The 55,393-nt window shown below is 61.8% G+C and carries 59 protein-coding genes and 1 tRNA gene (2 of these 60 running past the window's edge); 27 read left to right on the top strand and 33 right to left on the bottom strand.

Translation table 11 applies throughout. The annotated features are described in order from the left end of the window. The 3 genes from thrC to PQQ86_RS08220 form a co-directional block, all read right to left on the bottom strand. Positions 1–78: the start of a threonine synthase gene (thrC, locus tag PQQ86_RS08230; protein WP_408265709.1), read on the bottom strand. It extends 1,374 nt beyond the left edge of the window; 78 of the gene's 1,452 nt are visible here — the first part of the coding sequence; it begins with the start codon at positions 76–78; the stop codon falls past the left edge of the window. A 7-nt stretch (positions 79–85) separates the two neighbouring features. Next, on the bottom strand, positions 86–1,417 hold the full coding sequence (locus PQQ86_RS08225) for a homoserine dehydrogenase (protein WP_408265708.1): 1,332 nt from the start codon (positions 1,415–1,417) through the stop codon (positions 86–88). 76 nt (positions 1,418–1,493) lie between these two features. Next, positions 1,494–2,741, bottom strand: coding sequence for a pyridoxal phosphate-dependent aminotransferase (locus PQQ86_RS08220; protein ID WP_408265707.1), 1,248 nt, complete (start codon positions 2,739–2,741; stop codon positions 1,494–1,496). 422 nt (positions 2,742–3,163) lie between these two features. Between PQQ86_RS08220 and PQQ86_RS08215 the strand changes: the two genes are divergently transcribed. The 12 genes from PQQ86_RS08215 to PQQ86_RS08160 all read left to right on the top strand — a co-directional run bounded on the left by PQQ86_RS08215 (position 3,164) and on the right by PQQ86_RS08160 (position 16,566). Further along, positions 3,164–3,538, top strand: a complete 375-nt coding sequence (locus PQQ86_RS08215) for an Mth938-like domain-containing protein (RefSeq protein ID WP_408265706.1) — start codon at positions 3,164–3,166, stop codon at positions 3,536–3,538. A gap of 211 nt (positions 3,539–3,749) precedes the next feature. Next, entirely contained in the window at positions 3,750–5,513 is a 1,764-nt protein-coding gene (locus PQQ86_RS08210; RefSeq protein WP_408265705.1) for a glycosyltransferase family 39 protein, read from the top strand. A gap of 25 nt (positions 5,514–5,538) precedes the next feature. Further along, complete coding sequence (locus PQQ86_RS08205; protein WP_408265704.1) at positions 5,539–5,910, top strand: SMR family transporter; 372 nt, start codon at positions 5,539–5,541, stop codon at positions 5,908–5,910. A gap of 257 nt (positions 5,911–6,167) precedes the next feature. Further along, positions 6,168–7,319, top strand: coding sequence for a DegT/DnrJ/EryC1/StrS family aminotransferase (locus PQQ86_RS08200; RefSeq protein WP_408265703.1), 1,152 nt, complete (start codon positions 6,168–6,170; stop codon positions 7,317–7,319). A 6-nt stretch (positions 7,320–7,325) separates the two neighbouring features. Next, entirely contained in the window at positions 7,326–8,369 is a 1,044-nt protein-coding gene (locus PQQ86_RS08195; protein WP_408265702.1) for a glycosyltransferase, read from the top strand. Further along, entirely contained in the window at positions 8,366–9,313 is a 948-nt protein-coding gene (locus tag PQQ86_RS08190; protein ID WP_408265701.1) for a formyltransferase, read from the top strand. The genes PQQ86_RS08195 and PQQ86_RS08190 overlap by 4 nt, the downstream gene beginning before the upstream one ends. Next, complete coding sequence (locus PQQ86_RS08185) at positions 9,310–10,356, top strand: bifunctional UDP-4-keto-pentose/UDP-xylose synthase (RefSeq protein ID WP_408265700.1); 1,047 nt, start codon at positions 9,310–9,312, stop codon at positions 10,354–10,356. The genes PQQ86_RS08190 and PQQ86_RS08185 overlap by 4 nt, the downstream gene beginning before the upstream one ends. Positions 10,357–10,366: 10 nt before the next feature. After that, complete coding sequence (locus tag PQQ86_RS08180) at positions 10,367–11,260, top strand: polysaccharide deacetylase family protein (RefSeq protein ID WP_408265699.1); 894 nt, start codon at positions 10,367–10,369, stop codon at positions 11,258–11,260. Positions 11,261–11,416: 156 nt separating this feature from the next. Beyond that, the gene (locus tag PQQ86_RS08175; protein WP_168435879.1) at positions 11,417–11,878 is read left to right on the top strand and encodes a peroxiredoxin; all 462 of its coding nucleotides are present in this window, start codon (positions 11,417–11,419) and stop codon (positions 11,876–11,878) included. A gap of 347 nt (positions 11,879–12,225) precedes the next feature. Next, on the top strand, positions 12,226–14,115 hold the full coding sequence (locus PQQ86_RS08170; RefSeq protein WP_408265698.1) for a PhoH family protein: 1,890 nt from the start codon (positions 12,226–12,228) through the stop codon (positions 14,113–14,115). Positions 14,116–14,320: 205 nt separating this feature from the next. Next, positions 14,321–15,595 (top strand): NlpC/P60 family protein, encoded by a 1,275-nt coding sequence (locus PQQ86_RS08165; RefSeq protein ID WP_408265697.1) that lies wholly within the window; start codon positions 14,321–14,323, stop codon positions 15,593–15,595. 164 nt (positions 15,596–15,759) lie between these two features. Further along, entirely contained in the window at positions 15,760–16,566 is an 807-nt protein-coding gene (locus PQQ86_RS08160; protein ID WP_408265696.1) for an SDR family oxidoreductase, read from the top strand. A 113-nt stretch (positions 16,567–16,679) separates the two neighbouring features. Here the strand turns inward: PQQ86_RS08160 and PQQ86_RS08155 are convergent, their stop codons facing one another. From PQQ86_RS08155 to PQQ86_RS08110, 10 genes are all read right to left on the bottom strand, one after another. Then, positions 16,680–17,690, bottom strand: a complete 1,011-nt coding sequence (locus PQQ86_RS08155; protein ID WP_200619907.1) for an inorganic phosphate transporter — start codon at positions 17,688–17,690, stop codon at positions 16,680–16,682. Beyond that, the gene (locus PQQ86_RS08150) at positions 17,690–18,316 is read right to left on the bottom strand and encodes a DUF47 domain-containing protein (RefSeq protein WP_012432805.1); all 627 of its coding nucleotides are present in this window, start codon (positions 18,314–18,316) and stop codon (positions 17,690–17,692) included. Before PQQ86_RS08150 ends, PQQ86_RS08155 begins: the two co-directional genes overlap by 1 nt. Positions 18,317–18,432: 116 nt before the next feature. Next, positions 18,433–19,818, bottom strand: a complete 1,386-nt coding sequence (locus PQQ86_RS08145) for a replicative DNA helicase (RefSeq protein WP_408265695.1) — start codon at positions 19,816–19,818, stop codon at positions 18,433–18,435. Positions 19,819–19,964: 146 nt separating this feature from the next. Further along, a complete protein-coding gene (gene rplI / locus PQQ86_RS08140) occupies positions 19,965–20,417 on the bottom strand; it encodes a 50S ribosomal protein L9 (RefSeq protein ID WP_054034563.1) in 453 nt (150 codons plus the stop codon). Between the two features lie 27 nt (positions 20,418–20,444). Further along, positions 20,445–20,720, bottom strand: a complete 276-nt coding sequence (gene rpsR, locus PQQ86_RS08135; RefSeq protein WP_012432802.1) for a 30S ribosomal protein S18 — start codon at positions 20,718–20,720, stop codon at positions 20,445–20,447. Between the two features lie 2 nt (positions 20,721–20,722). Then, complete coding sequence (priB, locus tag PQQ86_RS08130; protein ID WP_408265694.1) at positions 20,723–21,022, bottom strand: primosomal replication protein N; 300 nt, start codon at positions 21,020–21,022, stop codon at positions 20,723–20,725. Between the two features lie 51 nt (positions 21,023–21,073). Beyond that, positions 21,074–21,448: a 30S ribosomal protein S6 gene (gene rpsF / locus PQQ86_RS08125; protein ID WP_097392318.1), complete on the bottom strand. Its 375-nt coding sequence runs from the start codon at positions 21,446–21,448 to the stop codon at positions 21,074–21,076. 245 nt (positions 21,449–21,693) lie between these two features. Next, a complete protein-coding gene (locus PQQ86_RS08120; protein ID WP_408265693.1) occupies positions 21,694–22,629 on the bottom strand; it encodes an anti-sigma factor family protein in 936 nt (311 codons plus the stop codon). Next, positions 22,619–23,365: an RNA polymerase sigma factor gene (locus tag PQQ86_RS08115; protein ID WP_408265692.1), complete on the bottom strand. Its 747-nt coding sequence runs from the start codon at positions 23,363–23,365 to the stop codon at positions 22,619–22,621. The genes PQQ86_RS08120 and PQQ86_RS08115 overlap by 11 nt, the downstream gene beginning before the upstream one ends. Positions 23,366–23,485: 120 nt before the next feature. Next, the gene (locus tag PQQ86_RS08110) at positions 23,486–24,400 is read right to left on the bottom strand and encodes a LysR family transcriptional regulator (protein ID WP_408265691.1); all 915 of its coding nucleotides are present in this window, start codon (positions 24,398–24,400) and stop codon (positions 23,486–23,488) included. Between the two features lie 222 nt (positions 24,401–24,622). Between PQQ86_RS08110 and gcl the strand changes: the two genes are divergently transcribed. The 4 genes from gcl to PQQ86_RS08090 all read left to right on the top strand — a co-directional run bounded on the left by gcl (position 24,623) and on the right by PQQ86_RS08090 (position 29,239). Continuing rightward, the gene (gcl, locus tag PQQ86_RS08105) at positions 24,623–26,398 is read left to right on the top strand and encodes a glyoxylate carboligase (protein ID WP_408265690.1); all 1,776 of its coding nucleotides are present in this window, start codon (positions 24,623–24,625) and stop codon (positions 26,396–26,398) included. Between the two features lie 110 nt (positions 26,399–26,508). After that, entirely contained in the window at positions 26,509–27,318 is an 810-nt protein-coding gene (hyi, locus tag PQQ86_RS08100) for a hydroxypyruvate isomerase (protein WP_074284326.1), read from the top strand. Positions 27,319–27,375: 57 nt separating this feature from the next. Beyond that, complete coding sequence (locus PQQ86_RS08095) at positions 27,376–28,284, top strand: 2-hydroxy-3-oxopropionate reductase (RefSeq protein ID WP_054034569.1); 909 nt, start codon at positions 27,376–27,378, stop codon at positions 28,282–28,284. Between the two features lie 553 nt (positions 28,285–28,837). Beyond that, positions 28,838–29,239, top strand: a complete 402-nt coding sequence (locus PQQ86_RS08090) for a DUF3597 domain-containing protein (protein WP_054034570.1) — start codon at positions 28,838–28,840, stop codon at positions 29,237–29,239. Between the two features lie 158 nt (positions 29,240–29,397). Here the strand turns inward: PQQ86_RS08090 and PQQ86_RS08085 are convergent, their stop codons facing one another. The 6 genes from PQQ86_RS08085 to PQQ86_RS08060 all read right to left on the bottom strand — a co-directional run bounded on the left by PQQ86_RS08085 (position 29,398) and on the right by PQQ86_RS08060 (position 35,709). Continuing rightward, positions 29,398–30,441 carry an asparaginase gene (locus tag PQQ86_RS08085; protein ID WP_408265689.1) on the bottom strand — a complete coding sequence of 348 codons (1,044 nt, stop codon included), beginning with the start codon at positions 30,439–30,441 and terminating at the stop codon, positions 29,398–29,400. Between the two features lie 49 nt (positions 30,442–30,490). Continuing rightward, positions 30,491–31,417, bottom strand: coding sequence for a CysB family HTH-type transcriptional regulator (locus PQQ86_RS08080; protein ID WP_408265688.1), 927 nt, complete (start codon positions 31,415–31,417; stop codon positions 30,491–30,493). Between the two features lie 119 nt (positions 31,418–31,536). Next, positions 31,537–32,595 (bottom strand): sulfate/molybdate ABC transporter ATP-binding protein, encoded by a 1,059-nt coding sequence (locus tag PQQ86_RS08075; protein WP_054034571.1) that lies wholly within the window; start codon positions 32,593–32,595, stop codon positions 31,537–31,539. Next, complete coding sequence (gene cysW, locus PQQ86_RS08070; RefSeq protein WP_408265687.1) at positions 32,595–33,608, bottom strand: sulfate ABC transporter permease subunit CysW; 1,014 nt, start codon at positions 33,606–33,608, stop codon at positions 32,595–32,597. The genes PQQ86_RS08075 and cysW overlap by 1 nt, the downstream gene beginning before the upstream one ends. Continuing rightward, positions 33,605–34,507, bottom strand: a complete 903-nt coding sequence (gene cysT / locus PQQ86_RS08065) for a sulfate ABC transporter permease subunit CysT (RefSeq protein ID WP_093632607.1) — start codon at positions 34,505–34,507, stop codon at positions 33,605–33,607. The genes cysW and cysT overlap by 4 nt, the downstream gene beginning before the upstream one ends. Positions 34,508–34,659: 152 nt before the next feature. Then, positions 34,660–35,709: a sulfate ABC transporter substrate-binding protein gene (locus tag PQQ86_RS08060; protein ID WP_408265686.1), complete on the bottom strand. Its 1,050-nt coding sequence runs from the start codon at positions 35,707–35,709 to the stop codon at positions 34,660–34,662. A 315-nt stretch (positions 35,710–36,024) separates the two neighbouring features. Here PQQ86_RS08060 and lexA point away from each other — a divergent pair, with 315 nt between their 5' ends. The 3 genes from lexA (at position 36,025) to PQQ86_RS08045 (ending at position 37,904) form a co-directional block, all read left to right on the top strand. Then, positions 36,025–36,675: a transcriptional repressor LexA gene (gene lexA / locus PQQ86_RS08055; protein WP_054034573.1), complete on the top strand. Its 651-nt coding sequence runs from the start codon at positions 36,025–36,027 to the stop codon at positions 36,673–36,675. A 58-nt stretch (positions 36,676–36,733) separates the two neighbouring features. Next, a complete protein-coding gene (locus PQQ86_RS08050; RefSeq protein ID WP_408265685.1) occupies positions 36,734–37,078 on the top strand; it encodes a hypothetical protein in 345 nt (114 codons plus the stop codon). Positions 37,079–37,241: 163 nt separating this feature from the next. Further along, positions 37,242–37,904 carry a DUF2939 domain-containing protein gene (locus PQQ86_RS08045; protein ID WP_408265684.1) on the top strand — a complete coding sequence of 221 codons (663 nt, stop codon included), beginning with the start codon at positions 37,242–37,244 and terminating at the stop codon, positions 37,902–37,904. 161 nt (positions 37,905–38,065) lie between these two features. Here the strand turns inward: PQQ86_RS08045 and PQQ86_RS08040 are convergent, their stop codons facing one another. Continuing rightward, positions 38,066–38,533, bottom strand: a complete 468-nt coding sequence (locus PQQ86_RS08040) for a universal stress protein (protein WP_408193767.1) — start codon at positions 38,531–38,533, stop codon at positions 38,066–38,068. Between the two features lie 275 nt (positions 38,534–38,808). Between PQQ86_RS08040 and nodI the strand changes: the two genes are divergently transcribed. Both nodI and PQQ86_RS08030 read left to right on the top strand, forming a co-directional pair. Further along, positions 38,809–39,723, top strand: coding sequence for a nodulation factor ABC transporter ATP-binding protein NodI (nodI, locus tag PQQ86_RS08035; protein WP_408265683.1), 915 nt, complete (start codon positions 38,809–38,811; stop codon positions 39,721–39,723). Positions 39,724–39,788: 65 nt separating this feature from the next. Next, positions 39,789–40,616 carry an ABC transporter permease gene (locus PQQ86_RS08030; protein WP_408265682.1) on the top strand — a complete coding sequence of 276 codons (828 nt, stop codon included), beginning with the start codon at positions 39,789–39,791 and terminating at the stop codon, positions 40,614–40,616. 867 nt (positions 40,617–41,483) lie between these two features. Here PQQ86_RS08030 and PQQ86_RS08025 read toward each other — a convergent pair. Both PQQ86_RS08025 and PQQ86_RS08020 read right to left on the bottom strand, forming a co-directional pair. Next, positions 41,484–41,906 carry a hypothetical protein gene (locus PQQ86_RS08025; protein ID WP_054034577.1) on the bottom strand — a complete coding sequence of 141 codons (423 nt, stop codon included), beginning with the start codon at positions 41,904–41,906 and terminating at the stop codon, positions 41,484–41,486. Between the two features lie 192 nt (positions 41,907–42,098). Beyond that, positions 42,099–43,058, bottom strand: a complete 960-nt coding sequence (locus PQQ86_RS08020) for a LysR family transcriptional regulator (RefSeq protein ID WP_408265681.1) — start codon at positions 43,056–43,058, stop codon at positions 42,099–42,101. A gap of 203 nt (positions 43,059–43,261) precedes the next feature. Between PQQ86_RS08020 and PQQ86_RS08015 the strand changes: the two genes are divergently transcribed. Next, positions 43,262–44,674: a M20 family metallopeptidase gene (locus tag PQQ86_RS08015; RefSeq protein ID WP_408265680.1), complete on the top strand. Its 1,413-nt coding sequence runs from the start codon at positions 43,262–43,264 to the stop codon at positions 44,672–44,674. Between the two features lie 72 nt (positions 44,675–44,746). Then, complete coding sequence (locus PQQ86_RS08010) at positions 44,747–46,030, top strand: MFS transporter (RefSeq protein ID WP_408265679.1); 1,284 nt, start codon at positions 44,747–44,749, stop codon at positions 46,028–46,030. 75 nt (positions 46,031–46,105) lie between these two features. Here PQQ86_RS08010 and PQQ86_RS08005 read toward each other — a convergent pair whose 3' ends face one another. Further along, the gene (locus PQQ86_RS08005) at positions 46,106–47,158 is read right to left on the bottom strand and encodes an NADP(H)-dependent aldo-keto reductase (protein ID WP_093632597.1); all 1,053 of its coding nucleotides are present in this window, start codon (positions 47,156–47,158) and stop codon (positions 46,106–46,108) included. Positions 47,159–47,295: 137 nt separating this feature from the next. Between PQQ86_RS08005 and PQQ86_RS08000 the strand changes: the two genes are divergently transcribed. After that, on the top strand, positions 47,296–47,508 hold the full coding sequence (locus PQQ86_RS08000; protein ID WP_006048800.1) for a DUF3820 family protein: 213 nt from the start codon (positions 47,296–47,298) through the stop codon (positions 47,506–47,508). Here the strand turns inward: PQQ86_RS08000 and PQQ86_RS07995 are convergent. From PQQ86_RS07995 to PQQ86_RS07985, 3 genes are all read right to left on the bottom strand, one after another. Next, a complete protein-coding gene (locus PQQ86_RS07995) occupies positions 47,494–48,153 on the bottom strand; it encodes a trimeric intracellular cation channel family protein (RefSeq protein ID WP_408265678.1) in 660 nt (219 codons plus the stop codon). The genes PQQ86_RS08000 and PQQ86_RS07995 overlap by 15 nt on opposite strands. A gap of 107 nt (positions 48,154–48,260) precedes the next feature. After that, complete coding sequence (gene cysC, locus PQQ86_RS07990) at positions 48,261–48,836, bottom strand: adenylyl-sulfate kinase (protein ID WP_408265677.1); 576 nt, start codon at positions 48,834–48,836, stop codon at positions 48,261–48,263. Further along, positions 48,833–50,425 carry a tetratricopeptide repeat-containing sulfotransferase family protein gene (locus tag PQQ86_RS07985; RefSeq protein ID WP_408265676.1) on the bottom strand — a complete coding sequence of 531 codons (1,593 nt, stop codon included), beginning with the start codon at positions 50,423–50,425 and terminating at the stop codon, positions 48,833–48,835. Before PQQ86_RS07985 ends, cysC begins: the two co-directional genes overlap by 4 nt. A gap of 350 nt (positions 50,426–50,775) precedes the next feature. Between PQQ86_RS07985 and PQQ86_RS07980 the strand changes: the two genes are divergently transcribed. Beyond that, entirely contained in the window at positions 50,776–51,105 is a 330-nt protein-coding gene (locus PQQ86_RS07980; protein WP_408265675.1) for a hypothetical protein, read from the top strand. Between the two features lie 132 nt (positions 51,106–51,237). Here the strand turns inward: PQQ86_RS07980 and PQQ86_RS07975 are convergent. Together PQQ86_RS07975 and dusA are read right to left on the bottom strand one after the other, a co-directional pair. Further along, positions 51,238–51,313 (bottom strand) — tRNA-His (locus tag PQQ86_RS07975). A 103-nt stretch (positions 51,314–51,416) separates the two neighbouring features. Continuing rightward, positions 51,417–52,418 (bottom strand): tRNA dihydrouridine(20/20a) synthase DusA, encoded by a 1,002-nt coding sequence (gene dusA / locus PQQ86_RS07970; protein WP_408265674.1) that lies wholly within the window; start codon positions 52,416–52,418, stop codon positions 51,417–51,419. A 349-nt stretch (positions 52,419–52,767) separates the two neighbouring features. On the opposite strand from dusA, the gene PQQ86_RS07965 reads away from it, so the two are divergent. Then, positions 52,768–53,037 (top strand): hypothetical protein, encoded by a 270-nt coding sequence (locus tag PQQ86_RS07965; RefSeq protein WP_097392293.1) that lies wholly within the window; start codon positions 52,768–52,770, stop codon positions 53,035–53,037. A gap of 134 nt (positions 53,038–53,171) precedes the next feature. Here PQQ86_RS07965 and PQQ86_RS07960 read toward each other — a convergent pair whose 3' ends face one another. The 3 genes from PQQ86_RS07960 to PQQ86_RS07950 form a co-directional block, all read right to left on the bottom strand. Continuing rightward, positions 53,172–53,552 (bottom strand): glyoxalase superfamily protein, encoded by a 381-nt coding sequence (locus tag PQQ86_RS07960; RefSeq protein ID WP_408265673.1) that lies wholly within the window; start codon positions 53,550–53,552, stop codon positions 53,172–53,174. A 68-nt stretch (positions 53,553–53,620) separates the two neighbouring features. Further along, positions 53,621–53,863, bottom strand: a complete 243-nt coding sequence (locus PQQ86_RS07955; RefSeq protein ID WP_408265672.1) for a DUF6566 family protein — start codon at positions 53,861–53,863, stop codon at positions 53,621–53,623. 107 nt (positions 53,864–53,970) lie between these two features. After that, positions 53,971–54,168 (bottom strand): hypothetical protein, encoded by a 198-nt coding sequence (locus tag PQQ86_RS07950; protein ID WP_054034588.1) that lies wholly within the window; start codon positions 54,166–54,168, stop codon positions 53,971–53,973. A gap of 140 nt (positions 54,169–54,308) precedes the next feature. Between PQQ86_RS07950 and PQQ86_RS07945 the strand changes: the two genes are divergently transcribed. Continuing rightward, positions 54,309–54,584 (top strand): hypothetical protein, encoded by a 276-nt coding sequence (locus PQQ86_RS07945; protein ID WP_408265671.1) that lies wholly within the window; start codon positions 54,309–54,311, stop codon positions 54,582–54,584. Between the two features lie 48 nt (positions 54,585–54,632). Here the strand turns inward: PQQ86_RS07945 and PQQ86_RS07940 are convergent, their stop codons facing one another. Both PQQ86_RS07940 and PQQ86_RS07935 read right to left on the bottom strand, forming a co-directional pair. Next, positions 54,633–54,848 carry a TOBE domain-containing protein gene (locus tag PQQ86_RS07940; RefSeq protein WP_011488137.1) on the bottom strand — a complete coding sequence of 72 codons (216 nt, stop codon included), beginning with the start codon at positions 54,846–54,848 and terminating at the stop codon, positions 54,633–54,635. Positions 54,849–54,895: 47 nt separating this feature from the next. Next, positions 54,896–55,393, bottom strand: partial view of an ATP-binding cassette domain-containing protein gene (locus PQQ86_RS07935; RefSeq protein ID WP_408265670.1) — the 3' end only. It continues 504 nt past the right edge of the window; only the last 498 of its 1,002 coding nucleotides appear in the window; the start codon falls outside the window, past its right edge — the gene reads right to left on this strand; its stop codon occupies positions 54,896–54,898.

Here is a 55,393-nt window from a genome sequence, read left to right as displayed (position 1 = left end):
CGCAAGACCGCCCAGCAGAATGTCGGAAAACGTATGGCGCTCGCCGGCTCCGGCGCCGCGCGTAGAGAGGTAGTTCATATTCGGCCTAGTTCAGCGCTTCCATGCGCAGCTTCGTGACTTGCGAGACAACGGTCTTCAGCGCTTCGATCGTCTTGATCGCGGCGTTGACGTTCTTTTCAACCGTTTCGTGCGTAATCAGGATGATGTCGGTTTCGCCCTTACCGTTCGCGTCGACCTGCTCCGATTCCTTCTGCAGCAGCGCGTCGATCGAAATGCCCCGATCCGCCAGGATGCGCGTGATGTCGGCCAGCACGCCCGTCACGTCAGCCACGCGCAGACGCAGGTAGTAGCCGCTCGTCACTTCGTCGATCGGCAGGATCGGGGTGCTCGACAGGCTGTCCGGCTGGAACGCCAGATGCGGCACGCGATGCTCCGGGTCCGCCGTATGCAGACGCGTCACGTCGACCAGATCGGCCACCACGGCGGAGGCCGTTGGCTCCGCACCCGCGCCCTTGCCGTAGTACAGCGTAGAGCCAACCGCGTCGCCGTGCACGACGACCGCGTTCATCGCGCCTTCCACATTCGCCAGCAGGCGTTTTTCCGGAATCAGCGTGGGATGCACGCGCAATTCGATGCCCTTGTCCGTGCGGCGCGAGATGCCAAGCAGCTTGATGCGGTAGCCAAGTTCTTCAGCGTATTTGATGTCGATCGCAGCCAGTTTGCTGATGCCTTCGACGTACGCCTTATCGAATTGCACCGGCACGCCGAACGCGATCGCGCTCATGATCGTCACCTTGTGGGCGGCGTCGACGCCTTCGATGTCGAAAGTCGGATCGGCTTCGGCGTAACCCAGCTCCTGCGCGGCCTTCAACGCGGTCGCGAAATCGAGCCCACGATCGCGCATCTCCGAGAGGATGTAGTTCGTCGTGCCGTTTATGATGCCGGCGATGTACTGGATGCGATTGGCCGTGAGCCCTTCGCGCAGCGCCTTGATGATCGGAATGCCCCCGGCCACTGCCGCTTCGAACGCCACCATCACGCCGTTGGCGCGCGCCGCTTCGAAAATCTCTGTACCGTGCACGGCGAGCAGCGCCTTGTTGGCCGTGACCACATGCTTGCGGTTCTTGATCGCGCGCAGGACGAGGTCGCGCGCCACGCCCGTGCCGCCGATCATTTCCGCGATGATATCGATCGACGGATCGTCGACCACCGCATTGAAGTCATCGGTCAGCGCCACGGTGCCGGCTTCACTGCCGAGCGCCGCCGTCGCCTTGGCGGGATTGCGCACGGCAATGCGCGCAATCTCAATCCCGCGGCCCGCGCGGCGTTTGATTTCTTCCTGATTGCGGCGCAGTACCGTGAAGGTGCCGCTGCCTACCGTGCCGAAGCCCAGCAGTCCAACTTTGATCGGTTCCATGCAGCGTGTGTTTTCGAGTAAGGGATTAAAAGGAAACTGGGGCTGGCAGCGGCGCACGCCGGGCGCGCCGCCCATCTCAAACCGTGTGGCGTTTGCGGTAGCCGTCGAGGAAGCGCGCGATCCGGTTGATCGAATCCGCGAGGTCGTCCACGTTCGGCAGGAACACGACGCGGAAGTGATCCGGCGTCTTCCAGTTGAAACCGGTGCCTTGAACCAGCAGCACGCGCTCTTCCAGCAGGAGATCGAGGATGAACTGCTGATCGTCCTGGATCGGATAAATCTTCGGATCGAGGCGCGGGAACATATACAGCGCCGCCTCGGGCTTCACGCAACTCACGCCGGGGATGGCCGTCAGCATGTCATACGCGAGTTCGCGCTGTTTGTACAGGCGCCCGCTCGGCACGATCAGGTCGTTGATGCTCTGATAGCCGCCGAGCGCGGTCTGGATCGCGTACTGGCCGGGCACGTTCGGGCACAGGCGCATCGAAGCCAGAATGCCGAGCCCTTCGAAGTAGTCTTTGCCATTGCGACGGTTCTCGCCGGTCAGGCCCGAAATGAACATCCAGCCGGCACGGTAGCCGCACGAGCGGTAGCTCTTCGAGAGGCTGTTGAACGTGACGGTGAGCACGTCTTCGGAGAGCGCGGCCATCGACGTGTGCTTCTTGCCGTCATAGACGATCTTGTCGTAGACCTCGTCGGCGAAGATCACGAGGCCGTGCTGGCGGGCGATTTCGATCAGGCCGAGCAGCAGTTCGTCCGAGTACAGCGCGCCGGTGGGGTTGTTTGGATTGATGACAACGAGCGCCCGCGTATTCGGCGTGATTTTCGCGCGAATGTCGTCCAGATCGGGCATCCAGCTGTTCGATTCGTCGCAGATGTAATGCACCGGCGTGCCGCCCGACAGGCTGACGCCGGCGGTCCACAGCGGATAGTCCGGCGCGGGCAGCAACACTTCGTCGCCGTCGTTCAGCAGGCCCTGCAGCGCCATCACGATCAGCTCGGAGGCGCCATTGCCGATGTAGATGTCGTCCAGTTCGACGCCATGCACGCCCTTTTGCTGCGTGTAATGCATGATCGCCTTGCGCGCGGCGAACACACCCTTGGAATCCGAGTAGCCGGACGAACCCGGCAGATTCAGGATCATGTCCTGGATGATTTCATCCGGCGCGTCGAAGCCGAACGGCGCGAGATTGCCGATGTTCAGCTTGATAATGCGGTGGCCCTCTTCTTCGAGCCGCTTCGCATGTTCGAGGACAGGCCCGCGAATGTCGTAACAGACATTCAACAACTTGTTGGATTTGAGAATCGGTTTCACGGCGGGCACTTCATCCTGTTGATGGGCTTGGGCGAACAAGCGGGAGCGGAAAAACCGGGACCCGGGCAAGTCCGCCGATACGGGGAATTATGACGCGGCACGCCCGTCAGAGACGAGAAAAGCAGACGAAATGCGAGCAGAACCAGGGCAGGTAGCCGATGGGCCGCGCCCGTGCCCTCAGGGCGGCTTATGACAGCACATGAGGTGGCACTCGAGCGAGGGGCGCCGCAAGGCGGCTAAAAAGTTATAATTTAGCGGATTTTGGCCGACTTCCGCAATGCACCAACCGCAACGGCAAGCCTTTTCGGCCGCATCTGTGTCACTCGCTGTGCCACTCGCGTGTCCCACTCGCGTCAAACCGCCCTGCTTCCGTTCTGCCAGGTCAGGCCGCCAACACGCATGATGTCTCACGACGACTTCGGAAAACGAATTTGAAATTACATCAGGACTCCAGCGGCGCCCTCAACACCGTCACCGGTTACGGCGCCGGCTATGTCGAAATCAATCTGGTGCGCCAGGTCGGCAGCATTCTCCTGCTGCCGGAAGCCCCCGTCACTCCTTGGCCCGTGTCCTCGTTCGAAGCTCTGAGCGCCGAGCACTTCGCCATGCTGGTGGACGCCGCGCCGGAAGTGGTCATATTCGGCAGCGGTGAGCGGCTGCGCTTTCCCCATCCGCGCCTGACGGCCGCGCTCACCGCCAAACGCATCGGCGTCGAAACGATGGACTTCAAGGCCGCCTGCCGCACCTACAACATTCTGATGTCCGAGGGCCGCAAGGTCGCGGCCGCGTTGCTGATCGAAGCCTGATGGCGCCGGGCAGCGGGCGTCTGCTTGAAGTACGGGCACCGGCCACCAGGCATGGCGGCCGCCGCGTGCGCGTCTCCGGACCGGCCGCGCGCCCTGGCCGCGCCACGGCCGATAACGTACACTGCGCGCCATTGGCGCCATGCTGGCGATCGCCATTTTCAAATAACACTGCGTCGCCGCCTACGCGGCGTCGCCAAAAAGGTTGAAATTCATGAACGATACGCCGACGAGGCTACCGCTCAATCGCACCACGATCCTGCTGCTGGTGCTGGCCCTCGCCGTGATCTGGTTCATCCCGCTCGGCTGGCGGCATCTGCTGCCGAGCGACGAAGGCCGCTACGCCGAAATGGCGCGCGAAATGTTCGTCACCGGCGACTGGATCACGCCGCGCTACAACGGCTACAAGTATTTTGAGAAGCCACCCCTGCAAACCTGGCTCAACGCGCTCACGTTCGCGTGGTTCGGCATCGGCGAATGGCAGGCGCGGCTCTACACCGCGCTGACGGGCTTTGCCGGCGTGCTGCTGATCGGCTTCACCGGTGCGCGCGTGTTCAACGCGGCGACCGGCGTGTTCGCGGCGATCGTGCTGGCCACGTCGCCGTACTGGAACCTGATGGGCCACTTCAACACGCTCGACATGGGCCTGTCGTTCTGGATGGAGCTGACGCTCTGCGCGCTGCTGCTGGCGCAGCGCCCCAGCCTGCCGACGGCCAACGTGCGGGCATGGATGTGGGTGTGCTGGGGGGCGATGGCGCTGGCGGTGCTGTCCAAGGGACTCGTCGGCGTGATCCTGCCGGGTGCGGTGCTGGTGCTGTACACCCTCGTCGCCCGCGACTGGGCCCTATGGAAGCGTCTGCATCTGATCGGCGGCCTGATCGTGTTCTTCGCGATCGTCACGCCGTGGTTCGTGCTGGTGCAGCAGCGCAACCCGGAATTCCTGAACTTCTTCTTCATCGTTCAACAGTTCAAGCGCTATCTGACGCCCGAACAGAACCGCCCGGGGCCCTTCTACTATTTCGTGCCGGTGCTGCTGGTCGGCTTCCTGCCGTGGTTGTCGGTGACCTTCCAGAGCGTGCGCCATGCGTGGCGCCTGCCGCGCCAGCCGAACGGCTTCGCGCCGGTCACGCTGATGCTGGTGTGGACCGCGTTCATCTTTCTGTTCTTCAGCGCATCTCACTCCAAGCTGCTCTCGTACACGCTGCCGATCGCGCCGTCGATCGCCCTGGTTATCGGCATGTACCTGCCGCTCGTCACCCGTGACCAGTTGCGCCGCCATCTGGCCGGCTATGCGCTGTTTCTCGTCGTGGCCGCGTTTGCCGCGCTGTTCATGGCGCGCTTCGGCAGCGCGCGCAACCCGACCGAGCTGTACGTCGAATACCGTACCTGGGTACTGGCGGCGCTCGGCGCCGCCTTCGTGGCCACGCTGTTCGCGCTGTGGCTGAACCGCCGCAGCCGCGCCGGCACCCTTGGCGCCGTCGCGAGCTTCGGCGCGGCGTGGCTGCTGCTCGGCACGATCGCAGGCACGGGTCACGACGTATTCGGTCGCCTGAGTTCCGGCGCGCCACTCGCGCCCGCCATCAAGGCCGAGATTGCGAAGGTGCCGGCCGATACGCCGTTCTACTCGGTCGGCGTGCTCGACCATACGATGCCGTTCTACGTCGACCACACGATGATCATGGTCGAACATCCGGACGAACTGGCGTTTGGCATATCCGTCGAACCGCAGAAATGGGTGCCGACGGTCGACGCGTGGATCGAGCGCTGGAAGGCCGGTCGCTACGCGCTCGCGCTGATCCCGCCGTCGACTTACGACAGGCTGCTCAAAGAGGGGCTGCCCATGCAGGTGATCGCGCGCGACTCGCGCCGGGTGGTGGTGGCGAAGCCCGCGGCGGCGCCCGAGCCCGCATCCGGCGCGGCGACGCAGAACGCACCGGCGCCCGACGCACCCGCGCCAGTGGAAAAACCACAACAATGACCCCATCTCAGGAACTGACCGTTCGATGAACCCGATTTCGCTGTTTTGTATCCTCGCAGGCGTCACGTTGAACGCCGGTGCGCAGTTGCTGCTCAAAGCCGGAACGAATGCCGTTGGACACTTCGAATTCACCCGTGCGAACATCCTGCCCATCGCCTTTCGCCTCGCGACCCAACCACCGATCATCGGCGGACTGGCCTGTTATGTGATCAGCGTGGGCGTATGGGTGATCGGACTTTCGCGGGTGGACGTGTCGATCGCCTATCCGATGTTGTCGCTCGGATACGTCGTCAACGCGTTCGCGGCGTGGTATCTATTCGGCGAAGTGATGTCGGTACAGAAGCTAGTAGGGATCGGCGTCATCCTGATCGGTGTGGTCATCCTGGCGCGCAGCTAGGCGGCTCGCCCCCGGCAGCAGCGCTGTGCCGGGCACGATTTATTACCGTTTATTGCCGGTGCTGATGCGCGCCGAGAAAATGCCGGCGGAAAAAGATACGGAAAGCCGGACACCGCCGCCGGCTAAGTAAAACGTAAGCTTGGCCGCGGTAAGCTTGGCGGTTGCGCCCTTTTTAGTCGTGGCCTTGGGTTTGCGCGTAGTTTGTGATCTACTTCGCGCCCTCCAGGTTGCGCCCCTTTCAATCGAGCGAAGCATTCATGAGCCAGTCAACAGTCCCGTTTTTGCCGTTTGTCAAACCTGAGATCGATGAAGAGACGATTCAGGGCGTTGTCGACGTGCTCCGCTCCGGTTGGATCACGACCGGCCCGCAGAACCAGAAGTTTGAAGCGGCGTTGTCCGAGTTCTGTGGCGGCCGTCCGGTGCGCACGTTCAATTCCGGCACCGCGACGCTCGAAATCGGCCTGCGCATCGCCGGCGTGGGCGAAGGCGACGAAGTCATCACCACCCCGGCGTCGTGGGTCTCGACCAGCAATGTGGTCTACGAAGTCGGCGCGACGCCGGTGTTCGTCGACATCGATCCGGTGACCCGCAACATCGACCTGGATCTGCTGGAAAAGGCCATCACGCCGCGCACCAAGGCGATCATTCCGGTCTACCTGTCGGGCCTGCCGGTCGACATGGACCGGCTGTACGAAATTGCCCGCGCCCACAAGCTGCGCGTGATCGAAGACGCCGCGCAGGCGTTCGGCTCGACGTGGAAAGGCGAGCGCATCGGCAAACTCGGCGATATCGTCTCGTTCAGCTTCCACGCGAACAAGAATCTGACTTCGATCGAAGGCGGCGCACTGGTGCTGAACAACGAGGAAGAAGCGATCCTCGCGCAGAAGTACCGCCTGCAAGGCATCACCCGCACCGGCTTTGACGGCATGGACTGCGACTTGCTGGGCGGCAAGTACAACCTGACGGACGTTGCCGCGCGCGTCGGCCTTGGCCAGATGCCGCATCTCGAACGCTTTATTGCGCAGCGCAAGAATCTGGCGCGCGCGTACTTCGCGGGCTTCGAAGGCGGCGCGGCGGCCAAACTGGGCGTCGGCCTGCCGCTGGCAGATTTTGAAAACAGCAACTGGCACATGTTCCTGATCACGCTGCCGCTCGACAAGCTTTCGATCGACCGCGCCGGCTTCATGGGTCAGTTGAAAGAACGCGGCATCGGTTCGGGCGTGCACTACCCGGCGATTCACCTGTTCTCGCTGTACCGCGCGAAGGGCTTCAGGGAAGGCATGTTCCCGCACGCGGAGCGCTATGGCGCCAGCACGGTCACGCTGCCGCTGTTCACGCTGATGAACGAGGGCGACGTGGAACGGGTCTGCCGCGCGGTCAATGAAATTTGCGAACAATACGGAAAATAAGCGGAAATGATTTATTCGGAACATCGCGCCGTCGCACCGGAAGTGTCGATCATCATCCCGGTGTACAACGAGGAAGCCGGGCTGGCCGCGCTGTTCGCGCGCCTCTACCCGGCGCTCGACGCGCTCGGCACCGGTTATGAAGTGATCTTCATCAACGACGGCAGCCGCGACAAATCCCCCGCGCTGCTCGCCGATCAGTTCCGCGCGCGGCCCGACACGACCCGCGTGATTCTGCTGAACGGCAACTACGGCCAGCACATGGCGATTCTGGCGGGCTTCGAGCAGTCGCGCGGCGAGATCGTCATCACGCTCGACGCCGACCTGCAGAATCCGCCGGAAGAAATCAGCAAGCTGGTCAACAAGATGCGCGAAGGCTACGACTACGTCGGCACGATCCGTCTGCAACGCCAGGACAGCTTGTGGCGCCGCAAGGCCTCGCGCGCGATGAACCGTCTGCGCGAGCGCATCACCCGCATCAAAATGACCGACCAGGGCTGCATGCTGCGCGCGTACAGCCGGCACATCATCGACACGATCAATCGCTGCGGTGAAATCAACACCTTCATTCCGGCGCTCGCCTACACCTTCGCGCAGAATCCGGTCGAGATCGAAGTCGCGCACGAAGAGCGTTTTGCCGGTGAGTCGAAATACTCGCTGTATTCGCTGATCCGTTTGAATTTCGACCTCGTCACCGGCTTCTCGGTCGTGCCGCTGCAATGGCTGTCGTTCATCGGCGTGATCCTGTCGCTCGGATCCGCGGCACTATTCGTGCTGCTGCTGATTCGCCGCTTCATCATCGGCGCGGAAGTGCAAGGTGTGTTCACGCTGTTCGCTGTCATCTTCTTCCTGCTTGGCGTAATCATCTTCGCGCTGGGCCTGCTTGGGGAATACATCGGCCGGATTTATCAACAGGTGCGTGCGCGTCCGCGTTATCTGGTGCAGACAATTCTCGAGCAGCGCGATGGCACCACCGTGACCGAAGCGCCGCGTCAGGGAGTCGTGCAAGCCGTGCAGGCCGCGCCGCTGATCGATCAGGGCCCGAATCCATGAAGCCGCGCGCCGTCGTTTTCGCGTATCACAACGTCGGCGTGCGCTGCCTGCAGGTGCTGCTCGCGCGTGGCGTCGACGTGGCGCTGGTCGTCACGCATGAGGACAGCCCGACCGAAAACATCTGGTTCGGCAGCGTCGCCTCGGTTGCGGCCGAGCACGGCATTCCCGTCGTTACGCCGGCCGATCCGAAGAGCCCGGAACTGCGCGCCGCAGTGAGCGCCGCGCGCCCGGACTTCATCTTCTCGTTCTACTACCGCCACATGTTGCCGGTCGACCTGCTGGCGCTAGCCGCACGGGGCGCTTACAACATGCACGGCTCGCTTCTGCCGAAGTACCGTGGCCGCGTGCCGACCAACTGGGCGGTGATCCACGGCGAAACCGAAACCGGCGCGACGCTGCACGAAATGGCCGCCAAACCCGACGCGGGCGCGATCATCGCGCAAACGCCGGTGCCGATCCTGCCCGACGACACTGCCGCGCAAGTGTTCGACAAGGTCACGGTGGCCGCGGAACAAACGCTGTGGCGCGTGCTCCCGGCGCTGCTCGCGGGTGAAGCGCCGCATCTGCCGAACGATCTGTCGCACGGCAGCTACTACGGCGGGCGCAAGCCGGAAGACGGCCGGATCGACTGGACGCAACCCGCGCAGCAGGTCTACAACCTGATCCGCGCGGTCGCGCCGCCCTATCCCGGCGCGTTTACGGATCTCGAAGGTCACCGTTTCATCATCGCCCGTGCGCGCCTGGCCACGCCCGGCGCGCTTCGCTCGGATTTGCCCCCGGGCCTGCACGTAAGCGATAATGCCATTTTCGCGACATGCGGCGACGGTCGCTCGATCGCCATCCACGAATTGCGGCACCAGCGCGACGGCAGCGAAACTGTCGTTACCCCGTCCGAATTCGCCCGGCTCATCCAAACTCCCCTCGAAACTCCCCGTTACTCATGAAAAAAGTCCTGATTCTGGGTGTGAACGGCTTCATTGGCCATCACCTGTCCAAACGCATTCTCGAAACGACCGATTGGGAAGTCTTCGGGATGGACATGCAGACCGAACGTCTGGGTGACCTGATCAACCATGAGCGGATGCACTTCTTCGAAGGCGACATCACGATCAACAAGGAGTGGGTCGAGTATCACGTCAAGAAGTGCGATGTAATCCTGCCGCTGGTCGCGATCGCCACACCCGCCACGTACGTGAAGCAACCGCTGCGCGTGTTCGAACTCGACTTCGAAGCGAACCTGCCGATCGTGCGTTCGGCGGTCAAGTACGGCAAGCACCTCGTGTTCCCGTCGACCTCCGAGGTCTACGGCATGTGCACGGACGAGCAGTTCGACCCGGAAGAGTCGCAACTGTCGTACGGCCCGATCAACAAGCCGCGCTGGATCTACGCGTGCTCCAAGCAGCTGATGGACCGCGTGATCTGGGGTTACGGCATGGAAGGCCTGAACTTCACGCTGTTCCGTCCGTTCAACTGGATCGGCCCGGGCCTCGATTCGATCTACACGCCGAAGGAAGGCAGCTCGCGCGTAGTTACGCAGTTCCTCGGCCATATCGTGCGCGGCGAGAACATTAGCCTCGTGGACGGCGGCGCACAAAAGCGCGCGTTCACGGACATCGACGACGGCATCGGCGCGCTGATGAAGATCATCGAAAACAAGGACGGTGTCGCCACGGGCAAGATCTACAACATCGGCAACCCGACCAATAACTTCTCGGTGCGCGAGCTCGCGCACAAGATGCTGACGCTGGCCGCCGAATTCCCGGAATACGCCGACCTCGCGAAGAAGGTGCAGCTGGTCGAAACATCCTCGGGTGCGTACTACGGTGCAGGCTACCAGGACGTGCAGAACCGCGTGCCGAAGATCGACAACACGATGCAGGAACTCGGCTGGGCGCCAAAGTCGACCTTCGACGAAGCGCTGCGCAAGATTTTCGAAGCGTATCGCGGTCACGTCGCCGAAGCTCGCGCCCTCGTCGAACAACAATAAGGCCTGATCCTTGGCTCGTATCGTCCTGAAGATCGACGTCGACACGCTGCGCGGCACCCGCGAAGGCGTGCCGAATCTCGCGCGCATCTTCGACCGCTTCAAGGCGCGCGCAACTTTCCTCTTCAGCCTCGGGCCCGACCACACCGGTTGGGCGATGCGGCGCGTGTTGCGGCCGGGCTTTCTGAAGAAGGTGTCGCGCACCTCAGTGGTCGAACATTACGGCATCAAGCAATTGATGTACGGCGTGCTGTTGCCGGGGCCGGATATCGGCGTGAAAACCGCGGCGGAAATGCGCGCGATTCACGAGGCCGGTTTCGAATGCGGCATCCACACCTGGGACCACGTGTACTGGCAGGACAACGTGCGTTCGCAAGACCAGGAATGGACCGGGAAGCAGATGCAGAAGAGCTTCAACCGCTTCGTCGCGATCTTCGGCGCGCCGCCCGTCACGCACGGTGCGGCCGGCTGGCAGATGAACGGGCATGCGTTCGAGCAGATCGACGCGTGGGGCATGCACTACGCGTCCGACGGGCGCGGCCACTCGCCGTATCTGCCGGTGGTCGACGGCAGGCAACTGTCGCACGTGCAAATGCCCACCACGCTGCCCACGCTCGACGAAGTGCTGGGTGTGGATGGGGTCGATGAGCACAACGTCGCCGCATGGATGTTGAAGCACACAGAAAACAATCCGCACGATCAGGTGTTCACGCTGCACGCGGAGCTCGAAGGACAAAAGCTCGCACCGATTTTCGAACAGCTGCTGGAGGGTTGGCGGGCGCAAGGCCACACCTTCGCGACCATGGGTGATTACTACGCCACGCTAGACCGCAGCACGCTGCCATCGTACCCTGTTACATGGGGCGAAATTCCAGGCCGCTCCGGCGAGTTGATTGTCCAGCCCTGACTGGCCAATCCATAGCCGGCACTGACGACCCGGCCGCCGCGCGAGCGACCACCACACGCGCCAGTCGCCCTCCCCGAAAGCCTCGATGCCAGGCCGACGCCGCAGCGGGTGCAAGTGCAAGTGCTGCGGCGTCGGCCATAACAACCGGAGAACCTCGTGCCCATCGCAGTCGACCAACCCATCCCCGACTTTACCGCCCCCGCTACCGGTGGCGAGATCACGCTGTCCAAACTGCGGGGCAAGAAGGTGGTGCTGTATTTCTACCCGAAGGACAACACGCCGGGCTGCACGACCGAAGGTCTGCAATTCCGCGATCTTTATCCGAAGTTCAGGAAAGCCGGGGCGGAAATTCTCGGCGTGTCACGCGACAGCCTGCGCTCGCATGACAATTTCAAGGCAAAGCTCGAACTGCCGTTTCCGTTGATCTCGGACCCCGAGGAAACCTTGTGTGCGCTCTTCGGCGTCATGAAATTGAAGAAAATGTATGGCAAAGAAGTGCGTGGGATCGAACGCTCCACGTTCCTGATCGACGCCGAAGGCGTGCTGCGCCAGGAGTGGCGCGGCGTGAAAGTGCCAGGGCATGTCGATGACATTCTGGAGGCTGTACAAGCGCTTTGAGGCGCGTTATATTGGGTTCCAATGAGTGCCTGTCCACCCCACACTTTTCGTCGCTGCGCCAGACTTGACGGCCGTTTTGTCGGCTCTGTCGAAGTCATGAGGCGCAACGCGATAACCGAAGGCGAGCCGCTTGTCCCGTACGCCGGGGCGGCGGCTTTTTTAATTGCGCAGAGCCGTGCGTTCACTCGGCCACGCGCTTCCGTTAAGGAGCCGATCGAAAACCAGGCGAACCGGCATCTCTAGACCGAATGCGCGCCTCCGGGCGCAAACTGCGTGCGCACTCACTGGCACCGGCAGAATGCGACAGGCGGCGCACGAAATGTGACCCGATTAATTCGAGGGAAACCATGCCTTTGCCTACCCCCCCCAGCAAGCTCGGCAATCTCCTGCCGCCTGACGAATACAAGGCCAAAGCCGCCACGCCGGCGCGCTCCGCCGCGAAGAAACAGGCAGTCGGAGGGGAATCAGCAGAGTCGGCCGATTACGGCCGCGCGAACGTCGCCACACCGATGGCGCACGCCGCCAATGCCGCGACCACGTTGCGGCCCGTGCCGGCATCGTCGGCCTCCCCTACTGCGTCTGCATCCGTCGAGCAAGCTGCACCGGCGCGCGACGCAGGCGCGCGCGGTCGCAAATCGAAGCAGACCGCCGCATTGCTGCAACCGGTTCCCGCTGCCCGTCCGCAAGCCGAGCCGACCGTTGTTTCTGCGCCTGCTGCCAAATCGCAGCCGGTCGTCGCGCGCGCGCCAAGCGCGAAAGATCCGGCCGCAAGCACGCCCGCAGCCGTAGCACCCAGCACGCGCGGCACCAGCAAGAAACGCGGCGCAGCCGCAGACCCGCTCGAAATGCAGAAGCTTTTCGTGCTCGACACGAACGTGCTGATGCACGATCCAAGCTGCCTGTTCCGTTTCGAGGAACACGACGTCTATCTGCCGATGATGACGTTGGAAGAACTCGACAACCACAAGAAGGGCATGTCCGAAGTCGCGCGCAACGCGCGGCAGGTGAGCCGCACGCTGGACGCGTTGGTGGCGAACGCCGGCAATATCTCGGACGGCATTTCGCTGGCGCGTCTCGGCAGCCGTGAGGCGTCCGGGCGCCTGTACTTCCAGACCAAGCTCAACGCCATCGAGCCGGTCGAAGGTCTGCCGGAAGGCAAGGCCGACAACCAGATTCTCGGCGTAGTGCGTGCGCTGCAGCGCGACCGGATGGATCGCCAGGTCGTGCTGGTGTCGAAAGACATCAACATGCGCATCAAGGCGCATGCACTCGGCCTGCCCGCAGAAGACTATTTCAACGACCAGGTACTCGAAGACAGCGATCTGCTGTACTCGGGCATCCGCGCGCTGCCCCAGGATTTTTGGACCAAGCACGCGAAGGGCATGGAGAGCTGGCAGGACACCAAAACCGGCACCACGTATTACCGCGTGACGGGTCCGCTGTGCGCCTCGATGCTGGTCAACGAATTCGTCTATCTGGAACCGCAGAACGGCGAGCCGACGTTTCATGCGCTGGTGCGCGAGCTGAACGGCAAGACGGCGCTGCTGCAAACCTTGCGTGACTACGGCCACCACAAGAACAACGTGTGGGGCATCACGGCGCGCAACCGCGAGCAGAACTTCGCGCTGAACCTGTTGATGAATCCGGAGATCGACTTCGTCACGCTGCTAGGTCAGGCCGGTACCGGCAAGACGCTGGTCGCGCTCGCGGCCGGTCTTGCCCAGGTGCTCGACGACAAGCGCTACAACGAGATCATCGTGACGCGTGCAACGGTGCCGGTCGGTGAAGACATTGGCTTTCTGCCGGGTACGGAAGAGGAAAAAATGCAGCCGTGGATGGGTGCATTCGACGACAACCTCGAAGTCCTGCAGAAAACCGACGACGCCGCCGGCGAATGGGGCCGCGCCGCGACTCAGGAACTGATCCGCTCGCGCCTGAAGGTCAAGAGCATGAACTTCATGCGTGGCCGTACGTTCGTGGACAAGTATCTGATCATCGACGAGGCGCAAAACCTGACGCCGAAGCAGATGAAGACGCTGGTCACGCGCGCCGGTCCGGGTACGAAGATCATTTGTCTCGGCAATATCGCGCAGATCGATACGCCTTACCTGACGGAGGGCAGTTCGGGCCTGACGTATGTGGTCGACCGCTTCAAGGGCTGGGCGCACAGCGGGCACGTGACGCTGGCGCGCGGCGAGCGTTCGCGCCTGGCGGATTACGCGTCGGAGATCCTTTAAGTTTCAATGCTTTAGCTTCGGCTAGAAGCCGCGTCCGGGTCAGCCCGGACGCGGCTTTTTTATTGAGTACGCGTTCCAGTTGGGCAACACTTAGCGCACAAACTTCAAGTAAGTTGTCAAGAATTCTTGCCTGAGCCAGGTTCGGCGGGCTACCATCCCGAAATCGTCCGCCATTAAACGAGCGTTTACCGCTCCCTTCGTCTTCATGCGCCGACTCGCCTTTTCGCTGCTGACCGTTTTGCTGCTCGCCGCTTGCGCCGGTGCGCCGCAAAAGACGTCGCGCGGGCCGGGTTCATCGGTTGTGGTCACGAACGGCGCCTATCATGAGCCGCCGCCGGGTTTCCCGAATTTCGTCGACCACAGCATCGGGCGCGAGGAAATCTCGATCCAGGCGATGAGTCTGGTCGGCATTCCATACCGCTGGGGTGGCAATACGCCTGATAGCGGCTTCGATTGCAGTGGATTGGTTCGTTATGTGGTGTCACGCGCCGCATCCGTGAATCTGCCGCGGACTACCGCGGACATGAGCGGCCGCGGCGAATCGATTGAACCGGATGAAATTGCGCCGGGCGACCTGATTTTCTTCAACACCACCGGACGCTCGCATTCGCACGTCGGTATTTATGTGGGCAAGCTGCGCTTCGTCAACGCACCGTCGACGGGCGGTACCGTGAGGCTCGACTACCTGACCAATCCCTATTGGGCCAAGCGCTTCGACGGCATTCGTCGGGTGGCAGCGCCGGCTGCGACACCGGCGCCGTTCGATACGCCAAGCTATCAGGCTGCGGCGCCTCAACCCGAGCGCGTCGCGCCGGCGGCTCAGGCGGCCCCGGCTTATGCGGGTGCCGCGGTGACATCGCAAGCTTCGGGCTACTCGGTGAATGCTGCGGCGACGCGGCCCTTAGGCTATCCGGCAGCCTCCGTTGCGCCGCAAGCGTCGGGCTATGCGGGAGTTCCTGTTGCAGCGGAAGCTTCGAGCTATACCGCGAACCCCGTGGCGCCACAGCAAACGGCGCGCGTAACGGCGACCACTCGTCCGCCGCTGACTGCAACCGGCCAACCTACGGTAGCCGCGGCGGCTGCACCGCAGGCTGATCCGTTCGAACCCCCGCCGCCTGGTATGAGCGCCGCGCAGATGCAAGCACGCGCGGCTGGCGCGGTGTCTCCGGAGTCTGTGCCGGCCGCTCAGGCGAGTACGTATGACGCTGTTGCCGGCTCGGCGAATCAGCAGACGGCGGCTGCACGTGCTGAACCGCCAACGGTTACGGCTCGCGCGCCTGATCCGATCGACGCCGCTGCCGATGCGTTCGAGCCGCCTCCACCCGCTTCCGTCGCCGCACGCCAGGCTCGGCAGGCTCAGCAAGCCGATGGGAATGCAGGCGTGCAGATCATGCGCGCCTCGACAGCATCGCGCGGCATCCCCGCCCCCACGCAAACCACCGACGACCCGATCGCGCGCTTCGCCAACGGCAGTTACTAACGGCCCAGGGCCGTGGCTCATGGCTCGCCACTCATAGCGATGGCCGTGCCGCCCAAATTTGGTGTCCTGGTAGCGCCCACACTCCACACCTCGAGCCTGTCCATCCCCGCTGCGCTGCCGATCTGCTATCGTCATCGATATTCTTCCGACAGCGGGTGATAACGATGGATCTCGGGCTGAATGACAAGGTGGTGTTAATCACGGGCGGCAGCAAAGGGATCGGGTTCGCCTGCGCCCGGGCGTTCGCCCTCGAGGGCGCAAAAGTCGCGATCGTTTCGCGCGACCCCGCCAATCTCGCGCGCGCGTACGAACAGTTAAAGCAGGAGGGTCTGCACGTGCATCGGACCCGCGCTGACCTGCACGAACCGCACAGTGCAGCGGACATCGTCGAGGAAGTCAGCACCGCCGTCGGCCCCATCGACGTGTTGATCAACAGCGCCGGCGCAGCCCGCCGCTATGACCCGGAAACGCTGGACGCCGACGCGTTCCGCGCGACCATGGAAGCCAAGTATTTCCCCTACATCTACCCGCAGCAGGAAGTGCTGCGGCGCATGGCCGAGCGCGTCAAGGCCGGCGACGGCGCCGCACCCGGCACGATCGTCAACATCATCGGCATGGGCGGCAAGATCGCTAGCGATATCCATATCGCCGGTGGGGCCGCCAATGCCGCGCTGATGCTGGCCACCGTCGGCCTCGCCCACTACTACGCACGCTACGGCATCCGCATCAACGCGATCAATCCGGGTTCGACGCTAACTGAGCGCGTCGAGGAAGCGGTCAAGCTGGAAGCGTCGCAGCAAGGCATCAAAAACGCGGACGCGCTGGCGCGCGGGCAAGCCAAGGTGCCGCTCGGACGCTATGCGAAACCGGAGGAAATCGCTGACGTCGCGCTGTTTCTGGCGAGCCGCCGCGCGAGCTATGTGACGGGCGCAATCGTCCCGATGGATGGAGGCAGCACGCCGTTGATCTGAGCGGCGCGCTTTATTTGCAGTTTTAGAGGGCTGTGAGGCCCTGGGCTCCGCGCTCCATGGCAGAGCATTGAAGCCTGAAAACGCGCGGACGGCCTTCGCCGTCCGCACTGCATTTACAGAAAGCGATGGCCGAGCCACCAGGCAGCCGCGGAGAGCGCTGCGGAGGCCGGAATCGTCAGAATCCACGCCCAGACGATGTTGCCCGCTACTCCCCAACGCACCGCACTCAGCTTCTGCGTCGCGCCGACACCGACGATCGCGCCGGTAATCGTATGCGTGGTGGACACAGGAATGCCGAGCCACGACGCGGTAAACAACGTAATGGCCCCGCCCGCCTCGGCGCAAAAACCGCCGACCGGCTTCAGCTTGGTAATCTTCTGGCCCATCGTGCGGACAATCCGCCAACCGCCAAACAGCGTACCAACCCCCATCGACAGATAGCAGCCACCGATCACCCACAGCGGCGGTGCATCCGCGATGGACGAGGCATAGCCGGTCGCGATCAGCAACATCCAGATGATGCCGATGGTCTTCTGCGCGTCGTTACCGCCGTGGCCGAGGCTATACAAGCCTGCCGACACCAGTTGCAGACGCCGGAACCGCCGGTCGACCTTGCTCGGTGGCGTGCGGAAATAGATCCACGATACCGCCAGCATGAAGAACGAACCGAGTACGAACCCGAGCAGCGGCGAGATGAAAATGAAGGCGACCGTCTTCATCAACCCGTCGATATTGAGCGAACCCCAGCCCGACTTGGCGAGCGCCGCGCCCACCAGCCCGCCGATCAGCGCATGCGACGAACTGGACGGAATACCGTAATGCCACGTGATGATGTTCCAGCCGATCGCCCCGACCAGCGCGCCGAAAATGACGTAGTGGTCAACGATATTCGGATCGATCGTGCCCTTGCCGACCGTCTGCGCCACCTTCAGGTGGAACACAAAATACGCGATAACGTTGAATGCCGCCGCGAAGGCCACGGCCTGCTGCGGCTTCAGCACGCCGGTCGACACGACCGTGGCGATCGAATTCGCCGCGTCGTGGAAGCCGTTCATGAAGTCGAAAATCAGCGCGACGGCAACCAGGCCGGCGACGACCCAGATAGCGAGTTGTATCGATTGCATTATGCGTTTTCCAGCACGATGCCTTCGATGATGTTCGCCACGTCCTCACACTTGTCGGTGATCGTTTCGAGCAGTTCGTAAATGGCCTTCAGCTTGATCAGCGTCTTGACGTTGTCTTCTTCGCGGAAAAGCTTCGACATGGCCGAGCGCAGCACGCGGTCCGCTTCCGATTCCAGCCGGTCGATGTCCTCGCACGCCTTCAGGATCTGGCTTGCCTGCTTCATGTCCGACAGCAGGCTGACGGCGAACTGCACACGCTCGGAGGTGGCCGTGCAGATATGCGCCAACTGGCTCGCCTCGGAGGTCACCGCCTGCACGTCGTACAGAGAGATAGCGGTGGCGACGTCCTCCATCAGATCGAGGATGTCGTCCATCGTGGTGATCAGCTTGTGGATCTCGTCGCGGTCGAGCGGCGTGATGAAGGTCTTGTGCAGCAGGTCGATGGTTTCGTGCGTGAGCTTGTCAGCGGCCTTTTCGGCCTTCTGCACGTTTTGCTTGTGGGTCTCGGCGTCCTGAAGGTTGTCGATCAGCAGCTCGAGTTCACGGCTTGCCGAGACGATGCACGTTGCGTGCGCATTGAAAATCTCAAAGAACTTGCCCTCGGTGGGCATGAATCGACCGAACATTGGGATCCCGAAAATTGGTCACATGATGGCTGACATAAAACCGCCACATTGTACCGTTCCGGGATCGATGCCGCACTTTTGAAAGCACCGTTACAACAGGCACCTCACTTATCTCTTTACTCGCTGTAGAAATTCTGCGCGCCGGCAAAATTATCGAACTTCGTGAATTGGCCGTGGAACGTGAGGCGAACAGGGCCGATCGGACCATTCCGCTGTTTACCGATGATAATCTCCGCCGTGCCCTTGTCCGGGCTGTCCGGGTTGTACACCTCATCGCGATAAATGAACAGAATGACGTCCGCATCCTGCTCGATAGCGCCGGATTCGCGCAAGTCGGACATGATCGGCCGCTTGTTCGGGCGCTGTTCGAGACCCCGGTTGAGCTGGGACAACGCGATCACGGGTACGTCGAGTTCTTTGGCGAGACTCTTCAGCGAACGCGAGATTTCCGAGATTTCGGTCGCACGGTTTTCACCCGACGACGAACCGCTCATCAGCTGCAAATAGTCGATGATGATCAGGCCGAGCTTGCCGCACTGGCGCGACAGCCGACGCGCGCGAGAGCGCAGTTCCATCGGGTTCAGGCCGCCGGTTTCGTCGATGAAAATCTGCGCCTCGCTCATTTTCTGCACCGCGTGCGTGAGCTTCGGCCAATCCTCGTCAGTCAGACGCCCAGTCCGCATGCGGTGCTGGTCGAGCCGGCCGACCGAGCCCAGCATACGCATGGTGAGCTGCGAGCCCGGCATTTCCATGGAGAACACGGCGACCGGCAGGCCATACTCGACCGCCACATACTCGCCGACGTTCATCGAAAACGCCGTCTTACCCATCGACGGCCGTCCTGCCACGATGATCAGCTCACCGCCGTGCATGCCCGAAGTCATGCGATCCAGATCGACGAAGCCAGTCGGCGTGCCCGTCACATCGCTCGGATTGGCGGTGTGATACAGCGTGTCGATCCGCTCGACCACCTCGGTCAAAAGGGGCCCGATTTCAAGAAAGCCCTGCGTGCCACGCGCGCCGTCTTCAGCGATCGAAAACACCTTCGATTCGGCCTCGTCCAGCAACTGGCGGACTTCCTTACCCTGCGGATTGAACGCGTCGGCGGAAATTTCGTCGGCCACAGATACGAGACGGCGCAGTACCGCACGATCGCGCACGATTTCCGCGTAGCGGCGGATATTGGCCGCGCTCGGCGTGTTCTGCGCCAGCGCGTTCAGGTAAGCCAGACCGCCAACATCTTCCGCCTTGCCCGAGGTGCCGAGCGCCTCGTACACCGTAATCACGTCGGCCGGACGCGTCGCCGCGATCAGCTTGCCGATGTGCTCAAAAATGATGCGGTGGTCGTATCGGTAAAAATCGCTCTGCGACAAAAAGTCGGCGATGCGGTCCCATGCCGCGTTGTCGAGCAGCAGGCCGCCCAGCACCGACTGCTCGGCTTCGATCGAATGCGGCGGGACTTTCAGCGACTCGATTTGGGGATCTTTGGACGGTGCGTTCATGGAGAGGAATTATCGGGGTAAATGCGCGCGGAGGGAAATCAAAACCGATACTTCGATGCATCGAAAGCGTGCAATAAAAAAGGCAGGGGCCGGTCACCCGGCCCCTGCCTTTTGCCAGCAACAACCTGGCAGATACTACTAGATGCTTAGACGTGTTCGCCGATCACAGCCACGTTGACATCGACGAGAACGTCGGTGTGCAGCGAGATCTGAACAGCGTGGTCGCCAACCAGCTTCAGCGGGCCTTCCGGCAGACGCACTTGCGCCTTTTCCACTGCGAAGCCTTGCTTGACCAGTGCGTCAGCGATGTCCGCGTTCGTCACCGAACCGAACAGACGGCCGTCGACGCCAGCCTTCTGATTGATCTGAACCGTCGAGCCTGCCAGCTTTTCGCCTTGAGCTTGAGCGGCAGCCAGCTTTTCGGCGGCGATCTTTTCGAGTTCAGCACGGCGAACTTCGAATTCAGCCAGGGCTTCCTTCGTTGCACGGCGAGCTTGCTTGTTCGGGATCAGGAAGTTACGTGCGTAACCGTCCTTGACCTTCACGATATCGCCCAGGTTGCCCAGATTGACGACTTTTTCCAGAAGAATAATTTGCATTCGGATACTCCTTATCGCGTCGTCGGGTTAGGCCTTGTGCTGGTCGGTGTACGGCACCAGCGCGAGGAAACGTGCGCGCTTGATTGCCGTATCCAGCTGGCGTTGATAGTGCGACTTCGTACCCGTGAGACGCGCCGGCGTGATCTTGCCGTTTTCGCCGATGAAGTCCTTCAGCGTTTCGAGGTCTTTGTAGTCGATGTGATCGACATTAGCGGCCGTGAAACGGCAGAACTTCTTGCGCTTGAAGAGCGGATTTTGTTGCTGACGACGTTTGTCGAATTTCTTACCAGTCGGGCGGGGCATGTTCAGTCCTTTCCAATGTCCTGCAATTCTGTGATGTGAAATACCAGCGTTCTTGCGTTGCGGTGCTTTTTCGCCAGAAAGCCTGTGAAGAGCGTTTCTACGCCCATCTGACAGCCTTCCAGCTTACCGCTCGCCTCGCCTGCGGCTACTGCCTGCATGGTCAGTTCGACTTGCCGGGCAATACCGGCTTCGACGACTTCCGTGCGGTGCTGCAACGTGCAACCTGCAATCGGAACGCCGGCGGGGGTATACCGCACCGGTTCGCGTTCGACGACGCTGGCCGTAAGTTGCAGCCGATTCATGTAACCTTTGGCGAGAGCGACGCTTTCGTCTGGTAGCTTAAATAGTGTGTCTTAAGCCTGCGCTTCGGACGGTTGCGTAGCAGCCGACTTCTTGGCTTCTTCGCGCTGCACTTCCTTCATCATCGGCGACGGGCCGGTTTCGGCCTTCTTCATCTTGACGATCAGGTGACGCAGAACCGCGTCATTGAACTTGAATGCGTGTTCCAGCTCGTCGAGCGTGGCCTGGTCGCATTCGATGTTCATGCAGACGTAGTGAGCCTTCGCGAGTTTCTCGATCATGTAGGCCAGTTGGCGACGGCCCCAGTCTTCGATACGGTGGATCTGGCCACCGTGCGAGGTGATCGTGCTCTTGTAACGCTCGATCATGGCGGGCACTTGCTCGCTCTGATCGGGATGCACGATAAAGACGATTTCATAATGACGCATACACACTCCTTGGGACTTGTGGATTAGAGCCACCCGGGCGTCTGAACCGGTGTGGCAAGTGAGAAGCCAAAGAGTGTAACCCGATTAGGGCCGGGTTGCAAGATATCCCGTTAATCTGGCGCGTGAATCGGGTGTGTTTTCAAGGGTTTAGGACGAACCGGACAATCGGGAACAAACGGGGACAAACGGTCGCCACACATGCGCGTCCGAGAAAATCACCACCGGATCGCGCACGCGACGCCCACTCAGCCCCCCTCGGTCTGCTCGCTGCCGCCCGCCAGACGGGCTTTCAGCGCCGTTTCGAGCCCGCTGAGGGCGTCCGGCGCGGCGTCGGTGACGGCCCACCAGGTCATCCCCTGCGCGTTCCAGTGCGCAAGCGAGTAACCCTCGCGGGTCTGTGCCATCGAAAGTCCGGCAGCCGCTTCTCGTCCAGCATCGGCGGAGCGCGCTTCCGGAAACACGTAGACGTCGATGATGTGCTTTTGATAGCGGTACACCAATACCGCCACCCGCTGATGCGCGATGTAATCCAGACGGCCGCCTTCAAGCGGAAAACCGTTTGCCGCGAGGTCCTCGACCGGCGGCGAATAGTCGATCCGGCCGTTGAACCATGGCTTGACCGTATGCCGGTCAGTCGAAATGACGTCGATGTCGTGGCCGGACATTTGCGCCCGCACATGGCTTTCGACCAGTTCATCAGAGAACGCGCCGCCTTGCGCGGGACGATGCAGGTTCATGGTCACGCCCACCGCCACCGCACCGAGCGCGACCACCAGCGCAACGAGCCAGCCCTGCCCGATCGCTGCCCCTGAGCCGGAGCCGGAGCCTGCTCCTCCGCCGGGCCGGCCCATTGCGCCTTGCGGACGCCACCAGCCATTCAGCCAGTTCCCCAGCCAGCTTCGCTTCGGCCTCGGCTGCGCAGCGGCCCGCGGAGCTTCTACGGGCTCGTCGGCGGCGGCCTCGCCCTCAGGGAGGGCAGCAAGAATCCGTGCCCTCAGAGCATCCGGTGCCCGGTAATAAGGCTGCGCGCGCAGCGAGGCGCTCAACGTATGGAGATTTTCGCTTTCGCTCCGGCAGGCGTCGCAACTCTCGATATGCTGCTGGACGCGCTGAGCATCCGGCGCGGGCAATTCGTGATCGGCGTTCGCATCAAGGAGCGGCCGCGCTTCGTTACAGTCCATCTGGCGTCTCCCGAGCTAAGCCGGCAGCACTCGCGCCGGGGTTGTTGGATGGACGGCCGTTGGAGGCCGCCCGGAGTGGTGTGACGGAAGCCGTGGGCGCCGTGGCTCGCGGCGGACTTCCACCCCCCGGTAGGCCGGCCCCCGGATGCCCGGACGCCGGTAGGCCGGCCCCCTGCTTCGCCATCAGCAGCGCGGCCAGCTTGCGCCTGCCCCGCGCGAGCCGCGACATCACCGTGCCGATCGGCACATCCGCGACCATTGCGATCTCGCGATAACCCATTTCTTCAAGCTCCCGCAGGATCAGCACCTCCCGATACTCGACCGGCAACTGCGCCAACGCCTCGTGCACGAGCTTCGTGTCTTCATCGCGGATCAGAAGCGTCTGCGGATCCGCCCCGCCGGTGCTCCAGCCGTCGAAGGTCGCCTCGTCCATGGTGTCGTCGAACTCGACCACCTCGTGCGACGACGCGCGCCGCCGCCATTCCGTGTACCAGGTGCGGCGCACGATCGCCAGCAGCCACGGCCTTGCGGAGTCGCCACGGAACGTGTCGAAGAAACGAAACGCGCGCATGAATGCTTCCTGCACGACGTCGTCGGCATCGTTGGCGTTGCCGCACAGCCAGCGCGCAAGGTTGTACGCGGCGTCGAGATGCGGGAGCGCCAGTTCCTGAAAACGGCGGTTCCTCGCTGCATCGGCGTCGTGCTCGCGAGCGGCATTTGAATCGGGTTGACCCACCTCGGCCCTCCGGGGCATTGCGGCTAAGCTGTTGACTCGTTATCCAACATGACCGGCCGCATACCGAGTTTATTCCCGGCTTCGCGTGAAATCCGCGAAAAATTACCTTCACCCCCGCCCTCAATAAGTCGGACGATTCCAGTAATCCTCGCTGGCATACACCTCTTTCAGGTAGTCGATGAAGTAGCGCACCTTGGCCGGCACATAACGCTGCTGCGGATAGACCGCCAGAATGTCGTAGTCGGGCAGCGCGAATTCATCCAGCACCGTTTCCAGCTCGCCGCGCGCCAGTTGCTGCTGGATTTCCCACGTGGAGCGCCAGCCGAGGCCGAGCCCTTCTGACACCCAACGGTGCAGCAGCTCGCCGTCGTTACAGTCGAGCGTGCCGCCCACCCGCACCGTCGCCAGTTTGCCGTTGCGGCGGAAGTACCAGCCGCGGTTCTGCCCGCCTTGCAGGTTGAACGCGAGGCAATTGTGCTGCGGCAGATCTTCGAGCGTTTTCGGCTTGCCGTATCTGCGGAAATATTCCGGCGTACCACACACCACGCGCCGGTTCGACGCCAGCTTCACCGCGACGAAATTTGGATCGACCGCGCCGCCAATCCGGATCGACAGGTCATACCCTTCGCGCACCAGGTCCACGACCCGGTCGGTCAGGTTGAACGACACCTGCAATTCTGGCTTGTCGGCGAGAAAAGGCGGCGCAAGCGGCGCTACGTGCTTACGCCCGAACGCGGCCGGCGCCGACACGATCAGATGGCCGTTCACGGCGCGCCGTCCGGCGCTCAGTTCATTTTCCGCCTGGTCCCATTCCGTGAGCAGACCACGGCAGCGCTCGAGAAACGCCGCGCCTTCTTCGCTGACCACGAGGCGCCGCGTCGAGCGGTACATCAGCTTCACGCCGAGGCGCTTTTCGAGCGCGTCGATGCGGCGCCCGAGAATCACCGGCGACACCCCCTCCTCCAGCGCGGCGGCCGCGAGACTGCCCGCATCGGCGACGCGCACGAAAGTTTCGATTTGTTTGAAGCGGTCCATTTTTTGTCTCCGGTCCCATGCAAGCGGGTTGCAACCACCTCGCGCCCCGTCTCGCACCCCGAGGCCCATTCCATACTTTTTGTTTCGAAATAAGCGACCTGGACTGATCTTATCAAACCTTTAGGTGAGGCCTACAGTTCGATCAACACCTTTGGTTTGCATATCCGTCAGCGAATTCGTCAGCCAACCTATTCGCCCACCCAAGACATTCAGGAGACATTCATGGCCAAGATGAGAGCCGTCGACGCAGCCGTGCTGGTGCTCGAAAAAGAAGGCATCAACACCGCATTCGGCGTTCCGGGCGCAGCAATCAACCCGTTCTACTCGGCCATGCGCAAAGCAGGCAGCATCAGCCACGTGCTGGCGCGTCACGTCGAAGGGGCGTCACACATGGCCGAAGGCTATACGCGCGCCCAGCCGGGCAACATCGGCGTGTGTATCGGCACCTCAGGCCCCGCCGGCACCGACATGATCACCGGTTTGTACTCCGCTCAGGCCGACTCGATTCCTATTCTGGCTATCACGGGCCAAGCACCGCGTGCACGTCTGTACAAGGAAGACTTCCAGGCCGTCGACATCGAATCGATCGCCAAACCAGTCACCAAGTGGGCCGTCACCGTGCGTGAGCCGGCTCTCGTGCCGCGCGTGTTCCAGCAGGCATTCCACCTGATGCGCTCGGGCCGTCCGGGTCCGGTGCTGGTCGATTTGCCAATCGACGTGCAACTCGCCGAAATCGAATTCGACATCGACACGTACGAACCGCTGCCGGTCTACAAGCCCAAAGCAACCCGCAAACAGATCGAAGCCGCATTGAAGTTTTTGAATGACGCTGAGAAGCCGTTGATCGTCTCGGGTGGCGGCGTGCTGAACGCTGCCGCTGAAGACCTGCTGGTCGAATTCGCCGAAACCGTCGGCGTGCCGGTGATCCCGACGCTGATGTCGTGGGGCGCGATTCCCGACGACCATCCGCTGATGGCCGGCATGGTCGGCTTGCAAACCTCGCACCGCTACGGCAACGCGACGATGCTCGCCTCCGACTTCGTGCTCGGCATCGGCAACCGCTGGGCGAACCGTCACACGGGCAGCGTCGAGGTTTACACCAAGGGCCGTAAGTTCGTGCATGTGGACATCGAGCCGACGCAGATCGGCCGCGTGTTCGGCCCCGACCTCGGCATCGTGTCGGACGCGAAGTTCGCGCTCGAACTGTTCGTTGAAGTAGCGAAGGAATGGAAGGCCGCCGGCAAGCTGAAGGACCGCCGCGCATGGGTCGCCGATTGCCAGCAACGCAAGAAGACGATGCTGCGCAAGACGCACTTCGACAACGTGCCGATGAAACCGCAGCGCGTGTACGAAGAAATGAACCAGGTGTTCGGCCGCGATACCTGCTACGTGAGCACGATCGGTTTGTCGCAGATCGCCGGCGCGCAATTCCTGCACGTCTACAAGGCGCGTAACTGGATCAACTGCGGCCAGGCAGGCCCGCTCGGCTGGACGATTCCGGCAGCGCTCGGCGTGCGTGCAGCAGATCCGCAACGTCAGATCGTCGCACTCTCGGGCGACTACGACTTCCAGTTCATGATCGAAGAACTGGCCGCCGGCGCGCAATTCAAGCTGCCGTACGTGCACGTGGTGGTGAACAATTCGTACCTCGGTTTGATCCGCCAGGCACAGCGCGCGTTCGATATGGACTTCTGCGTGCAGCTCGGCTTCGAGAACATCAACGCGCCGGAAATGAACGGTTACGGCGTGGACCACGTCGCGGTGGCTGAAGGCCTGGGTTGCAAGGCGATCCGCGTGTTCAAACCGGAAGAACTGAAGCCGGCCCTGCTGAAAGCGCAATCGATGCTCTCCGAGTTCAACGTGCCGGTGATCGTCGAAGTGATCCTCGAACGTGTGACCAACATTTCGATGGGCACCGAAATCGACGCGATCAACGAGTTCGAAGAACTGGCCGAAAAGCGCGAAGACGCGCCGACGGCAATCAGCATGCTCGACTGAGCTTTCTGACTTTGCAGCAGATGAGCGCGATTCAGCAGCGTAGCCATTCAACGCAACTGAATCGCCTCATGAAGTTATTCCACTGACCGACCAGCGAGACAAAAAGCACCATGCCGAAATTTGCAGCGAATCTCACCATGCTGTTCAACGAAGTCCCGTTCCTCGACCGCTTCGCGGCAGCAGCGGACGCGGGCTTCAACGCCGTCGAATTCCTGTTTCCGTATCCGTATCAGATCGCTGAATTGAACGAACGTCTGCAGCAGAACCGTTTGAAACTCGTGTTGCACAACCTGCCCGCAGGCAACTGGGAAGCGGGTGAACGCGGCATCGCGTGCCTGCCGGATCGCGTGGGCGAATTTCAGGAAGGTGTCGGCCGCGCGATCGAATACGCGACGGCCCTGAAAGTGCCGCAACTGAACTGCCTCGTCGGCATTCCGACTGCAGGCGTCGATGCGGACAAGGCGCGCTCGACGATCGTCGACAACCTGCGCTTCGCCGCGGGCGAACTGAAAAAAGCCGGCATCAAGCTGCTGGTCGAGCCGTGCAATTCGTACGACATTCCCGGCTTCGCGCTGAACCGTTCGGGCGAAGGGCTCGACGTGATTCGCGCGGTGGGTTCAGACAATCTGTTCCTGCAATACGACATCTATCACATGCAACGGATGGAAGGCGAACTCGCGGCAACGATCAAGAAGAATCTGCCGCAGATCGCGCACATCCAGCTCGCCGACAACCCGGGCCGCAACGAACCGGGCACCGGCGAAATCAACTACCCGTTCCTGTTCGACCTGCTCGACTCGCTCGGCTACGAGGGCTACGTCGGTTGCGAATACAAGCCGCGCACGACCACCGCCGCCGGCCTCGGCTGGGTGCAGAGCGTGGCCGGGCAAACCCGCGGCGCAGCCCACGCCGCTGCCTGATCGGCTCATTGATCGGCTTAGGCATATCACCCCAAACAACACTGGAGATTTAGACACATGGCAAAGATCGGTTTCATCGGCCTCGGCATCATGGGCGCGCACATGGCGCGCAACCTCATCAAGGGCGGTCATTCGCTGTTCGTGAATGGCGCTTATCCGGTGCCGGAAGATCTGAGCAAGACGACCACCGTGGTCGCCAATTCGACCGCTGTCGCCCAAGCGGCCGACATCGTCATCATCATGGTGCCGGACACGCCCGACGTCGCCAACGTGCTGTTCGCGGACGACGGCGTCGCCGCCGGCCTCACGCAAGGCAAGCTGGTGATCGACATGAGCTCGATCTCGCCGCTCGACACGCAAGCCTTCGCGAAGAAGATCAACGCCCTCGGCGTGGACTACCTGGATGCGCCGGTCTCGGGCGGCGAAGTCGGCGCGCGTGAAGCGTCGCTGACGATCATGGTCGGCGGTCCGGAAAAAGCGTTCGCGCTGGCCAAGCCGCTATTCGAACTAATGGGCAAGAACATCTCGCTGATCGGCGACAACGGCGCGGGTCAAACCTGCAAGGTCGCGAACCAGATCATCGTCGCGCTGAACATCGAAGCCGTGGCTGAAGCCCTGCTGTTCGCGTCACGCTCGGGCGCCGATCCGGAACGTGTGCGCAAGGCATTGATGGGCGGCTTCGCTTCGTCGCGCATCCTCGAAGTGCATGGCGAGCGTATGACCAAGCGTAAGTTCGATCCGGGCTTCCGCATCGAACTGCACCAGAAGGATCTGAACCTCGCACTCGACGGCGCACGCAAGCTGGGTATCGCCCTGCCGCATACGGCAAGCGCACAGCAGTTGTTCAGCGTATGCGCGGCGAATGGCGGCAAGGCATGGGATCACTCGGCCATGGTGCGCGCGCTCGAAATCATGGCGAACTACGAAGTCGCGCAAGCGCCGGGTAGCGAAGCCAAGGCAGCTTAAGCAACGACAAGGTTGCCGTGACGGTTGCGATTTCAACGTGATCGTCGTCGTGGCAACCGCAGGTGGGGCGCCCGGTTCGTCGTGCGGCATGCATGGTGAAACGGGCAAATCGTGCCGCTCTGGGCTGAGAGCGGCAAGTGGGGTCCGCAGCGGCACCCGGCGGCGCCGGGGAAGCCTTGGTCGGTCAGACGTCGTCGTCGGGTGTCCGGCTGTCGGATTTCAAATTTATGCGTTTTCCGCCAATCTCTCGCAGCGGCTGCATCATGCACGCCGCCTGCTTGCAGCTCTCCTTGCAAGTCTCTTCGCGGGTGTGCTCGCAAGTCCGCTTGCATTTGCTTGCAACTCCACACCCGCAGCACGACCTTTTTTGACACACCCCTCCACGCTTTTCTCCTACACTCGTTGAGTCTGGTTGCTGGCGTATCAGCGTTCACGTACGGCTTGCCGATCATCGCAGCGCATGTGCTCTGTTTCATTCGCCCGATTCGCAACCAGAGTTCAACCCGTGAGCGGAATGTGCTTGCGCCGGTAACCCCTCTGCAAAGGATTCAGCATGAGCATCTTTGGTGACATCGTAAACAAGCTCTTCGGCAAAGCGAAGCCCGACCAGCCCGCGCCTGCGGTTGAGCCGACACCGGATCCGGCAGCGGCACAAGCTGCCGCACCGGACGCTGCACCGGCACCCCCGCCGCTGACTGACGTCGACGTCGCGGTCGTCATGGACCAGTTCGTGAGTGAGAGCGGGCAAACGTTGAACTGGCGCACGTCGATCGTCGACACGCTGAAAGCGCTCGGCGTCGACAGCAGCCTCGAGCATCGCAAGCAACTCGCCCAGGAACTGAAGTACAGCGGCGACACGAACGATTCGGCGAGCATGAACATCTGGCTGCACAAACAGGTGATGCAAGCGCTGGCGGCGAACGGCGGGAAGTTGCCTCCGGATCTGGCGTCCTAACGGCTTGCCGGCGTCGCCAGTTTCAGGCGATAGCGAAAACTTTAAGCTGAAACGACAACGCGGCGCTCGGGTCGATGACCTGGGCGCCGCGTTGTCATTCAAGCTTCATGTGCGGGACACGGTTCTGACTTTGAACCGGGCCGTTCGCGCTCAATCAATCAGTACGTATCGAAAGTCTTCTGCAACGCAACCGGCCCTGTGCCGCCCGCGGCCAGTGCGAGCATCAATAGCACGCGCGCCTTGTATGGATTCAGCGAACCTGCACTGACGAAACCAAGTGCGTCGTCGGCGGCCGCGCCGTTGCGCATCACATGCCCCGAGCCCACACGCGACGCACGCACCACTACGACGCCTTGCGAAGCGGCATCGGCCAGCGCCTGCTGCACCGAAGCGTGAATCGAGCCGTTACCCGTGCCCGCCACGACGATACCGCGCACACCAGCAGCAACCAACGCATCCACGGCAATGCGCGAGACGCCCGCGTAACTCACGACGATCTCCACATGCGGCCATTTCGCGCCGATCACGAATTCGGTCGCGAGCGTATGCGGACGCACCACGTTGCGCTGGAATTCGATGCGACCGTCCTGCACCCAGCCGAGCGCGCCGATATCCGGGGACTGGAAAGCATCGACCGCATACGTGCTCGTCTTGACCACGTCGCGTGCGCTGTGAATCTTGTTATTGAACGCCACCAGCACGCCCTGCCCGCGCGAATCCGCGTTCGCCGCGACCGTCACGGCGTTCAGCAGATTCAGCGGACCATCGGCAGACAGTGCCGATGCCGGGCGCATGGCGGCCGTCAGCACGACCGGCTTGTCCGACTTGATCGTCAGATGCAGCAGATAAGCGGTTTCTTCGAGCGTATCGGTGCCATGTGTGACCACCACGCCGTCGACTTCATCGTCGGCGAGCAGCGTGTTGATGCGTAGCGCGAGCGTGGTCCACAGCGACATTTCCATGTCTTTACTGTCGACGCTGGCAAGCTGCTCGGGCGCGATGCGCGCCACCGTGGACAAGGCCGGCACCACGGCCAGCAATTGCTCGACGCCGACCACACCGGCCTGGTAGCCCGATGTATTGGTGGCGTCCGCGGCCGCGCCGGCGATCGTGCCGCCGGTCGCCAGCACGGCGATGCGTGGCAGCGGCGGCGTGGCGCCTTCGTCTGAAGGCGTGGCGGAAGAAGAAGTCAAAGTATTCATGGCGGCGATTGTAAGCGATGCGCCGAACCGCGACGATCCGGCGCAACCTTCAAACCGCTTCGCGCAACTGCGCGGCGATTTCCGCTTCATTTAGCTGCGGTGCGAACATTTCGATCAACCGGTACGCATACGCACGCAGGAACGCGCCCTTGCGCAAACCAACCCGCGTCGTGCTGGCTTCGAACAGATGCTGCGTCTCCAGCGCGACCAGTTCCGTATCACGCTTCGGATCGTAGGCCATCGCGGCAACCACGCCGATGCCCATGCCGAGTTCGACGTAAGTCTTGATCACGTCGGCATCGATGGCGGTCAACACCACGTCGGGCAACGCACCCGCTTTCGCGAACGCCTGGTCGATGTGCGAGCGGCCCGTGAAGTCCTGGTCGTAAGTGACGATCGGGAATTCGGCAATCTCGTCGAGCGTCAGATTTTCGCGGCCCACCAGCGGATGGCCCTTCGGCACGACCACGACGTGGTGCCACGAATAGCACGGGAACGTGACGATATCCGGGAACCGGTCGAGCGCTTCCGTCGAAATGCCGATATCCGCTTCGCCGTTGATGATCATCTGCGCAATCTGTTGCGGGCTGCCCTGGCGCAGCGCCAGATGCACCTTCGGGAATACCTCGGTGAATTGACGGATCACCTTCGGCAGCGCGTAACGCGCCTGCGTGTGAGTCGTCGCCACGACGAGGTGGCCGCTGTCCTGATCCGCATATTGACGCGCGACGCGGCGCAGATTCTCCGCATCGAGCAACATCCGCTCGATCAGCTGATGCACCGCCTTGCCTGGCTCCGTGAGGCCCGTCAGACGCTTGCCGCGCCGGATGAAAATATCGACGCCGAGCTCGTCTTCCAGATCCTTGATCTGTTTCGACACACCCGATTGCGACGTGTACAACACGTTCGCCACCTCAGTCAGATTCATGTTCTGACGCACGGCCTCGCGCACAAAGCGCAATTGCTGAAAGTTCATCTGTATGTCTCCGGTTGAGCCAGAGTTGAGTTATTAGAGTTTGATTGAAACGCCGAGTGTTGTTGCGCTGCCTGTGTTGCTGCTTGTCTTGCTGCTTGTCTTGCTGCTCGTGGCGTCGCCTACTGGGCGGGAAATACGCGCAACGCGCGCGGCACCGCCGTCACGCCGTCGCCGATCGACAGTTGCAGATCGCGCCACGATTCGCGATCGAGTTCCGCTTCGAGCACATTGCCTTCGCGACCCGCCAGTTCGACACGCACCGAGCCGCCGAGCGTCACCACGCGCCGCACGTCGACCACAATGCCTTCGCGATGGCCAGACGCTTGCGGATACAACTGCAGATCGTGCGGACGTACATAGGCGAACGCCGGCCCACTGAAACCGGCCGTGATCGCGACCGGCAACGCCGCGCCGTCGACCACGAAACCGCTCGCATCCACGTTGCCATGCAGACGGTTCGCCGCGCCGAGAAACTCATAGACGAACGAAGTTTGTGGATGGTCGTACACGTCCTGGGGACTGCCCACCTGCTCCACGTGTCCGCGATTCAGCACGACGATCCGGTCGGCCACTTCGAGCGCTTCTTCCTGATCGTGCGTGACAAAGATCGTCGAGATATGCAGATCGTCATGCAAACGACGCAGCCAGCTACGCAACTCCTTGCGCACCTTCGCATCGAGCGCGCCGAACGGTTCGTCGAGCAGCAGGACCTTCGGTTCGACCGCCAGCGCGCGTGCCAACGCAATCCGCTGCCGCTGACCACCCGACAATTCCGACGGGTAGCGTTGGGCAAGCCAGTCGAGTTGCACGAGCTTCAGCAGTTCATGCACCTTCTCGCGGATCACCGCTTCCGAAGGCCGTTCCTTGCGGGGCTTCACACGCAAGCCGAACGCCACGTTCTCGAACACCGTCATATGACGAAACAGCGCGTAATGCTGGAACACGAAGCCGACTTCACGCTCGCGCGCACCGACCGTCGCGACATCCTGGCCTTGCAATACGACCTGGCCGGCATCCGCGTATTCGAGGCCGGCAATCACACGCAGCAAGGTGGTCTTGCCACAACCCGAAGGCCCGAGCAGCGCAACCAGTTCGCCCGGCGGAAAGTCGAGCGAAACGTTATCGAGCGCGACGAAATCGCCGAAGCGCTTTTGCAGGTTACGAACGGTGATACCCATTACAGCTCTCCTTGCTTGAGCGCGTGTTGATGCGATGCATGCGTTGCATTGACGGACGGTGAAGCGGACGGCGGCGTGACAGGCCCTGCATACGCCGGCACATCGCGCGCGGCCGACAGTTCCGCCGACATATGGCGCTCGGCGAGCAGCTTCAGGCCGAGCGTTACGAGTGCGAGCAAGGCCAGCACCGACGCCACGGCAAATGCCGCCGAGAAGTTGTATTCGTTATAGAGAATTTCGACGTGCAGCGGCATCGTGTCAGTCTGGCCGCGAATGTGGCCGGACACCACCGACACCGCGCCGAACTCGCCCATCGCCCGCGCGTTACACAGAATCACGCCGTACAGCAGGCCCCATTTGACGTTCGGCAGCGTGACGCGTCGAAAGATCTGCCAGCCCGATGCGCCAAGCACGTGCGCGGCTTCTTCTTCGTCGTTGCCTTGCGCCTGCATCAGCGGAATCAGTTCTCGCGCGACGAATGGGAACGTGACGAAGATCGTCGCCAGCACGATGCCCGGCACCGCGAAAATGATCTGCACGTTGTGGTCCTGCAGCCACGGGCCGAACCAGCCCTGTGCGCCGAACATCAGCACGTAGATCAAGCCGGAGATCACCGGCGAGACCGAGAAAGGCAGATCGATCAACGTGGTCAGCAATGCCTTGCCACGGAACTCGAACTTGGCGATACACCATGACGCCGCGAGGCCGAACACAAGATTCAGCGGTACTGCGATCGCAGCGGTGATCACGGTGAGCTTGATGGCCGACAACGCATCAGGATCGACCAGCGATTCCAGATAGAAGCCGATGCCCTTGCTCAAGGCCTGATAGAACACCGCGACGAGCGGCACGACGAGGAACAGCGCGAGAAACAGCAACGCGATGCCCGTCAGAATCCAGCGCACGACGGGTGGTTCGGTAACCGGATCGGGCCGGCGCGCGATATTGAGCGGCGCACGCGGCGCCTCGGCAACAGTCGTAGCATCCGCGCTATTCAAGGAGTTACGGCTCATTGCACACCTCCGCCGACACCGATCGCCGCGACACTCGCGGCGGCAGGCGCCGGGCCTGCGCCGCCACGGCCCGTCCGGCGCTGCAGATACCACTGCAGCGTATTGATCAACAACAGCATCAGGAACGACACCACCAGCATCACGACCGCAATCGCGGTGGCGCCGGCGTAATCATATTGTTCGAGTTTGGTAATGATCAGCAGCGATGTGATTTCCGATTTCATCGGCACGTTACCCGCGATGAAAATCACCGAGCCGTATTCGCCGAGCGCCCGCGCGAACGCCAGCGCGAAACCCGTGAGCAAAGCCGGGAACACCGCAGGCAGCACCACGCGCCGAAACGTCAGCCAACGCGACGCGCCGAGGCACGCAGCCGCCTCTTCCTGTTCGCGTTCGAACTCTTCGAGCACCGGCTGCACGGTCCGTACGACGAACGGCAAACCGATAAAGGTCAGCGCGATCAACACGCCGGCCGGCGTGAAAGCGATCTTGATGCCGAGCGGTTCGAGAAACTGCCCGATCCAGCCGTTGCCCGCATACACCGCCGCAAGCGAAATACCGGCCACGGAAGTCGGCAAAGCGAACGGCAGATCGACCACCGCGTCGACGATACGCTTGAACGGGAACGTATAACGCACCAGCACCCACGCAACCAGAAAGCCGAACACCGCGTTGATGAGCGCGCCGCCGAGGGCCGAGAAAAACGTCAGGCGATACGACGCGAGCACGCGCGGCGAACTCACCGCGCGCACGAACTGAGGCCAGTCGAGCGTCGCGGTCTTGAGAAAGGTCGCTGCAAGCGGAATCAGCACCACGAGGCTCAGATAAGCCACCGTGATGCCGAGTGTCAGGCCAAAACCGGGCAACGCGCTCGGTTTTCGGAAGGTCAACGTCGTCATGCTCAGTACTCTTTCAGGGTTGAGGCCGGCGGCTCTTTTTTCGGCCGCCTGGCTGGCCAAAAAGCGCGCCTCGCGGGCGCGCTTCATGGCGAAGTGTGACTACGCGTTCAACTGCGGCGTCTAACTGCGCATCTCCTCCGGCTGACTGCCCGTTACTGCGGCGAGTAGATCGAATCGAACACGCCGCCGTCGGCAAAGTGCGTCTTCTGCGCGTTCGCCCAGCCGCCGAACGAGTCGTCCACCGTGTACAACTTCAGCTTCGGAAACTTCGAAGTCAGCTCGGCCGGCACCTTGTTCGAACGCGGACGGTAGAAGTTCTTTGCGGCGATTTCCTGACCTTCCTCGCTGTACAGGAAGTTCAGATACGCTTCCGCCACCTTGCGCGTACCGTGCTTGTCGACCACCTTGTCCACTACCGCAACCGGCGGCTCGGCCAGAATGCTCACCGACGGCACGACGATTTCAAATTTCTCCGGACCGAATTCCTTCAGCGAGAGGAACGCTTCGTTTTCCCACGCAATCAGCACGTCGCCGATACCGCGCTGCACGAAGCTGGTGGTCGCGCCACGCGCGCCCGAATCCAGCACGCCGGCATTCTTATAGAGCTTGCCGACGAATTCCTTCGCCTTCTGGTCGTTGCCACCCGGCTGATGTTCAGCATAGGCCCACGCGGCCAGGTAGTTCCAGCGCGCGCCACCCGACGTCTTCGGATTCGGCGTGACAATCGACACACCCGGCTTGATCAGATCGTCCCAATCCTTGATGTGCTTCGGGTTGCCCTTGCGCACCAGAAACACGATCGTCGACGTGTACGGCGAGGCGTTATCCGGCAAACGCTTTTGCCAGCCCTTGTCGAGCAAACCTTTATTAGCCAGCGCGTCGATGTCATAGGCAAGCGCCAAGGTCACGACGTCCGCCTGCAAACCGTCCAGCACCGAGCGTGCTTGCGCACCCGAGCCGCCGTGCGACTGCTTGAAGGTGATCGTTTCGCCCGTTTTCGCCTTCCATTCCTTGCCGAATGCCTGGTTGACGTCCTGATACAGCTCGCGTGTCGGGTCGTACGACACATTCAGCAGCGTCGTATCGGCTGCATGTGCCGGCGCCGTGACGCCGACCGCGGCGATCGTACCGACTGCGCCGAATGCGAGCGCCGCGATAAGCTTTCTGGTCTTGCCTGCCAGCCCCGTGCCCTGATGGTTCATGCCAACTTTCTCCGCGTTGTGGTCCGCTGAAACAGCGTGTGGTGTTGTTTTGCGTCGCGGTCACGTGCACATGAGCGCCAACTCGAAGGGCAGTCTATCGAAGAGCTTTCATCATTAAAAATAATGTTTCTTCATTCTTTAATACGCAAAAGTGGTAATGACGGCCGGATAAGGCGTTGCGGCACGAAAACGGGTGTTGGAACGTCTATTTACGACGTCAGAACGCCACCCCAAGCCGCGAACTTAAAGTAAAGCTTGAATTGCGCGGAATACTGTATAAAAATACAGGCACCTGTTCATACATACAGTGGCGCCATGACCAAACTCACCGCACGACAGCAGCAGGTTTTCGATCTGATCCGCCGGGCCATCGAACGCACCGGCTTTCCGCCCACCCGCGCGGAGATCGCCGCCGAGCTGGGTTTCAGCTCGGCCAACTCGGCAGAAGAGCATCTGCGCGCCCTCGCCCGCAAGGGCGTGATCGAGCTTGCCGCAGGCGCATCGCGTGGTATTCGCCTGCTGGGCGGATCGGAAGATTCGCCGTACCAGTTCACGCTGCCGCACGCCAGCATCATGCAACTGTCGCTGCCGCTGATCGGGCGAGTTGCCGCGGGTAGTCCGATCCTCGCGCAGGAACATATCTCGCAGCACTATGCGTGCGACCCGGCACTATTCTCGAGCAAGCCGGATTACCTGCTGAAGGTGCGCGGGCTGTCCATGCGCGACGCGGGCATCTTCGACGGCGACCTGCTCGCGGTGCAGAAGAAAAGCGAAGCCAAAGACGGCCAGATCATCATCGCGCGCCTTGGCGACGACGTGACGGTCAAGCGCTTGAAGCGCCGGCCGAACGGTATCGAGCTGATTGCCGAGAACCCCGATTACGACAACATCTTCGTTGAAACCGGCAGCGCGGAGTTTGCGCTCGAGGGTATCGCCGTCGGGCTGATCCGCCCGGGCGAGTTCTAACTGCCCGCTCGTACGCCAACCCCAAGCTGCACCAACGTTGAATCGCCTGGAGAGACTCATGGAACGCCTTGCCCGCCTGCTGCCTTTTCGCCAGTTCGGTCGTTTGCGTCATCTGCGCAAGCTGGTGTCGTGTTCGCTGATCGAGGCGTCCTCCGCCAGTACTCCATCGCTGTTCGACGCGTCCGCCGGCGTATCGGGCTTGCCGTCCTCGTTGCCGGCTTTTGCTCGCGTGTCCTTGAACTCGGGGCTGAATACGGCTGAACCCGCGCGTCGTGCGCCGGTGCGCGTGTATCACGGACCGTCGCGGCTGATCATGGTCGGCACGGTAGACGCCGTGTGCCGCATGATCGATCGTTGCATCGCAGATGAAGCCAACGTGCACGGCGCTGTGTTCGAGTCATAAGCTGCACTGCGCGTGCACCGCATCCCATTGCTGCTGTGCGACGCGCGACACCCGGCCTAAGGTCGTTCGCCCGCCCGCGCCTTTTCGGATATCGCATCGCCTGGGATCGTTTTTGCGTGGCCGCGGTCCACGTTAGATCACACCTGATAGAGAGTCCCACTCGATGGCAGTTCCAACACGCACAAAACGCAACGCCGCCCGGCCACTGATCGTCACCTTGATTGTGATTGTGGTGATTGCCGCGTTGGGGTTCTGTTACGCGTCGCCTTACATGGCGCTGAATAAGCTCAAACGCGCGGCGGATGCGCGTGATGCGCAAACCGTCAATGAATACGTCGACTTTCCCGCGTTGCGCGAGAGCCTGAAGCAGCAGGTCACCGGCTTGTTGACGCGTCGGCTCGACGTGCAAGGCAACGGCAATCCGCTCGCGGCGATTGGCGCGATGATCGGCGTGGCCTTGATCGGCCCGCTGGTCGATGCTTATGCAACACCCGACGGCGTCGCGGCATTACTGAACGGTATGCCGCCGCGCGGCAACCCGGGCGAGCGCCCTCCTGTTCCGGCGGGCGCCGGAAATTCGCCAGCCGCAACGGCGTCTGCGCCAGAACCGGCGCCCTCTGTTGCCGGCAATACGGCCAACGGCGCAGCCAACAACGGGAACAGTGTCACGCCGCCGCAACCGCCGCAAACCACGGCAGGCTACCGCGGCCTTAATGAGTTCGTCGTCAGCTATCAGCACGGCGCTGGTGACGCCCGTTATTCGGCGATTTTGCGGCGCGAAGGTTTGTTCACATGGAAGCTGGCCGCGGTCAATCTGAACGAATGATCGCCCGGCGAGCGCAATCGAGTTGTGCGAGTTAGCGAGTGCACCGACTTGATAGGGGCCACCAGGCCGCCGCAGTCGCCCTGAACGAGCGACCGTTCGGCCCACGTGGCCCATCATTCAGCCTCACTAAGCCCAGTCCACGCCCTCCACCCCGCCGTGCGTCAAGCAGCCTCGGCTTGCTGCTGCTCCTGCGCGGAAGAGCACGCCACCAGAATGCTGCATGAGATCCGGTCGAGCAGCGGGGTATTCCCCGCGCCCATCCACCATCGTGACAGACCGGTGCGGCAACGGTGGCCGACCACCACGAGGTCGACATGCAATTCGTTAGCGAGATTGGCGATCTCGTCGATCGGATGGCCGAACGCAAAATGCCCTTGCGCGGTCACGCCGCGTTCGGTGAGCCAGTCCACCCCTTCCTGCAGGATGTCGCGGGCAGTTTTTTCGAAACTGCCGCAGGCCACATCCGTCAGCAGGCCCGCGCTTTGCGCAATGCTCGAGCGCATGTCAACCACTGATAGCAGATGCGTTTCCGCCTTCAGATCCAACGCCAGGTCGGCGCCGCAACGTAACGCTTTGCGGCCTTCGCGCGAGCCGTCGTAGCACAGCAGGATTTTCTGGTAGCTCGCCATGATTTTTCTCCCATCCGCGAGGAACGCGGTCTTAATGAATCATGGTGCGCCGCAATTCAGGTTGCAAGGGATGGAAAACGCTAAGTGCGCCCTAAACAGGTGCGTGCTGGATTTGTGGCGGGTTTGGGCCGGATTGGGGTCACCTGCGAACCTTTGCCGCAGCGCAAGAAACGCCGTCCGGCACATCCAGCGCCGACCAACACCTCGCTGCCGATGCCATAGAATGAGCGGCCTTACCGGCCATTTGCGTCTTTTCACGGAGCCTCGTTCGATCCATGTCTGAAGCCGCCATTGAATTCCACCAGGTTAAAAAAAGCTACGACGAAAAGACGGTCGTCGACGGACTGTCGTTTCACGTCAACGCCGGCGAATGTTTCGGCCTGCTCGGTCCGAACGGCGCAGGCAAGACCACCACGTTGCGCATGCTGCTCGGCATCGCCGCACCGGATGCCGGCGCGATCCGCCTGTGCGGCGAGCCGATTCCCGGTCGCGCGCGCGTGGCCCGGGCGCGTGTCGGCGTAGTGCCTCAGTTCGACAATCTCGATCCCGATTTCACGGTCCGCGAAAACCTGCTGGTGTTCGGCCGCTACTTCGGCCTGAGCGCCGCGCAATGCCGCGAGATGGTGCCGTCGCTGCTCGAATTCGCGCGTCTCGAGAGCAAGGCGGATGCACGTGTGAGCGAACTGTCGGGTGGCATGAAGCGGCGCCTGACGCTGGCTCGCGCGCTCGTCAACGACCCCGACGTGCTGATCATGGACGAGCCGACCACCGGTCTCGATCCGCAAGCGCGCCACCTGATCTGGGAACGGCTGCGCTCGCTGCTTGCACGCGGCAAGACCATTCTGTTGACCACGCACTTCATGGAAGAAGCCGAACGGCTGTGCCACCGCCTGTGCGTGATCGAGGAAGGTCGCAAGATCGCCGAAGGCGAGCCGCGTGCATTGATCGCGTCGGAGATCGGCTGTGATGTGATCGAAATCTTCGGACCCGATCCGGTTGCGTTGCGCGACGAATTGGCGCCGTTTGTCGAGCGCACCGAGATCAGCGGCGAGACGCTCTTCTGCTATGTGAACGACGCGCAGCCCGTGCATGCCCGGCTCAAGCAACGCGCCGATCTGCGTTACCTGCATCGCCCGGCGAATCTGGAAGATGTGTTCCTGCGTCTGACCGGACGCGAGATGCAGGACTGACGCGTATCGACATCGGCTCAGCTCGCAATCCTCTACAGCTATAACGACACGGCAAGAGACACGCAATGGACGCACGCACTTACGAACCGCACGGCGAGACGCCGCCTAAGCAGGAGACCTTCGCCGCTTTCCCGGCCAACGCCGTCAACTGGATTGCGGTGTGGCGCCGCAACTATCTGGTCTGGCGGAAGCTCGCGATTGCTTCGATGTTCGGCAATCTTGCCGATCCGATGATCTACCTGTTTGGCCTGGGTTTCGGGCTTGGGCTAATGGTCGGGCATGTCGACGGCGTGTCGTATATCGCGTTTCTCGCTGCCGGCACGGTGGCATCGAGCGTGATGATGTCGGCCAGTTTCGAGTCGATGTATTCGGGCTTTTCGCGCATGCACGTACAGCGCACGTGGGAGGCGATCATGCATACGCCGCTCACGCTCGGCGACATCGTGCTTGGCGAGGTGATCTGGGCGGGCAGTAAGTCGATGCTATCGGGCGCGGCGATCATGCTGGTCGCGGGGGGTCTCGGCTACGCGAGTTTTCCGTCGATGTTGCTGGCGTTGCCGGTGATCGTGCTGACGGGGCTCGCATTCGCGAGTGTCGCGATGGTGGTGACGGCGCTTGCTCCGTCGTATGACTTTTTTATGTTTTATCAGACGTTGGTGTTGACGCCGATGTTGCTGCTGTCTGGGGTGTTCTTTCCTGTTTCACAGTTGCCTGCTGCGGCGCGGGTCGTGACTGAGCTTTTGCCGTTGGCGCATGCAGTTGATCTGATTCGGCCGGCTATGCTGGGGCGGCCTGTTGATGGTGCTGTTTTGCATGTTGCCGTGCTGGTGGTTTATGCGGTGGGTGGGTTTGTTGTTTCGGCGGTTTTGTTTCGGCGCAGGATGATGAAATAGGTTTGGGGGCCTGCGGCCGGTTTTTTTCGCGTGGCGGGTGAGTGGTTTTTTTGCCTGCTCGGCGGTTGTTTGTCAGTGTTCTTGGGGCTTTGGCCTTTCCTTGATCTGGCTTTGGTGCCTCTCCTTGTATTGTTAGTGGTCTATTAGCGTTGCCCCTGTGCGGGGCGCCACCTACTTTTCTTTGCATGCCGCAAAGAAAAGTAGGCAAAAGAAAGCGGCTTAAACCGCTCATGCTAAGTGGGCACCGTGGTCTGCTGCGGGTAGTGGTCCATCTGGAATCCGTGTTCTCGCACATTCCGCGTTAGTGACAAAGGACTCATCAACTCCCACTCCGCACTACGTGCGTCGCGGACGGGTATGCAGGGGAAACCACGGGCTTCGTTTTTGCGCAGCGGGAGCCGTCGGCTTCGCCTCGGCGACGCGCCTCTGCACTCACCCGGCGCCCCCACTTCAAAAGATTTGTCGGTGTGCTGCAATCACCGGCCTTATCACAATCGCGGAGGCGTTGCCGTGCGATGACGAGCCACGGCCCGGTGGAGAGACGTAGGTGCCAACACGTAGCCGGTGGTTTTTGAAGTGCTCTTCGGCGCGCGCAGCGCCGCCGGAAGTATGACACCCTTGTCACTGGCGCATGCCGGTGCACGAACCCAGATTCCAGATGCACCACTACCCGCAGCAGACCGCGGGCCCCACTTAGCATTCGCGGTTTGAGCCGCTTTCTTTGCTTATCTTTCTTTGCGGCGGCGGCAAAGAAAGTAGGTGCCGCCCCGCACAGGGGCAACACTAATAGACCACTAACAATTCAAGGAAAGGCCAAAGCCCCAAGAACACTGACAAAAGCGCCGCGCAGGCAAAAACCCCTCAACCTTAATCCTCATCATCCGTCCAAGGAATATCGACATCAGAAATAAAAGCCACCGTTGCAAACGGCCCCCCATCCTGACGTCCGATTTTCCCGTCGGCCCGCTGCCATTCAACCCTGAACACCGTCGCCGGATCATCGGCAATCAACCGGACCGTTCGAACCTCATCCGGGTCCTGCTCCTCAACAGGACCATCAAGCGAAACCTGCAGTTCCTGCGGCCACAGCCCATCAGTCGGATCGTAAATCTTGTCGCCGTCCGGAATCAGCGTGAATGCCTCCACGCCAATCGTCGCCGATGCCTCGACGATCATCTTGCCCAACGCGCGCAGCAACGCCGTCGCCCGTGCCGAGTTGGCCTGGCGAATTGCAAGATCCCCGCGCGTCAGCGCCTGCTCAAGTTTTGGGTTTGTTTTTTGTTGCGCCATTCGATGTCCTGAGTCCTATCGCTCTGTTGTGGACGGCACGCCCATTCGTCGCGCACCGTGCTCCATTTTTCGGGCTGAATCCTACCATTGGTACGGGCCACAGCACCGCCAGCCGTGCAGTAGAGGCCGACCAGCCCGCCCCGTCCCCACAGTTTAGGTCGTGATTCGCCGTCCGGCAGGGAGATTTGCCTTTCAACGCGCCTCGCCGCGCTTTCGAGCCGGCTTCGGCACTGCAGCATTCGTGGGCTTGGCACCGCCGATTTCTGCGATCAGATGGTCGCGGAACGCCTTCACCGACGGCGGCAACTCCCGTCCGGCCATCGTCTGCACCTGGATGCTGCGCTGGCGCATCTGCGGATGCGTCAGCGGCATCGCGACGAAGCCGTCGCCGGCGTAACGGTCACGCACCGACAGCAGCCCCGTGAACATGATCGCCCCGGACTTCTGCGCATAACGGTACATCGCGCCGCTATTGTTGCAGGTGAGATCGGGCTCGAGCAGCACGCCTTCAAGCGCGCAGGTAATGTCGATCAACTGTCGAATCGTCGTACCAGGCTCCGGTAGAACCAGCGGATAGCGCTGCAGGTCGGTGAGCGACACCTTCGCGCGCGTGGCCAGCGGATGATCGGCGCGCAGCAGCGCCAGCACCGGCGCGCGCTCGGTGTGTTCGACCTTGACGCCCTTTTCCGGCGCGAGACTGAACGTCAGCGCGAGATCGGCGTCGCCATCACGCACCCGGCGAGTGGCCTCTCCCGGCGGCATCACGGAGAGCGTGAAGTCGATCCCGGGATAGTGGCTGCGGAACGCCGCCATCGCGCTGGGCAGAAAATCCGCGGCGAATCCCTCCGAACTGGCGACCTTGATCATGCTGCCGTGCAACGCCTCAAGGCCGCCGATCTCCTTCATCACGTGCTCTGCCTCGAGCAGGCTGCGCTGCGCGTAGGCAAGCAGACGCTCGCCTGCCTCGGAGAGCGACATGCCGCGCGGCCGCCGCTCGAACAGCGCGACGCCGAGATCGCTTTCGAGCCGCGCAATCTGCCGGCTGATCGCCGACACGGCCACATGCAGCCGCGCGGACGCGTCGCTGATCGAGCCGGTGCGAGCCACTTCAACGAAATAACGCAATGCGATGCCGTGTAATGAAAGTGCCATGAGCGATGCCTTTTGCAAGCGGATGCAGCCGTGTGTCAGTGTATCGAGCTTTGCCTTTTCGGCAACACAAGCTTCGAAAGACGATCATTGTGACAAAAATATCGGCCTCCTAGAATCGTTTCGAAGCTGATGGCCGCGAACCAGACGTGCCACACACGGCGCCGCGTCGCCGCCATCCCCCGCACCCCGCATCGGAGACAAACATGAGCCGCAATCAGGCCATCGAACACGCAACGTACCATTTCGAATCAGGCGCCTTCCTCGAGAACCTCAACCGGCGCGTCGGATTTCGCACGGAAAGTCAGGAAAGCGATCGCGCCGCTACGTTGCTGTCGTACCTGACCGATGAGATCGCGCCCGAAGTCGAAGGGCTAGGGTTCAGCACGCGCATCGTCGATAACCCCGCGGAAGGTTTCGGGCCGTTCCTGATCGCCAATCGTCACGAAGACGACCGTCTGCCCACCGTACTGATCTACGGCCACGGCGACGTCGTGCGCGGCTACGACAGTCAATGGCGCGCACCGCTGACGCCGTGGGCCGTGACGATCGAAGGCGAACGCTGGTATGGCCGCGGCACCGCCGATAACAAGGGCCAGCACACCATCAATCTCGCCGCGCTAGCGAGCGTGCTGGCCGTGCGCGACGGCAAGCTCGGCTTCAACGCAAAACTACTGATCGAGATGGGCGAGGAAACCGGCTCGCCAGGGCTCGACGCAATCTGCCACAAACACAAACAGGAACTGGCCGCGGACGTGTTGATCGCCTCCGACGGTCCGCGCCTCGCCGCGCGCCGCCCCACCGTGTTCCTCGGTTCACGCGGCTCGGTAAACTTCAAGCTCTCGCTGAATCTGCGCGACGGCGCGCATCACTCGGGCAACTGGGGCGGTCTGTTGCGCAACCCGGCCACCGTGCTGGCGAACGCGCTTGCAAGCCTCGTCGATGCGCGCGGCGTAATCGCTGTCGACGGCTTACGTCCGCCGCCAATTCCGGAAGCGGTGCGTCGCGCATTGGCGGATATAACGGTAGGCGGCGGTCCGAACGACCCGGCCGTCGACGATAACTGGGGCGAGCCCGGTCTCACGCCACCAGAACGTGTGTTCGGCTGGAACAGCTTCGAAGTGCTGGCGTTCAAGGCCGGCAATCCCGAGAACCCGGTCAATGCAATTCCGGCGTCAGCCTTCGCACATTGCCAGTTGCGCTTCGTGGTCGGTACCGACTGGGAAAACCTCGAGCAACATCTGCGTACGCATCTGGATGGGAGTGGCTTCTCACTCGTCGAGATCAGCGTCGAGCGCGGTGCGCCGGCCACACGTCTGAATCCCGACGACCCGTGGGTCACGTGGGCCATCGCCTCGCTCGAACAGACCACCGGAAAGAAAACGGCCGTGCTGCCGAATCTCGGCGGCACGCTGCCCAACGAAGTGTTCGCCGACACGCTCGGTCTGCCGACCATCTGGGTGCCGCATTCGTACCCGGCCTGCTCCCAGCACGCGCCGAACGAGCATCTGCTCGGACCCGTGGTGCGCGAGGGTCTGCAGATCATGGCGGGACTTTTCTGGGATCTCGGCGAGAACTCGCCGCACTCAACCGCGACGATCCAACAAGCCACGGCCTGAGCGATCAACGCAGTACGCCTGCAGCACACCCGCAGTTAACTGTTAGCCGCATCCGCCACGAGGCACGCCACGATGAGCACGTCCACCTTGCAAGCCAGCGCCGCGCGGCCGTCCGCCGCGAAGGTCCATCGCATCATTCTCGCGGCATCGATCGGCAATGCGCTTGAATGGTTCGACCTCGTCGTCTATGGATTTTTCGCGGTGACGATCGCGAAGCTGTTTTTCCCGGCGCGCACCGAAGCGATTTCCTTAATGCTCACGCTCGGCACCTTCGGCATCTCGTATATGATCCGGCCACTCGGCGGACTCGTGCTCGGTTCACTCGCGGATCGCGCGGGGCGCAAGGTGTCGCTGCTGCTGTCGATCGGCTTGATGGTGATCGGCACGTTGACGATCGCCGTGATGCCGCCGTATGCCGTGATCGGTTTGTGGGCGCCGGCCGGCATCATGCTGTCGCGGCTCGTTCAAGGCTTCTCGGCAGGCGGCGAGTTCGGCGCTTCCACCGCGTTTCTGGTCGAGCATGCACCCGAGCGACGGGGCTTCATGGGCAGTTGGCAGTTCGCCAGTCAGGGCATGGCGACGCTGCTCGCCTCCGGCTTCGGCGCGTTGTTGACGAGCCAGCTTACGTCGGCGCAACTCGAATCGTGGGGCTGGCGTATTCCGTTTCTGTTCGGGCTCGCGATCGGCCCGGTCGGCTTCTATATTCGCCGTTACGTGGATGAGGGCGCCGAGTTCAACACAGAGCCGAAAACCCGCACGCCGCTTCGCGATCTGTTCGGCTCGCAGAAGGTCCGCATGCTGCTCGCGGTCGGCTCGCTGGTCATTTCGACCGCGGCCAACTACATGATTCTGTACATGCCAACCTACGCGATCAAGCAACTGCACCTGCCCGCTTCGACCGGCTTCTCGGCGACGCTCGCAACGGGAATCGTGCTGACGGTGCTGACGCCGTTCGCCGGCCACCTGTCCGATAGCATTGGACGCATCCGCATCATGGCAGTCGCCGCGACGTTGATGCTGCTGACGGTCTATCCGACCTTCGTGTATATGAATGCGCATCCGTCGTTCGCCACGATGCTGCTGGCGCTGATCTGGATCGGTGTGCTGAAGGCGACGTACTTCGGTGCACTGCCCGCGCTGATGTCGGAGATTTTCCCGACGCAGACGCGCGCGACCGGTCTCGCGGTCAGCTACAACATCGGCGTGACGGTGTTCGGCGGCTTTGCGCCCTTCGTCATCACCTGGCTGATCGACGCGAGCGGCAACAAGCTCGCGCCCGGCTTCTATCTGATGTTCTGCGCGGTGGTGAGCTTGCTGGCGCTCAATGCGGTGCGCTCCAGGCTGAAGATTCGCTGAGCGAATTTGGGCAACGTTGATTGAGTTCGAGGCAAGCAAGGCGGATCAACTCGCCTTGCCGCCCCGGCAGCTACGTCAAGGCGCCGGATTCGGCTGCAATTCATGCAGCTTGTCGATCTCCGCGAGCACTTCCGGCGAGAGTTTCACCTCGGCGCTGGCGATGTTTTCCTTCAACTGATCGAGCGACGTGGCGCCGATCAGATTGCTCGTCAGGAACGGCCGGCTATTAACGAAGGCCAGCGCGAACTGCGCGGGCGACAAACCGTGACGCTTCGCCAGTTCCACATAGCGCGTGGTTGCCTGAATCGCTTGCGGCTTGCTGTAGCGTTGAAAGCGCTCGAACAGCGTGATACGGGCGCCATCCGGTCGCGCGCCGCCTTCATACTTGCCCGACAACCAGCCGAAGGCCAGCGGCGAATACGCAAGCAGACCAATGTTGTCGCGATGCGCGTACTCGGACAGACCCACTTCGTACGTACGGTTCAACAGACTATACGGATTCTGGATACTGACGATGCGCGGCAAGCCGAGCTTTTCCGCCGCGCGCAGAAACTGCGCGACGCCCCAGGGGGTTTCGTTCGACACGCCGATATGGCGAATCTTGCCCGCCTTGACGAATTCGGCGAGCACCGACAGCGTTTCTTCGATCGGCACCGTATATTCGTCATCGACCCACGGATAGGCCGGACGACCGAACGTCATCGTGCTGCGATCCGGCCAGTGCAACTGATACAGATCGACGTAGTCCGTTTGCAGACGCTTCAGGCTGTCGTTGAGCGCTTCGGTCAGGTTCTTGCGGTCGAACTGGTTGCCCTCGCCGCGAATATGACGCGGATTGTGCGGTTGGCGCGCCGGGCCAGCGATTTTGGTGGCCAGCACGATCTTCTCGCGCGCGCTGCGATGCTGTGCGATCCACGTGCCGATATAGCGCTCGGTCGAGCCTTGCGTCTCGGGACGTGGCGGCACCGGGTACATTTCCGCGGCGTCGATCAGATTGACGCCATGATCAAGCGCGTAATCGATCTGCGCGTGCGCTTCCTGCTCGGTATTCTGCTCGCCCCACGTCATGGTGCCGAGACCGATCAGGCTAACCTTCACATCCGAGTCGCCGAGTCTGCGGTATTCCATCGAACCTGTCCTGTTGTGTGTAAAGGGAAAGCGCTGACGTTACCATGCCCGCGCGATGCCTGCAGCGCAGCTAAAATGCTGCTTCAGCGGGCGCTCACACCACCTCGCTCAATGAACTTTCCGTCGACCCACTTGCGATGAATCCCGAACACCTCGAACTGCTGGTCACGCGCGTGATGCCTTACGGAAAATACAAAGGCCGGCTGATCGCGGATCTGCCCGGCCACTATCTGAACTGGTTTGCGAGCCAGGGCTTTCCGCCGGGGGAAATCGGCCGTCTGCTGGCGTTGATGCACGAGATCGATCACAACGGTCTGTCGTCACTGATCGAGCCGTTACGCAAGCGTTGAGAGCGACGCCTTCGGCAGATGCCAGCCATAGGTGACGGCAAGCACGCGCAGGATGAAGCACACCGCGCCGCCTGCCAAAGCCGCGACGCCCGGCGGCAAGCCGGCGCGCCGCGCGACCACCACAACGAATGCGCCAGCGAAAGCAGCGGTCGCATAGATATCGGCATGCAGCACCAGCGGCACGCGCGCCATCAGCACATCACGGATCACGCCGCCGCCCACACCGGTAATGGTGCCCATCAGCATCGCGATAAACGGACGAATCCCGAACAGCAGCGCTTTCTCTACGCCCGCGACGGCAAACAGCGCGAGACCGGCGGCGTCGAGCACCGTAATCAGCGCGACAGGGAACTGCTGTGCTGTCGAATGGAAAATGAACGTGAGCAGACCGGTGACGAACGTCAACGCCGGATAACGCCAGTCGCGTATCGCGTTTGGCGGTGAATCGCCGATCAACAAGTCGCGGATCACTCCGCCGCCGAGCGCCGCGACAAACGAGATCACCATCACGCCCAGCAGATCGAGACCGCCACGCATCGCGCTCACCGCGCCCTCGATTGCGAAAACAACCGTGCCGGCCAGATCGGCCACCAGAACGAGCGTTTCGACTTTCGGCTTTATTTTTTGTATCGACAATGTCGGCATCGACGCATCACCCTTTCTGTCTACGAGTAGGCGAAAAGGTATAGCGAAATGTGCCGCGCCGGGTGGAAAATTTGTGCAGCCGAATCCAGGCACACGCCTCGCGCCGACTATTTCGCGAGACGAGGTCTGCCGAGCCCGCTTTCTTCCCTCGGCAGGCAACCCATGACGCTCAGATGCATAAGCAGGCGGCCGACTGCCTCTTCGATCGACACCCGATCGGTTTCGATCATGACATCGGGGTCGAGCGGCACATCGTACGGCCCCGAAACACCCGTGAAATTGGGTATTTCACCGCGCCGCGCACGCACGTAGAGACCTTTGACATCACGCGCTTCGCACACCGTCAGCGGCGCATTCACGAACACTTCGACGAAACCAGCGCCGACGATCTCGCGAGCCATGCGCCGATTCTCATGCTCGGGCGAAATCACCGCGGCAATCGCGATGAAGCCCTGTTGCATGATCAACGCCGCGACGTGCGCGATCCGTCGCAGATTTTCGGCGCGGTCCTCGGGCGTGAAGCCGAGGCCCGCGGTCAGGCCGCGCCGCAGCACGTCGCCGTCGAGCACGATCGAGGCATGTCCGGCTTCTTTCAGACGCTGATGCAACGCCTCGGCCACGGTCGATTTACCGGCGCCGGACAAACCGGTCATCCAGATAACGGCTCCACGCGTTGCGCTCACGATTTCCGCTCCGTCACGTTGGCCGCAGGCCCGGCATCTTCCAGAAGCGCCCGCCCCTGCCCGCTGACGCTGCCAGCGGGCGCCAACTCTGGTCCGAGACCGTCGAACAAGGGCTGCAGCAACGCCTGCTGCGGCTGCCAGCGCTGCAGCGACGTCTTGTAGAGCGGACGGCGCACCTGTGCCGCGCTTGCCGTGTTCACCTGCCGCGTGGTCTGATGAAACGCCAGGCAGCGCTCGTCCCAGTCGAGCCCGCAGTGCTCGAGCAGGCGCCGGACATTCCCTTCGAAATCTTCAACCAGCTCTTCGTATTTGACTTCGATCATCGCGCCCTCGGGTAACACGTGCTGCCAATGGGCCATCAACGCGTCGTACGCGCGATAGTAGCGGCCCAGTTCACCAAGATCGTAGCTGAACGGCACGTCATGAAAAATTCGAGAAAAAATCGACAGGCAACTTTGCAACGGCGAGCGGCTGCTATGAATGAAGCGCGCATTCGGCAACGCCAGATGAATCAGTCCGACGTTGATGAAATTGAACGGGTATTTGTCGGTGAAGCGTGCGTAGCCTGGCGTTGCGGTTTGCGTTTCCGGCAACGACGTCCGTATGCGGCGCAAATAGTCGGCGCCGAGCGTGCGCAATTGCGCGGGGCCGACACTCTGCAAGGCTTCGATATCGATGCGCAAAGGATCGTCGAGATCGCGGCCAATGCAATTCACTAGCGCCTCGCCGAACTCCGTGCGCTCACCCGCACCGAAGACCTGTGGATGACTCGCGAGAATCTGTTCGATCAGTGTCGAACCGGAGCGTGGCATGCCGACGATAAAGATCGGTGCGTCCGACGCATCGCCCTGACCGCGCCTGGCCGCCAGCACCTCTGAAGTCAGGAGCTCCGGCAAATGCGCGAACAGGCCGAGCGACGCGGCTTCGTCATAACGCACGCCGGCGCGGTACAGCGCGTTGCCCTTCAGGAAGTGCTCGAACGACGCATCGTTGCGCCCCAGATCAGACAGCGCCTGTCCATACGCGAAGTGAATCTCCGCCTGATTGGCGAGTGTCAGCGAGGCGGCATCGCCGACGAGTTGCTCCAGCGCGGCGAACACCGGATCGTCGGCGCCAAGGCGCTTGGACTGCACGAAGTTGCGGTAATACAGCGGCACCTGCGGCGCAGCCTCGATCGCGCGGCGATATGCCTCGTGAGACTCGTCGAAACGACCGAGTGCCTGCAGGCAGTTGCCCATGTTGTTGTATGAGCCGTCAGCTTTGGGATTCAGCCGGACTGCTTCGCGATACGCGTCTACCGCCTGCTCGAGCCGATGCATCTGCTCGAGCGACCAGCCGAAGCCGTGACGCAAATCGGTGTTCTGCGGATCGAGCCCGATCCCTTCGTGATAGCGAACGACGGCTTCGGGAAAACGGTTCAGCGCGGCGAGCGTCGCGGCGAGACGCTCAAGCACGACGACATCGGCGGGATCGAGCGAGCGTGCCGCTTCGAAACATTGGAGTGCGGCCTGGAGTTCGCCGCGAGCGGCACAGGCGTCGCCTTCGGCGCGCCATTCCGATGTGGTCGCAGGCTGTGGATCGTGCTTCATTGACGGCCAGGTTCTTGCAGGCATCGCATCAGGCGGCCCGGGCAATGTGGAGTGCGTTCTTCTTCGTCCAGCTCAGCACCAGCATAGGTCTGGATTCAAAGGGGAATTGTCTGACGGGAAAGTATCAGGCGCGCCCTACAGTTACGTTGCGAAAATTTAACCAACTGTTACAACGCGATGAATCCGTCATAGTTTGGAAGGATTGCGCAACGGGCAGCCGTTATGGCGTTGAATTGCGGCGCAGGCGTCATCGAAGCGCGAAGGCGAATCCAGCCAGTAATTTGCGGACACAAATCCTGCTGAACTCCCCGGTGCGCCGTTTTTCTCATTCACATACGAAGGAGAAAATCGTGAGCAGGCTCATTGCATCAATCGCGATGTTGGCCGTGGCGGCAAGTCTCACCGGTTGCGTGGTCGCGCCGGGATACGACTATGCCTACGCGCAGCCCTATTACCCCGGCTACGGTTATGCCTATGGACCGGTGTATGGACCGGCCTACGGCACGGTGGACATCTGGGGCGGTTGGGGTGGCCCGTGCTGTTACTACCATGGCCGTGGCGGGTACTGGCACGGCGGCGGTTGGCATGGTGGGGGTTGGCACGGCGGTAGTGGAGGCTCCCACGGCAACGGCGGCAGTTCGTGGAGCAGCGGTGGCGGCCACGGGGGACATGGGCATTGATGCCAATCGAACTACTTATCGAATGACGAGACGATCCTGTATCGCGCGATGTTTTGCGAAGGCTAAAACAAAAACGGCGTTGTGATTTCTCACAACGCCGTTTGATCAAACTTTTTTACTGCTTGAATTCTTTGGGGTGGCTGATGGGGCTCGAACCCACGACAACAGGAATCACAATCCTGGACTCTACCAACTGAGCTACAGCCACCACTGACATCTGCTTGACTTTGCTAGCAACTCATTGCTGAGAAACTTGGCTCGTCAATGAAGAAACGAGATTATACGAACAAGAATACCGTTTGCCTAGTCCTTTATTCAAAAATTCCGACGGGCTCACGCAGATGCTGTCTTGCCTCGTCGAAGATGGTCAGATCGCGCGCCGCCAGACGTTTGCTATCGGACAACACGCGACGCCATCCACGTGCACCTGCCTCACCGCGGTAGAGGCCGAGTGCGTGACGCGTGATTGAGCCAAGGTACGTGCCTCGTGCCAATTCAGCCGCGCAATATTCGATCAGCTTTGCCTCGACCTGCTCGCGCGCGAGCGGTGCATCTGTCGAACCATAGAAGCGTGCATCGACGTCGGCCAGCACATAAGGGTTGTGATAGGCCTCGCGCCCAAGCATCACGCCATCGATATGCTGAAGATGCGTTTCCACCTCATCAAGCGTCTTGATGCCGCCGTTGATGATGATCTCCAGATGCGGGAAATCGCGCTTCAACTGATACGCGTAGTCGTACTTGAGCGGTGGAATCTCGCGGTTCTCTTTCGGGCTCAAGCCTTTGAGAATCGCATTGCGCGCATGCACGACAAACACATTGCAGCCAGCATCCGCGATCGTGCCAACGAAGTCACGCACAAAGCTATATTCCTCGACCGCATCGACACCGATTCGGTGCTTGACAGTTACTGGTACTGACACGGCATCGCGCATCGCCTTCACGCAATCGGCGACGAGTTTCGGTTCGTTCATCAGGCAAGCGCCGAACGCACCGCGCTGCACGCGCTCGGACGGACAGCCGCAGTTCAGATTGATCTCGTCATAGCCCCATTGCTCACCGAGCTTGGCCGAGCGCGCAAGGTCGTCAGGCTCACTGCCGCCGAGTTGCAAAGCGACCGGCGCTTCTTCGGGCGCAAACGCCAGATGGCGCGGCACATCCCCGTGCAGTAACGCGCCGGTGGTAACCATTTCGGTGTAAAGCCACGTATGACGCGATATCACACGATGCAGCGAGCGGCAGTGGCGATCGGTCCAGTCCATCATCGGCGCGACGGACACGCGGCGCGGACTGGAAGTTTGAGCTGAAGACATGGGGCGGCCGGACGGCTTGAATCAAACCGCAATTTTACCGCAAGTGGCCCGATGCCCCTGAAACGCTCGCGACGAGCCGCGAATTCCGGAAAACACCACCGATAACCCGCCCTCCCAGCCGGGTCTTTGACCGCCGAAAACGCTTGACAGACGGGGTCGGACCACGGCTGACGCCTGTCGCACAACCCTCCGCTCGATTATTTCAAAACCGAGAATAGTAATTTCAGATTATCGGTACAAATTTTCAATAGTAGGGGTATACACTGCCTTCCATCGACGTTGCAGACACACCTCACCGGCTCCTGCGACGCCTTCCTGAAATGAAATCGAAACTTATCGGAGTCACACCATGAAGACCAAGCTCATCGCCGCCCTGTTGGTTGCTGTTTCTGCCTCGATCGCTGCTCCCGCATTCGCTAGCGGCTACGGCCCGGCACCGTTCTACCGTCCGTCGGTCGGCGCACCGGCTTCGCAACAAGGCCAGAACGCGCAAACCGTCGCAGCTGAACGTGCTAACGCTGAATCGAACGCATACGGTGGCGTGACCAACGTGTCGTCGCAATCGGGTACGCGTGCACCGGCTGAGTCGGGCCCGCAATCGGTTTTCTTCGGCCACTAATCTGTCGCCGTTGAAGGTTGCCGTTCACAAGACGGCAGCCGAACTGGGCGCCGCGCATGCAGCAATGCATGCCGGCGCCCAGTTCCGTTTACACGGCGGGAACGTCCGCGGCGTCAAGCTACGCCCCGCCGTCATCACGCCTCGCGCACATCCTCTTTCGACGCTTCAGAAAAACGAATCCGGTTACCAAACGGATCGATCGTCTCCAGCTCTTTCCCCCACGGCACCTCTTCAATACCCGGCTTCCCATACTTGTAATCTTTGCGCTGAAGTTCGGCATGCAACGCGTCGATGTCCTGCACCCGCACGAAAATCGTCGAACCCGGCGTCGCGTCGCCGTGATGCTCGCTCAGATGCAAAATCAGGTCGGAGCGGCGCACTTGCGCGTAGAGCGGAAAATTGGCCTCGAAGCGGTGTTCCCAGTCGATGGTGAAGCCGAGAAAGTCCACGTAAAACTCCCTGGCTTTCTCTTCAGAAAAGATACGGATGATCGGAATGGCAGGTGACAGGTGCACAGCGGTCTCCAGCAAGTCGAAAGATCGTCAGCTTAATCGAATGCGCTTGCCGCCTCACGCGCTTGTGGCTATGCGGCGAGGCCGGCATCGATCGTTTCGCGCGCCGCCTTGAAACCCGCCAGGGCCGCAGCATGCTCGGTAGACCACAGGGTGTCGATGTGCACGAGCCGCCAGTCCACCACCACCGCGTCGTTGCGCAACACGCGGAAATGCGCTTTGACACCGGTGAGCACCTGTTCGACCGCGACTTCAATATCGTAGTCCTGATAGCGCTCCTGGTAGTCGCCCATGTCGAGGCCTTTCGGCTCCATGATCGCCTCCTTCGTGTCTTGCGTGCCCTTGAATGCCGGCGGCCGTACTTTTCCACCGGGCCGTCGTTACGGCTCGGAGCATGCACCGGCCCGCCCTCGCCTGGCGATCAGTCGCAATCGCCAGAAAGGTACTGCCGGCCGCTACAGGTGATTTCGACTTCGCCGCCGCTTGCTTCGGCGGCGAGCCCGTTTGTCAGCAACTCCGCCGTGACGGATTGCTCAAACTTCGGCATGGGCTGTCCGACGCCGACATCGTTCAGGCGCCGCAACGCTTCAACCGCTTCCGGACTTAATGACTTCGACATGGCCGTCTCCGTCGTGGTGCTCAATTAATCGTAGCAAGTTTCGCGGATGCACGCAGCGGCGCGTCGAGGCATAAGGGTTGCGTGCCGTATGGATGCGTGACGGCAGCAAACCAGCTGGCGGTATCGGAAAGGAGGACGAAATGGAGCGAAACAGAATGGCGGCGCTAACGGCGGGCGTCGCGCTCGCGATGTTTGGCGCAGTCGGCACGGCGGCGTTTGCACAAACGTCGAACCCGGCGCCAAAGACACCAGCGGCGCCGCAGAATGGCGGTGCATCGATGGTCAAGCCGCCCGAGGCGGCCCCTGATTCAGGCGGTTCGAGCAATCCGGACAATATGCCGATCAAGCGCCCGAGCAAACCGACCAACGACAAGATGATGCACGAGCCGCCCGCCAGCGGCGCCAACGCGAAATAGCGTCGGCGCGCGTGACGGTGCGAGCAATGCGAAAGTGCGGTCGCGCGCTTACAGACGCGCGATCGACACCTCCGTCGACTTCACCAGCGCGACCACTTCCGAGCCGACCTTCAGGTCGAGTTCATCGACCGAACGCGTGGTGATCACCGACGTGACGATACCGAACGGCGTGTCCACGTCGACCTCGGACACCACCGGCCCGCGGATGATTTCCTTGACCTTGCCTTTGAACTGATTGCGTACGTTGATTGCGGAAATGCTCATGTCGAGTGACTCCAGAAAAGCGATTGAAAACAGTCAGTCAAGTGATGTCAGACGGCCCAGCGGACGTCTGTCGGCCGCGTGAGGCGGCCCTCGTCACGTGCGTCGTAAGCGCGATAGGACAGCGCGTCGTCGTTCGGCACCGTCTTCAGTACGCGTTGCAACACATGTTCTTCCAGCGCGGCAAAACCGGCCGACGCGCGCGCCCGCGGGCGCGCCAGCGGCACCGGCTGATCGAGCGCGATGCGCCCGTCTTCGATCAGCAGAATCCGGTCACCGAGCGCGACAGCTTCATGCACGTCGTGCGTCACCAGCAACGCGGTAAATTGATGTTCGCGCCACAGGCGTTCGATCAGCGCGTGCATTTCGATGCGCGTCAACGCGTCGAGCGCGCCGAGCGGTTCGTCCAGCAACAGCAATTGCGGCCGATGCACCAGCGCACGCGCGAGCGCCACACGCTGACGCTGTCCGCCGGAGAGCTGCGCGGGCCAGTCGTTGGCGCGCTCCAGCAAGCCGACTTCGTCGAGCACGGCGCGCGCATCTTCACG

The sequence above is a fragment of the Paraburkholderia sediminicola genome (assembly GCF_046026675.1).
GTDB lineage: Bacteria > Pseudomonadota > Gammaproteobacteria > Burkholderiales > Burkholderiaceae > Paraburkholderia > Paraburkholderia sediminicola_F.
The sequence above is the reverse complement of the archived record's forward strand: the minus strand, read 5'-3'. Positions and strand labels throughout refer to the sequence as shown.

What these genes read in the sequence shown, in the direction of transcription:
- PQQ86_RS08225 (WP_408265708.1), bottom strand. Translation starts at nt 1,417, where the DNA reads ATGGAACCGATCAAAGTTGGACTGCTGGGCTTCGGCACGGTAGGCAGC.
- PQQ86_RS08210 (WP_408265705.1), top strand. Translation starts at nt 3,750, where the DNA reads ATGAACGATACGCCGACGAGGCTACCGCTCAATCGCACCACGATCCTG.
- PQQ86_RS08205 (WP_408265704.1), top strand. Translation starts at nt 5,539, where the DNA reads ATGAACCCGATTTCGCTGTTTTGTATCCTCGCAGGCGTCACGTTGAAC.
- PQQ86_RS08200 (WP_408265703.1), top strand. Translation starts at nt 6,168, where the DNA reads ATGAGCCAGTCAACAGTCCCGTTTTTGCCGTTTGTCAAACCTGAGATC.
- PQQ86_RS08195 (WP_408265702.1), top strand. Translation starts at nt 7,326, where the DNA reads ATGATTTATTCGGAACATCGCGCCGTCGCACCGGAAGTGTCGATCATC.
- PQQ86_RS08190 (WP_408265701.1), top strand. Translation starts at nt 8,366, where the DNA reads ATGAAGCCGCGCGCCGTCGTTTTCGCGTATCACAACGTCGGCGTGCGC.
- PQQ86_RS08185 (WP_408265700.1), top strand. Translation starts at nt 9,310, where the DNA reads ATGAAAAAAGTCCTGATTCTGGGTGTGAACGGCTTCATTGGCCATCAC.
- PQQ86_RS08170 (WP_408265698.1), top strand. Translation starts at nt 12,226, where the DNA reads ATGCCTTTGCCTACCCCCCCCAGCAAGCTCGGCAATCTCCTGCCGCCT.
- PQQ86_RS08165 (WP_408265697.1), top strand. Translation starts at nt 14,321, where the DNA reads ATGCGCCGACTCGCCTTTTCGCTGCTGACCGTTTTGCTGCTCGCCGCT.
- PQQ86_RS08160 (WP_408265696.1), top strand. Translation starts at nt 15,760, where the DNA reads ATGGATCTCGGGCTGAATGACAAGGTGGTGTTAATCACGGGCGGCAGC.
- PQQ86_RS08155 (WP_200619907.1), bottom strand. Translation starts at nt 17,690, where the DNA reads ATGCAATCGATACAACTCGCTATCTGGGTCGTCGCCGGCCTGGTTGCC.
- PQQ86_RS08150 (WP_012432805.1), bottom strand. Translation starts at nt 18,316, where the DNA reads ATGTTCGGTCGATTCATGCCCACCGAGGGCAAGTTCTTTGAGATTTTC.
- PQQ86_RS08145 (WP_408265695.1), bottom strand. Translation starts at nt 19,818, where the DNA reads ATGAACGCACCGTCCAAAGATCCCCAAATCGAGTCGCTGAAAGTCCCG.
- rplI (WP_054034563.1), bottom strand. Translation starts at nt 20,417, where the DNA reads ATGCAAATTATTCTTCTGGAAAAAGTCGTCAATCTGGGCAACCTGGGC.
- rpsR (WP_012432802.1), bottom strand. Translation starts at nt 20,720, where the DNA reads ATGCCCCGCCCGACTGGTAAGAAATTCGACAAACGTCGTCAGCAACAA.
- priB (WP_408265694.1), bottom strand. Translation starts at nt 21,022, where the DNA reads ATGAATCGGCTGCAACTTACGGCCAGCGTCGTCGAACGCGAACCGGTG.
- rpsF (WP_097392318.1), bottom strand. Translation starts at nt 21,448, where the DNA reads ATGCGTCATTATGAAATCGTCTTTATCGTGCATCCCGATCAGAGCGAG.
- PQQ86_RS08120 (WP_408265693.1), bottom strand. Translation starts at nt 22,629, where the DNA reads ATGGACTGTAACGAAGCGCGGCCGCTCCTTGATGCGAACGCCGATCAC.
- PQQ86_RS08110 (WP_408265691.1), bottom strand. Translation starts at nt 24,400, where the DNA reads ATGGACCGCTTCAAACAAATCGAAACTTTCGTGCGCGTCGCCGATGCG.
- gcl (WP_408265690.1), top strand. Translation starts at nt 24,623, where the DNA reads ATGGCCAAGATGAGAGCCGTCGACGCAGCCGTGCTGGTGCTCGAAAAA.
- hyi (WP_074284326.1), top strand. Translation starts at nt 26,509, where the DNA reads ATGCCGAAATTTGCAGCGAATCTCACCATGCTGTTCAACGAAGTCCCG.
- PQQ86_RS08095 (WP_054034569.1), top strand. Translation starts at nt 27,376, where the DNA reads ATGGCAAAGATCGGTTTCATCGGCCTCGGCATCATGGGCGCGCACATG.
- PQQ86_RS08090 (WP_054034570.1), top strand. Translation starts at nt 28,838, where the DNA reads ATGAGCATCTTTGGTGACATCGTAAACAAGCTCTTCGGCAAAGCGAAG.
- PQQ86_RS08085 (WP_408265689.1), bottom strand. Translation starts at nt 30,441, where the DNA reads ATGAATACTTTGACTTCTTCTTCCGCCACGCCTTCAGACGAAGGCGCC.
- PQQ86_RS08080 (WP_408265688.1), bottom strand. Translation starts at nt 31,417, where the DNA reads ATGAACTTTCAGCAATTGCGCTTTGTGCGCGAGGCCGTGCGTCAGAAC.
- PQQ86_RS08075 (WP_054034571.1), bottom strand. Translation starts at nt 32,595, where the DNA reads ATGGGTATCACCGTTCGTAACCTGCAAAAGCGCTTCGGCGATTTCGTC.
- cysW (WP_408265687.1), bottom strand. Translation starts at nt 33,608, where the DNA reads ATGAGCCGTAACTCCTTGAATAGCGCGGATGCTACGACTGTTGCCGAG.
- cysT (WP_093632607.1), bottom strand. Translation starts at nt 34,507, where the DNA reads ATGACGACGTTGACCTTCCGAAAACCGAGCGCGTTGCCCGGTTTTGGC.
- PQQ86_RS08060 (WP_408265686.1), bottom strand. Translation starts at nt 35,709, where the DNA reads ATGAACCATCAGGGCACGGGGCTGGCAGGCAAGACCAGAAAGCTTATC.
- lexA (WP_054034573.1), top strand. Translation starts at nt 36,025, where the DNA reads ATGACCAAACTCACCGCACGACAGCAGCAGGTTTTCGATCTGATCCGC.
- PQQ86_RS08050 (WP_408265685.1), top strand. Translation starts at nt 36,734, where the DNA reads ATGGAACGCCTTGCCCGCCTGCTGCCTTTTCGCCAGTTCGGTCGTTTG.
- PQQ86_RS08045 (WP_408265684.1), top strand. Translation starts at nt 37,242, where the DNA reads ATGGCAGTTCCAACACGCACAAAACGCAACGCCGCCCGGCCACTGATC.
- PQQ86_RS08040 (WP_408193767.1), bottom strand. Translation starts at nt 38,533, where the DNA reads ATGGCGAGCTACCAGAAAATCCTGCTGTGCTACGACGGCTCGCGCGAA.
- nodI (WP_408265683.1), top strand. Translation starts at nt 38,809, where the DNA reads ATGTCTGAAGCCGCCATTGAATTCCACCAGGTTAAAAAAAGCTACGAC.
- PQQ86_RS08030 (WP_408265682.1), top strand. Translation starts at nt 39,789, where the DNA reads ATGGACGCACGCACTTACGAACCGCACGGCGAGACGCCGCCTAAGCAG.
- PQQ86_RS08025 (WP_054034577.1), bottom strand. Translation starts at nt 41,906, where the DNA reads ATGGCGCAACAAAAAACAAACCCAAAACTTGAGCAGGCGCTGACGCGC.
- PQQ86_RS08020 (WP_408265681.1), bottom strand. Translation starts at nt 43,058, where the DNA reads ATGGCACTTTCATTACACGGCATCGCATTGCGTTATTTCGTTGAAGTG.
- PQQ86_RS08015 (WP_408265680.1), top strand. Translation starts at nt 43,262, where the DNA reads ATGAGCCGCAATCAGGCCATCGAACACGCAACGTACCATTTCGAATCA.
- PQQ86_RS08010 (WP_408265679.1), top strand. Translation starts at nt 44,747, where the DNA reads ATGAGCACGTCCACCTTGCAAGCCAGCGCCGCGCGGCCGTCCGCCGCG.
- PQQ86_RS08005 (WP_093632597.1), bottom strand. Translation starts at nt 47,158, where the DNA reads ATGGAATACCGCAGACTCGGCGACTCGGATGTGAAGGTTAGCCTGATC.
- PQQ86_RS08000 (WP_006048800.1), top strand. Translation starts at nt 47,296, where the DNA reads ATGAATCCCGAACACCTCGAACTGCTGGTCACGCGCGTGATGCCTTAC.
- PQQ86_RS07995 (WP_408265678.1), bottom strand. Translation starts at nt 48,153, where the DNA reads ATGCCGACATTGTCGATACAAAAAATAAAGCCGAAAGTCGAAACGCTC.
- PQQ86_RS07985 (WP_408265676.1), bottom strand. Translation starts at nt 50,425, where the DNA reads ATGAAGCACGATCCACAGCCTGCGACCACATCGGAATGGCGCGCCGAA.
- dusA (WP_408265674.1), bottom strand. Translation starts at nt 52,418, where the DNA reads ATGTCTTCAGCTCAAACTTCCAGTCCGCGCCGCGTGTCCGTCGCGCCG.
- PQQ86_RS07965 (WP_097392293.1), top strand. Translation starts at nt 52,768, where the DNA reads ATGAAGACCAAGCTCATCGCCGCCCTGTTGGTTGCTGTTTCTGCCTCG.
- PQQ86_RS07955 (WP_408265672.1), bottom strand. Translation starts at nt 53,863, where the DNA reads ATGGAGCCGAAAGGCCTCGACATGGGCGACTACCAGGAGCGCTATCAG.
- PQQ86_RS07950 (WP_054034588.1), bottom strand. Translation starts at nt 54,168, where the DNA reads ATGTCGAAGTCATTAAGTCCGGAAGCGGTTGAAGCGTTGCGGCGCCTG.
- PQQ86_RS07945 (WP_408265671.1), top strand. Translation starts at nt 54,309, where the DNA reads ATGGAGCGAAACAGAATGGCGGCGCTAACGGCGGGCGTCGCGCTCGCG.
- PQQ86_RS07940 (WP_011488137.1), bottom strand. Translation starts at nt 54,848, where the DNA reads ATGAGCATTTCCGCAATCAACGTACGCAATCAGTTCAAAGGCAAGGTC.